This window comes from Acidimicrobiales bacterium (assembly GCA_030747595.1).
GTDB lineage: Bacteria > Actinomycetota > Acidimicrobiia > Acidimicrobiales > MedAcidi-G1 > UBA9410.
Window position 1 is genome coordinate 115,344 of sequence record JASLKK010000001.1, and the last position, 56,466, is coordinate 171,809.

Below are 56,466 nucleotides of genomic sequence, written 5' to 3' on the forward strand. Positions count from 1 at the left end.
GTGCGGGCACCCGACATCCGGGCCGGAGCGGCGCTCGTGGTGGCCGGCCTGGCCGCTGAGGGCGAGACACTGGTGGCCGACGCACACCATGTGGCCCGCGGTTATCAGGACTTGGTGGGCAATTTGGCCCGACTAGGGGCCGACGTGGCCCTCGTACCGGGGGTTGGCGGAGCTTGAGTGGCCGGATCAGTCGCGGTTAGTCCGCGTCGGGTTCAGTGGGCCCACCCATGCGACGGGCCCGACGGTCGGCCAGCCAGAGAATGCCGGCGACCAGCACCAGCGGTCCGGCGACCAGCGCGATCTCGTCCCAGCCTCCCTGATGGGCGGTCAGCAATGGCAGCGAAGGCATCGGCCGATCCTACGGGGACATCTTCTGGCACCCGGGGTGGCACCGAGGGCCGGTCCTGCGAGACTGGGACCATGTCGATCGACGTGGCCCCCGATACGGGCATCGACGGACTGCGGGCCCGGGTGGAGAAGGTCATCGAGGTGATCCGTCCAGCCATCCAGGCCGACGAGGGAGACATCGTGCTCCACGAGGTCGACGAGGCCACCGGCGAGGTGTCCGTCGAGTTGGTGGGGGCGTGCGTGACCTGCCCGGCGTCGGATCAGACGCTCAAGGCGGGCATCGAACGGATACTGAAGGACCGGGTGGACGGCGTGACGTCGGTACAGAACGTGGGTGCCACCCTGGCTGGCGACGGACCCATCGGCGCCCCGGATCCTGACGAGGGCACGCCGGTCAGTCTGTAGTGGCGACGAACGAACCCCGGACCGAGGTACTGCTCCGCGTTGAACACCGCGACGACGGTGTGGTGGTGGCCACCCTTGACCGCCCCAAGGTCAACGCGCTCGATACAGCGCTGCTACGTGAGCTCGAGGAGTTCGCTCGCACGTGCATCGACGATCCACCGGGCGCCGTGGTCATCACCGGTGCTGGTCGGATGTTCGCGGCCGGTGCGGAACTGGCTGTCTTCGCCGATCCCGCCCTGCGGCCTGGTCAGGCCGACGCCTTCCGTGACGCCTTCGGTGCGGTGGAACGCATTCCGTGTCCGACCATCGCCGCGGTAAACGGCTTGGCCCTTGGTGGTGGAGCGGAGCTGGCCTGGTGCTGTGACCTACGAATCCTCGGTGAGGGTTCGGCTTTCGGTCAGCCTGAGGTTCTGCTGGGGATCATCCCCGGCGGAGGTGCAACCCAGCGCCTGACCCGCCTCGTGGGGCGGGCAACAGCCAAACGCCTCATCTGGGGCGGTGCCGCGGTGAAGGCCGCCGAGGCGCTCGCTCTCGGTCTGGCCGACGAGGTGGTGGGTGACGATGAGATCCTGGATCGGGCATGTGCCCTGGCCGCCGGTTATGCGGCGGGACCCCGGGTGGCTATCCGGGCCTCCAAGCGGGCCATCGATGAGGGCGCGGACATGACGCTGGCCGACGGGGTCGATCTCGAACTGGAACTGTTCCTGGAGGTCTTCGAGACCAATGATGCGCGGGTGGGCGTCGAGTCGTTCTTCGAGCACGGACCTGGGAAGGCAGACTTCACGGGTTCCTGAGGCTTCGCCGGTTTCTGAGATCACCGCGTTCGATGTCCGTCGCCGGAGGTCTGCCGGGTGTACGTTGCCGCGCCATGGTCGCCCCGTTCATCGAAGCCTTGTCCGCGTTCGCCACCTCCGAGGGGGCCCGTGACCCGGATCTGACCCGACCCATGGCGCTCCTGACTGATGCGCTTCTTCGGGTGATGCCGACGGTAGGTCGGGGACCCCAGCCAAGCCAGGAGGTCGTCGATCGACACCTGGGTGGTGCTCTGGCCGCGGCGGTCGGAACAGCGGGGGAACTCATCGGCTCAGTCGTACACGAGGTGGGTTGGGCCAAGCCATACCCCGAGTACGCCGGTGAGCCCGACATGGATGCCATGCGGGCCAACTACTCGTACGCCCCGATCATCGGGAGCGCCACCGACGTCATCTCCGGGGGGGCGGTGGCTGCGCCGTACCTGAGCGATGAGGTGTTTGTCGGGCTGGTGTTGCAGGGTCCGGATTGCGACTATCCGTCGCACGTCCACAAGTCCGAGGAAATCTTCTGGGTGGCCGCGGGCACGTCGGACTGGCAGAAGGGCGACGTCTGGCGAGTCGAGGAGCCCGGTGGGGTGATCCACCACGAATCGGGGGTTCGGCACGCCACGGTGACCCGTGACAGTCCGCTACTGATGTTGTTCGCGTGGGTGACCGACCCGGGTTGCATTCCGGTCATTGTCCGGCGCTGAACCTGATGTCGGAATCATTGCCGGGAGGCGAGTTCGAGGCCTGTCACCGGCATCCGGAGAATCGGGCCGGAGTGCGCTGTCAGCGGTGCAACCGCCGGATCTGTGCGCTGTGCATGCACACGGCATCGGTGGGCTTCCACTGTCCGGACTGTGCAGGCGGACGGACGCGACGGCGCGAAAGGTCCAGCCCGATCCGTCCGGTGGGGGCGCGCCCTGCGGGGCGGCGAGTCGCACATGTGCGGGTCGGTCCGGTGGAGGGGCCACCGGCCACCCTGGCGCTGGTTGCCCTAAACGTCGCGGCGTTCCTGGGCACCGTCTTTCTGGGCGGCTCGGGAGGTGGCGGCGTCTACGACCGGTTCGCCTCCGGCGGCGGGATGGTCACCGTGGACCACGGTCTGCTGGGCATCGGCCGGTCGGGGCCGTTCCTCATCGGCGTGGCCGAGGGGGAGTGGAGTCGCCTGCTCACCGGTGGCTTCCTGCACGCCGGCCTGCTCCACCTCCTGGTCAACATGTTCCTGCTGTGGATGTTGGGTCGCCAGCTGGAGGCCGCACACGGTCCGGGTCGTTATGCCGGCCTGTACCTGGCGTCGTTGCTAGCCGGCTCGTTCGGGGTGATGCTGCGCGACCCTCAGGCCCTCACGGTAGGCGCATCGGGTGCCGTGTTCGGCCTCATGGCCGCGGCAGTCATCCACCAGCTCCGGCGGGGAATCAACCCCTGGGGGACGGGGCTGGGAGGCCTGCTCCTGGTCAACGTGGTGTTCACATTCGGCCGACCCGGCATCAGCATCGGTGGCCATCTGGGTGGATTGGTAGGTGGTGCGTTGGTGGCGTGGATGGTCGACACCGTCGAGCGTCGTGGCATGCCCCGGGTGCTGGTCGCCGCGCTGCCCTGGGTGGTGGCGATCGCGTTCGCCGCCGGTTCGGTGTGGGCGGCGGGACGTTGGTGGGACCCGGTGCTGCGTTGAGTCCGTCTTCGGGGGACGATCGCGTGATGGACGAACAATCATTGAACCAGTCGGCCGTTGGACCACCAGATCTGGAGTTCTTCTGGGACCCGGTGTGTCCGTTCGCCTGGCAGACGTCACGCTGGCTACGACGGGTAGCTGACCTTCGGGGCCTGACCGTGGAGTGGCGGTTCATCAACCTGTCGATCCTCAACGAGGAGCGTGACTACGACGCCGAGTTCCCCGAGGGCTATCGGGAGTCACACGACCGGGGGCGCCGCATGCTGCGGGTGGCGGCCTCGGTGCGTGCCGCCGAGGGGACCGCCGCGATGGATCGGCTCTACCGGGCGTTCGGCGAGACGATCTGGCACCGGGTGATGGACGAGGGCGCCGACTTCCGTGCCGATGTGGCCACACCGGACCACATCGCCAATGTGTTGGACCGGGCGGGTTTCGATCCGACCTACGGCGACGCGGCGACCGACCCCTCGTGGGACGCCGAACTGCGGGCCGAGACCGCCGAAGCGGTGGGTCGCACGGGTGATCAGGTGGGGACGCCGATCATCACCTTCGGGCCTCCCGACGGTCCGTCGATCTTCGGGCCGGTCATCTCGTCGGTGCCTGACTCTGACGAGGAGTGCCTGGCGCTGTACGACGCCACGGTCACCCTGTGCAGGTTCGACACGTTCTCCGAACTCAAGCGCAGTGCCCGGCCACGGTTGGACCTACCGGTCATGACCGGGCGTCCCGGTTAACTCCGAACCTCTTCCACTTCGACCGGGTACCGGCTTGGCTACCGGTGTTACGTGGTGTCAGCTCGACGCCACGTGCTCACGTGTTGCGACGAGTCGTCGGAAAATGGGGTGCCCCGCCAGTCCTCGGTTCGGTCGACCCGCTCCAGCCCGGCGACGTCCGCCATGGCGTCGAGTTGGTCCGGGGTGGCGTAGCGCAACAGGTAAGGAAAGAACCGGTTTCCGGCCGCCGTCATCACGATCCGCTGCCCGGTGATGGTCTGGGCAGCCCTGTTCGTGGCCACCACGTCCAGCATCACCCGGTCGATGGATACGTCGCGGACCGATACGCCGTCGTGGGTGTCGGGGGCTGGCACGAACGCCTCAAGCACGAACCGGCCTTCGGGGGCCAACGTCTCGGCCACGCCGTGCATGCACGCCTGTTGGGTCGCCTCGGTGGTCAGGTTGAAGAACGTGTTGAAACCCACAAGTACCACGTCGAATCCTGTGCCAGCGATGGTCGGATCGGCCATGTCGCCGGCGACCAGAGTGAGTCGGTCAGCTCCCGGCTTGGCTCGGAGGCGGTCCAGCATCGACGGTGAGGCATCCAGCCCGGTGACGGTCAGGCCCCGGTCGGCCAGCGGGAGAGCGAGTCGGCCCGTGCCGACGCCCAGCTCCAGCACGGTGCCTGCCGGCCCGGCGAGGGTGTTGACCCGATCGGCTACCTCGCTGGGAGATCCGATCTGGGTGATGGCGATCCCGCCGTCGACGCCGTACCACTCGTCGTAGACCTCGGCGATGGTCTCGCCGTAGGTCTCGCTGTCGTACCCGTCCATAATCCAGAGTCTGGGGGAGGGATCGGCAAACTCCAATAGGGACCCGTGGACCGGGTCGGCCGTAGCCTTGACGTCGTGGGAGTGGAGCTGACGAACGAGATTCCCCAGAAACGGGTCTACCTGGATCATGCGGCAAGCACGCCGGCCCGGCCCGAGGTGGTGGCCGCCATGTTGCCGTGGCTGACTGACCACCCCGGCAACCCGTCGGGTTCCCATGCCGCGGCCCGGGAGGCCCGGCGGGCGGTCGACGACGCTCGCGACCATGTGGCCGTCCTAGTCGGGTGCCTACCGGGTGAGGTGGTCTTCACCTCTGGGGGGACCGAGGCCGACAACCTCGCTGTGGACGGCGTGGTCCGGGCCACCGGTGGTCTGCCGGTGTGTAGCGCGGCCGAACATCCGGCGGTTCTGGAGCCGGTACGTGACGCCGGCGGGCTGGTGGTGCCGACCGACGCCGGTGGCTGTATCGACCTCGAGGCGCTGTCCGAGGTGCTGGCCTCGGTCGACGCCTCTCCGGCGGCCGATGCCCCGGAGATGGGGATCGCCCTGGTGTCGGCCATGGTGGCCAACAACGAGACTGGAGCGGTGACCGACATCGACGCGGTGGCCGCGGTGGTGGCCGAGCATGCGCCCGACACCGTTGTGCACACCGACGCCGTGCAGGCCACTGCATGGCTGGACCTGCCCGCGACGGTCCATCGAGCCGGGTTGGTCAGCATCACTGGCCACAAGTTCGGCGGCCCCAAGGGCGCCGGCGCACTGGTGGTGCGGGCTGGGGTGCCGTTGGCGCCCGTCCTACGGGGTGGTGGACAGGAACGAGAACGGCGCAGCGGAACCCAGAACGTGCCGGCCATCGTGGGCCTTGGCGAAGCAGCCCGTCTGATGGTCGTCGAGCGTGACGCCGTTTGCCAGCGGGTCGGAGCCCTCCGGAACCGGCTGGAAGACGGGCTGGTGGAGGCCGTCAGCGGAGCCCGCCGGACGGTGCCCGACGGAACGCCCCGGACCCCGGGGGTGGCCCATCTGTGTTTCGATGGCATCGAGAGCGAAGAGTTGTTGTTCCTGCTGGAAAGGGACGGAATCGCGGCCAGCGCCGCGTCGTCGTGTGCCAGCGGGGCTCAGGAACCCTCACCGGTCCTGGCCGCCATGGGCATCGACCGGGTGACGGCAGCGGGATCGCTACGACTGTCCTTGGGGTGGGCCAGTACCGGCGCTGACGTAGACCATGCCCTCGCCGTCGTCCCGGCGGCCGTAGAGCGACTTCGGGCCCACACCCGTTCGTTGCAGTCCAGATGACCGACCAGAGCCACGCCGTGTCTCACCCGTTGGGAACGCAGGACGGCGGCCCGATCGGGCCGGTGATGGTGGCCATGTCTGGGGGCGTCGACTCGTCGGTGGCAGCGGCTCTACTTCGCGACGCCGGCCATGAGGTGGTGGGGGTGACCCTTCGACTGTGGGGGGGCGAGTCCGACTCGGGGTGCTGCGCGGTGTCCGACGTCGACGATGCCCGTCGGGTGGCAGACGCCCTGGGGATCGAACACCACGTGTTCAATCTGGGCGATGACTTCGAGCGTGACGTGGTGGCGCCCTACGTGGCCGCCCACGCGGAGGGTCGCACTCCGAACCCATGCGTGGAGTGCAACCGACACCTCAAGTTCAACCGACTCCGGCACCGGGCCTCCGCTCTGGGCTTCGATCGGATAGCTACCGGGCACCACGCCCGGATCGTCCAACGGCGCGACGGCACCCGCCGCATTGCCCGGGCCGTCGACTCGGCCAAGGACCAGTCCTACGTGCTGCACATGCTCGACCAGCCACAGTTGGCCGGACTGCTGCTGCCCATAGGCGACCTGAGTAAGGACGAGGTCCGGCGTCGTGCGGCGGCCATAGGACTCCGGACGGCCGACAAGCCCGACAGTCAGGACGTGTGCTTCATCACGCGGGCCCACGGTCGGGAGGACTTCTTGGGCCGACGTATCCCGCTGACGCCCGGCCGGGTGGTGGACGGATCCGGCGCCGAGGTCGGTGCGGTTAACGCGATGGAGTTGGTGACCATTGGCCAACGTCGGGGGATGGCTCTGGCTGGTGGTGGTGCACCCCGTTACGCGGTGGCCGTGGACCTTCCGACAGCCACCGTGACCGTGGGGTCAGCCGCCGATCTACTGGTCGACGAGACCCCGGTTGAGAGTCTGGTCTGGACCGGCGATCACGTGGATACGGACGGACTGGCAGCACAGACGAGTGCCCACGGGACGGCCGAACCGGTGACGGTGCACGCCAGTCTGGAGAGGTCTCCGGACCGATGGCAACTGCGATGGGTCCGACCTCACCGTCGGGTGGCGCCAGGCCAGAGCGTGGTGTTCTACGAGGGCGACGAGGTGGTCGGCGGAGCGACGGCCGCCTGACCTGTTTCAGCCCACTGGCAGGCGACGTCGGGCCGCTTCGGCAAGGACCACGTCGGGACGGACCGGGGAACACAGGAAAGCCTCGATGGCTTGTACCTCCATGGCAGGCGTTGCAGCCCCGCCACGGGACTTGACGGGCAGGACGTCATGGGGCCGACGGCAACGGATCTCGAGGGCCAGGCCCCGGGCCTGCTGGGTGAAGTCGCTGGCACCGGTGTGGGCCGCTGCGGCGCCGAGCTGATCCAGTCCGGCCCTCTCGAGAAGAGTGGGCTCGGCAAGGGCCAGGTGGTCGTGGAGGACGAATCCGGCGGGTACCAGCACGATCCAACGGCGGGCCAGCCGGTGCAGCGACCGGAGGGAGAGAATGGTCAGCGGGAGACCGACGGCGGTGACCACGGCTCCGGGCACCCACCGGGAGTGCAGAAGGAGGATCGGGCCAACGGCCGCGCCAGCGACGGTCACAGCGGTGGCCAGGGGGCCGAGGACTAGAACGACCGGGCCGGGCGCCCGCAACAGGAAGCGGCGCTCGTCGCCGTACGAAGCACCGTCCACGAACCGGTCGGCTACCGGAGCGTCGAATGAGGCCAAAACAACGAGGATCCCGGCAAGAAGTGCGAAGCCGATGTTCACGAGGTCATCGGTAACGCTGGCGCTCCATACGGCGAGAGCGGCGACGCCCGGACCACCGACGCGCAGCACGGTCAGGGTCACCGGCAGCGGCACGAGGGTGGCCGTCAGACAGAACGCCCAGCAGACCCAGAGCGCCGCTGAGGTAGCCGAACGCGGTCCCGGGTCCATTCCATGGAGGGCATCGGCGACGGCGGGACCGATCAGGATCGGAAGGAGCACCCAGATGGCTCGCAGACCCGAGACGCCAAGTCGCTCGGCGCGGCGTCCCGGGTGGTCGTTCGTCCGCGACGAGGCCACGGAGGAAACCAGTGAAGGAAATAAGCGTCGAGCCACCACCCCACGCTAGAGCCCGCTCCGGGGCCTGTTGCGGGCCCTCGGTAGGATCGTTTCGTGGACGGGCACAGCCAACGGATCAATGAACTTCGGACCCTCATCGCCCACCATGACGAGCGGTACCACGAGGCCGACGCTCCCGAGATCCCCGACGCCGACTTCGACGCCCTGGTGGTCGAGCTCCGAGCGTTGGAGGCCGAGCGCCCCGACCTGGTGACCGCCGATTCGCCGACCGCACGGGTAGGTGCAGCGGGCCGGTCCACGTTTGACGCGGTGGCTCACCGGGTCCCCATGCGGTCGCTGGACAACGCCTTCGACATCGACGAGTTACGGGCATGGTCCGAAAGAGTCGTCAAGCGACTGGCGGCCGATGGGTCCGCAATTGGGACGGCCGAGGAGGCCGTTGAGAATGCGAACGACCCCCCGGCGGTGACGTGGGTTTGCGAGCTGAAGTTCGACGGCCTGGCTGTGTCCATCCGCTACGAGGACGGTGTGCTGGTTCAGGCGGCGACCCGTGGCGACGGACGAGTGGGCGAGGACGTCACGGCCAACGTCCGCACCATTGCCGACGTCCCCGAAAGGCTGGCCGACGGGGCCCCGACGGTGGTTGAGGTCCGCGGCGAGGTCTACCTGGGTCTCTCTGCGTTCGCCGCTCTGAACGCGGCGCAGGAGGAGGCAGGAGACAAGACCTACGTCAACCCGCGAAACACAGCTGCCGGGTCGCTCCGCCAGAAGGACTCCGCCGTCACAGCGACCCGCGACCTCTCGTTCTGGGCGTACCAACTAGGTGAAGTGGTCGACGGTCCGGAGCCGGCCTCCCATCTAGAGACGCTGCGATGGCTGGCCGGACTGGGCCTGCCGGTCGACGGCCACGTGGCGTCATTCGACGACTTCGAAGACGTGGTGTCCCACGTGGGAGCCGTCGAGGCCGCTCGTCACGATCTGGACTTCGAGATCGACGGGGTGGTCGTCAAGGTGGACGACTTGGCGTTGCAGCGGTCTCTCGGGTTCACGGCTCGGGCGCCCCGCTGGGCCATTGCCTACAAGCTGCCTCCTGAGGAGCGCACCACCCGCCTGCTGGACATCGAGGTATCCATAGGTCCCGGAGGCCAGGCCACGCCATTCGCCCGCCTGGAGCCGGTGTTCGTGGGTGGTTCGACTGTCGCCGCGGCAACCCTCCATAACGCCGACCAGGTGGCCGTCAAGGACGTCCGTCCGGGCGACGTAGTGGTGGTCCGAAAGGCGGGCGACGTCATCCCCGAGGTACTCCGGCCCGTCCTGTCGGAGCGACCCGACGGACTGGCGCCGTGGACCTTTCCGACGGCGTGTCCAGCATGTGACGAACCGCTGGTCCGGCCCGATGGCGAGGCGGCCACGTTCTGTGGCAATCACGCCTGCCCCCGACAGGTCAGGGGGCGCATCGAACACTTCGTGTCACGGGGTGCCTTGGACATTGAGGGCTTCGGTGAGCAGCGGGTTGACCTGTTCGTGGGTGAGGGCCTGCTGAACGACGTGGCCGGCGTGTTTGCCCTGGACTACGACCGGATCGCCGGATGGGACGGCTTCGGCGAGACCTCGGTCGAGAACCTGAGGCGGGCCGTCGAGACCTCCCGGGAGCGTCCGCTGGGACGGCTGCTTTTCGGCCTCAGGATCCCCCACGTTGGGACCACGGTGGCTGATCTTTTGGCGGCGGCCTTCGGACATCTCGATCTGCTTCAGGCGGCCACCGTCGAGGACCTCGAAGCCGTCGAGGGGCTCGGCCCGATCATCGCGGCCAGCGTGCACGAATGGCTCCGACAACCCCGCAACGTCGACCTGCTAGGTCGACTGCGGTCCGCTGGCGTGAACCTCGAGGCGCCGACCACCGACCCAGGCGACGAGGTTGCCCAGGTACTCGACGGTATGGCCATCGTCGTGACCGGAACACTGGCCGGTCAGAGTCGGGACGAGGCGAAGGCGGCCATTGTCGCCCGGGGTGGCAAGTCGCCGGGCAGCGTGTCGGTCAAGACAACCGCCTTGGTTGCCGGTGAGGGCGGCGGATCGAAGCTGGTGAAGGCCGAGGAGCTCGGTGTCCCGGTTCTTGATGAGGCGGCGTTCAACCTGTTGCTGGCATCCGGTCAACTTCCCGGCTGACCCACTGACCACTTGGCCCATCCAGCGGTTGGTTGGACGATTGGCTGGGGCCCGCCCCCGGGTCAGCCGTCGACCCGGAAGCACCAGTCGATGGTGGCGGTGCGGTCGGTGTTGCGGACTGGCCAGTAACGCACCGTGGCGCATACCTCCTGAGAGGGGAGTCGCTCGAGGGCCAGGCCGGCGTCGGGTCGGAAGATCACCGAGTTCAACGCCTTCTCGACCCTCTGCTGGTCGAAGGGGATGGCGGTGCCACCGATGTGGACGATCTCACCCACCCAGCCGGCAGCGAGGATGGCCCCCACGTTGGCCTGAGGCAGGACGGTGTCCCCCCGTGCGGGCAGGAGTTCAGACACGGCCGGATTGGTCGACACCGATACGTCGCCGAGGTTTTCGCTGGGTAGCAGAGCGGCCAGCACCAGCACGCCCACGCCGAGGCCCATGAGCACGCTGATGACGAGGGCACGGCGTCGGGTCACGGGCGCAGGCTATCCATAGCGTTCGGACGGGTAGCCTCCGGGGGTGACCGACGGATTCACCGACGGGGCCCCCGCCGGCCCGTCCGGCGCCATGCCCGCGCCAGGCCGGATGCTGGGTGGTCGATATCGCCTGGGTGGTGTCATCGGCACCGGCGGCTCGGGCACCGTGTACCTCGCCGACGACTTGTCGCTGGGTCGCCAGGTGGCCGTCAAGGTGCTCCATTCCTCGCTGGTCGGAGACCAGGCGTTCGTCGAGCGGTTCCGGGCCGAAGCCCGTCTGGTGGCCTCGTTGGCCGACCCCCACGTGGTGGCCATCTACGACTGGGGGGTCGACGGGCAGGCCTACCTGGTGACCGAGTACCTGGGTGGTGGCAGCCTCCGCAGCATCCTGTCGTCGGGTCGCACGCTCACGCCGTCGCAGATGCTGATGGTGGCCCTCGAGGCCTGCCGGGCACTGGACCATGCGCACCGCCAGGGCATCATCCACCGGGATGTCAAGCCGGCCAACCTGCTCTTCGGACAAGACGCCCGCCTGCGTATTGCTGACTTCGGTCTGGCCGACGCCCTGACCGGCTCGGCCAGCCGGGAGTTGTTCGGCGGAGGCGGCGTGATCGGCACGGCACGGTACGCCTCGCCTGAGCAGGCCCAGGGCCATCCGTTGGACGGTCGTTCCGACGTCTACGCCCTCGCCCTCTGCATGGTCGAGGCGGTGACCGGCCACCTCCCCTTCGTGGCTGACACCATCGCCGACACGCTGGTAGCCCGCGTCGGGCAGAACGTCCCCATTCCCGAGGCCCTCGGACCGCTGGTGCCGGTGGTCGCTAGTGCCGGGACCGCTGATGTGGAGAACCGCCCGTCGGCCCGTGAACTGGGCCGTCTACTACTCGACGTGGCTGGGCGGATGTCCCGACCCGAGCCACTGCCCCTCGTGGGTCCCGGCGAGGTCGGCGCCGCCCCGATGCCCGGCGAGGCCGAACACGGCGCACCGTCGGTGTTCACCGATCCCGGCCCGGCCACCCAGGCCCATTCCCCTATCCAGGCCCATTCGCCGGTCCACGGACAGACACCTGCCCGGGCGGCGTCCCCGGTCCGGCCTCGCCGCCGCCGCTGGCGGGGGGCCCTGCTGGTCGCCACCCTCCTAGTCGGTGCGGTGGTGGGCGGCAGTGTGCTGTTGTCGGCCGGGCGCACGACCACCCGTGCCGTTCCGGCGCTGGTGAACACCTCGGGTGACAGCGCACGGTCGTTGCTCATCGAACTGGGCTGGCTGGTCGAGGAGCGTTACGACCGTCGGGACGACACCCTCGAGGGTCAGGTGTTGTCCATGCAGCCGGCCAGCGGTGCCCGACTGGAGGCCGGCGAGACAGTGGTACTGGTGGTTTCGCTCGGGCCGGCTCGGATGCCGGTGCCCGACGACCTGGTCGGCGTAAGCCTCGAGGAGGCGGGGCGTCGTCTCGACGATGCCGGCCTGACGTTGGGCACGGTGTCGACCCAGAAGGACGAAGCCATGGCGGCCGGTCTGGTCATCTCGGTTACCACCATCGACGAGACGGTGCCCCAGGGTTCTGCGATCGACCTGGTGGTGTCCGGTGGCCCGTTGCCCCGGTTGGTGCCCGAGGGCTTGGTGGGCCTGATGCCAGCCGACGCGGTGGCCGAACTGATCGCTCTGCGTCTGGCCCCCACCATGGGCGAGGAGTACGACGAGTGGGTGGCCGCCGGACGGGTGGCGCGTGTCGAACCGGTCGGAGGAACCCGGGTCGAGGTCGACGACGACGTCCGCGTGGTGGTCTCGCTCGGCGCCGAGCCCCGAGCCGTGCCGTCCATGGAGGGCCTGTCACTGGCTGCAGCCGAGAGTCGCCTGGCCGCCTCGGGCTTCCGCAGCGTGGTCGTCGAGGGGCTACCCGACGGAGACGATGTGGATCGTGCGTTGCAGGTCGTGGTGTCCCAGACGCCGTCGGCCGGCCGGCGCGAGATGCCGAGCACCACGGTGACACTCGTGGTCAGTCCCGCCTGAGTCGTATCGTTCTTCCGGCCTTTCATCTCGCCGTCCAATCGCCCCCGACGAGGCTCCTCCTATGACCGAACGCATCTCCAGAAGTGACGTGGCCCACGTGGCCAACCTGGCCCACCTGTCGCTGACCGATGACGAACTCGAGGCCTTTACCGGCCAGTTGGCCGACGTGCTGGACCACGCGGCCGACCTCGAGGCTCTGGACCTGGACGACGTGGAGCCGATGATTCATCCGCTCCCGCTGCGAAACGTGCTGCGCCCCGACGTGGTTGGTGCGACCAGCGACCGGTCCGAAGTGCTGGCCTGTGCGCCGTCGGTGGAGGACGAGCAGTTCCGCGTCCCGCCGGTGCTGGGTGAGGCCCCGTGAGTAGACCCATGGAGACCACGGCACAGAACCTGGCCGCCGACGTCCGCTCGGGCACCCGGTCGGCCAGAGCGGTGCTCGAGGAGCACTTGGTGGTCATCGAGTCCCGGGAGGACGAGGTGCACGCCTTCAACCTGGTGCTGGCCGACGAGGCCCGCGCGTCGGCCGACGCCGTTGATGCCCTTGTGGCCAACGGGGAGGACCCGGGCCCATTGGCCGGCGTCCCGGTGGCGTTGAAGGACAACTTGTGCACCCGCGGGGTGCCCACCACCTGCTCGTCGCGGATCCTCGAGGGATGGCGACCGCCCTACGACGCCACGGTGGTCGAACGCCTCGTTGCGGCCGGTGCGGTGGTGGTCGGCAAGACCAACCTCGACGAGTTCGCCATGGGGAGCTCAACGGAGAACTCGGCGTTCGGGGCGACCCACAATCCGTTGGATCTGACGAAGGTCCCCGGCGGGTCGTCTGGTGGATCGGCCGCCGCGGTGGCCGCCGGATTCACACCTCTGGCCCTCGGCAGCGACACCGGCGGGTCGATCCGCCAGCCCGCAGCGCTGTGTGGCGTGGTCGGTGTCAAGCCAACGTACGGGATGGTGTCCCGCTATGGGCTCGTGGCCTTCGCCTCCAGCCTTGACCAGATCGGCCCGTTCTCCCGCACGGTGGCCGACTCGGCGCTCGTGCTGGAGGTCATCGGCGGCCACGACCGTCGCGATTCCACGTCCATCCACGAACCCGCACCCGACCTGCGTTCGGTGCTGGACCGCGGTGTCGAGGGCCTGCGCATCGGCATCATCGAAGAACTCTCGGGAGACGGTCTCGAGGGCATTGCCGCCGATGTCCGGGCCCGCCTGCACGAGGCGGCCGCCGCGTTGGAGGCGGCCGGGGCCACGGTGGCCACCACCTCGGTTCCGTCGACGGTGTACGGCCTGTCGGCGTACTACGTCGTGGCACCCGCCGAGGCTTCATCGAACCTGGCCCGATACGACGGCGTGCGGTTCGGCCTCCGGGTTGACGCCGCCACCTCAGGAGACATGCACGCCGCTACCCGCACCGCCGGATTCGGCGACGAGGTGAAGCGTCGGATCATGCTTGGCACCTACGCCCTGTCGGCCGGGTACTACGACGCCTACTACGGCAAGTCGCAGAAGGTCCGAACGCTGCTCGCGGACGACTTCACCCGGGCCTACGAGGAGTTCGACCTGCTGCTCAGCCCGACGGCGCCCACCACGGCCTTCCCGATCGGCGAGAAGACGGCTGATCCCATGACCATGTACCTCAACGACGTGTGCACCATCCCGTCGAACCTGGCCGGACATCCCTCGATGTCGGTGCCCTTCGGCGTCGGCGACGACGGCATGCCGATAGGCGTGCAGGTGCTGGCACCGGCAACCGGCGAGCCGACCATGTTCCGGGCCGCAGCGGTCCTTGAGGCCTCCGCCCCTCCGGGGCACCCGGACGTGGGTGGAGCCGTGACCGGGCCGACCGGTGGAGCGACCGCATGAGCGACGACGCAGCCACTGAGATCGTCCCCGGGTGGGAGACGGTGATCGGCCTGGAGGTCCACGCTGAACTGGCAACGGCCACCAAACTGTTCTGCGATGCCCCAAACCAGTTCGGCGGCGAGCCCAACACCAACATCGATCCGGTGTCGCTGGGCCTGCCGGGCTCGCTACCCGTGCTCAACGAGCAGGCGGTGGAACTGGCCATTCGGGTCGGCCTGGCTTTGCACTGTCGTGTGCAGCGTTCGGTGTTTGCCCGAAAGAACTACTTCTACCCGGACATGCCGAAGGATTTCCAGATTTCCCAGTTCGATCTGCCCATCAACGAGGAGGGCTGGCTGGAGTTGGCCGATGGCCGCCAGGTGGGCATCGAGCGGGCACACCTAGAGGAGGACACTGGCAAGAGCACGCACGTGGGTGGTGGCGGTCGGATCCACGAGGCCGGTTACTCGCTGGTCGACTACAACCGGGCTGGCGTTCCACTCATTGAGATCGTGGGAGCTCCCGACCTGCGGTCAGCTGAAGACGCACGGGCCTACGTCAGCGAGCTGCGGTCGATTCTGGTGGCCATCGGCGCGTCGGACGGAAAGATGGAGGAGGGATCGATGCGGGTGGACTGCAACGTGTCGGTCCGACCCATGGGCGACCCCGATTTGGGAACCCGCTGCGAGGTGAAGAACATCAACTCGCTGCGCTCGCTGGGACGGGCAATCGTCTACGAGTCTCGCCGTCAGGTTGACCTCATCACCTCCGGTGACAGAGTCGAGCAGCAGACCCGCCACTGGAACGAAGACGAGGGTCGCACCCACAAACTCCGCTCCAAGGAGGAGGCATACGACTACCGGTACTTCCCGGAGCCTGATCTGGTGCCCCTGGACCCGTCCGCCGAGTGGATCGAATCGGTGCGTTCCGCTTTGCCCCTACTGCCCCGGGAGCGTCGCCACCGCCTAGCTGACGCGGCCGGCGTGGACACGGCCACTGCATCGTTGACCGTCGAGCGGGGAATGGACGACCTGGCCGTGGAGGCCCTTGCCGCTGGGGCCGACCCGAGCAGGGTGCTGGTCCACGTCGAGAACAACCTGGCTGACGGGTCGGGGTTGTTGACCGCGGCGTCGTTCGTTTCGCTGGTGGCCATGGAGGTCGGCGGCGACCTGACGGCCACCCAAGCCAAGACCGTCCTGGCGGTTCTGGTGGCCGACGGCGGGGAGCCGGCCGAGGTGGCTGCGGGCATGGGATTCGAAGCCATGGACGACAGTGCCCTGGAGGCCATCGTGGACGGCTTGATAGCCGAGTACGACGAAGACTGGGCTGCCTTCACCTCGGGCGACGACAAGGAACGCAAGAAGAAGTCAGGCTTTTTCGTCGGCCAGATCATGAAGGCCACCAACGGTCAGGCCGATGGTCGGGTCGTCAACGAACTGCTGTCCCGCCGGGCCAACGGGTAGGTACCCGGGCGCCAACTGGCCCCCAATCAGTGGCTAGCGCTCGGCGCCCACCACCTGCCAGCGGTCGCCGACGAAGCGGAGACCCAGCAGGATCGACCTGGCGGCCATGAAGAGCCAGATGGCCCCCCAGAGCCAACCAATCCCCAGATCGGCCTGTCGCCCGAGCACCATGACCGTGGCGGCAGCGACCGCCGAGCCCGCCATGGCCCGAGCCATGAACCGTTGGTCTCCTGCTCCGATAAGGACACCGTCCAGGGCGAAGGCCACGCCTCCGAGCGGAGCCATGAAGGCCACGTGGACCAGCAGGAATCCGGCTAAGGCCACCACAGCAGGATCCTCGGAGAAGATGCCCGCCACCGGTGTCCGGACGGCCAGCAGGACAACACCGAGGACTATGCCCATGCCCACCGACCAGGCAATCACCCGGCGTCCGATCGAGATGGCGCGGGCCACGTCCCCCGCGCCGAGGCGTTCGCCGACCATGGCCTGGGCGGCAATGGCCACAGCGTCCATCGTCAGCGCGGTGACCATCCACACCTGGAAAGCCACCTGGTGGGCGGCCACGTCGACCCGGCCGATCCGGGTGGCCACCGAGGTGCCGATCAGGAACGTCCCGGTGAGCGAGAGGTTTCGCACCAGCAACTGTGCACTGACGGTGAGGAGTCGGCCGATAGATCCCAACCGGGGTGCCAGCGACGCGTGGCGTCTACGGACGTCCCGTCCGATCCAGGTTAGGTAGCAGGCGGCCCCCACCCACTGGGCGACCACGGTGGCGGCTGCCGAGGCGCCGATGCCCCGATCCAGGCCGAAGATGAGGACCAGCTCGAGGACCAGGTTGAGTAGGGCGGTACCCACGGCCACCTGCAGGGGGCGCACGGTGTCCTTGAGGCCACGGAGGTAGCCCACCCCGGCCATCATCAGGAGCATCGCCGGGGCACCCAGCAGGCTGGTACTCAGGTAGATGGAGGCCTGTTCGGCCACGTCGCCCGAGGCGCCCAGCCCGGACACGATGGCGTCGGTCGACAGGGTTCCCACAATGGCCAGCACCACACCGAGGACCAGGGCCAGCCACAGGCCCTGGATGGCCTGATCGGCTGCCCGCCGACTTTCTCCGGCGCCGGTCAGACGGGCCACCGCCGCCGTGGTCCCGTAGGCGAGGAAGACACACAGTCCGTAGCCGAACAGTAGGGCGCCGGACGCCACGCCGAGGCCGGCCAGAGGAGCGGTTCCCAGACGGCCCACCACGGCCGTATCGGCCAGCACGTAAAGGGGTTCGGCGATCAGTGCCCCGAGGGCCGGAACGGCCAGGGCGAGGAGTTCCCGGCCGTCGGCCGAGAGTCGTGTGGAGAACATCAGCGGAGACTACGACCGTGGCAGGTGGCGCCTAGCCTGCATACCCATGACGGATGCCACCCACGGGGGGATGAAGCCCCGAAGCCATGAGGTCACTGACGGTCCGAACCGGGCGCCCGCGCGGGCCATGCTCCGGGCGGTCGGGATGAACGAGGACGACTTCTCCAAGGCCCAAGTAGGCGTGGCCTCGTCGTGGAACGAGGTGACTCCCTGCAACATTCCGCTGGACGCACTGGCCAAACGGTGCAAGGAGGGGGTCTCCGAAGCCGGGGGCTTCCCGCTGGAGTTCAACACCATCGCCGTGTCCGACGGCATCTCAATGGGCCACGAGGGCATGCGGGCCAGCCTGGTGAGTCGTGAGATCATCGCCGACTCGGTAGAGGCCGTGATGCACGCCGAGCGCCTCGACGCCTTTGTGAGCTTCGCCGGCTGTGACAAGTCGCTCCCGGGGATGCTCATGGCAGCAGCCCGGATCAACCTGCCGTCGGTGTTCGTGTACGGCGGTTCGATCATGCCCGGCGAACACACCGACGGTTCCAAGCTGGACATCGTGAGCGTGTTCGAGGCCGTGGGGGCCCACGCAGTGGGGAGCATCGACGATGCTGAACTGCTGGCCATCGAGCGCGAGGCGTGTCCGACCATTGGAAGCTGCGCGGGGATGTTCACTGCCAACACCATGGCCTCGGTCGGTGAGGCCATCGGCATGTCGCTGCCCGGATCGGCCTCGGCCGCCGCGGTTGACAAGCGTCGGGCCGACGTGGCGTTCGCCAGCGGCCACGCTGTGATGAACCTGCTGCGAGAGGGCATTCGACCCCGCCAGATCATGACCCGGGCTGCCTTTGAGAACGCCATCGCCGTGGTGATGGCTCTCGGCGGCTCGACGAACGCCGTACTCCACCTCATGGCCATCGCCTTCGAGGCCGGTGTCGAGCTCGAACTCGAGGACTTCAACCGGGTGGCCGCCAAGGTTCCCCACCTGGCAGATACGAAGCCCCACGGGAAGTACCACATGGTCGATATCGATCGGATCGGTGGGGTTCCGGTGGTCATGCAGATGCTTCACGACGAGGGCCTGCTTCACGCCGACGAGATCACTGTCACCGGGAAGACGGTGGCCGAGAACCTGGCCATGCTTGACGTCCCGGCCCCCGATGGTGACGTGATCCACGCTTTCGGCGATCCGATCAATGCACTGGGTGGCCTGGCCATCCTTCGCGGGTCGTTGGCTCCGAAGGGGTCGGTGGTCAAGGTGGCCGGACTCGACTTCGACCGCTTCGACGGTCGGGCCCGGGTGTTCGACGGTGAGGATGCGGCCATGGCCGCCGTTCTGGACGACCGCATCGAGGGCGGTGACGTGGTGGTCATCCGCTACGAGGGTCCCAAGGGTGGTCCGGGAATGCGCGAGATGCTGGCCATCACCGGGGCCATGAAGGGTGCCGGACGGGGCGGCGACGCGGCGCTCATCACGGACGGCCGGTTCTCCGGCGGCACCCACGGATTCTGTGTGGGTCACGTTGCACCGGAAGCCGTTGACGGTGGTCCAATCGCCCTCGTGGCCGAGGGTGATCGAATCGTCATCGACGTGGTGGCCCACACCATGGACCTGATGGTCGATGACGCCACGCTGGCGAAGCGTCGGGCCAACCTGAAGCCGTTCGAACCCCGCTACACGTCGGGGTTCCTGGCCAAGTACGCCGCACTTGCCCAGGGGGCCGAGAAGGGCGCCGTCACCCAGGCGTGATTTCCGGCTGCCGGACCGCCGGTTACCGGATCTCCAACCACAGCCCGGAGTGTCGGGCGGCCGACAGGGCCATCCACGGGGCGCCGGCCACCGCATCGCTAGATGACTGGCGAGCCACCCAGCGGGGGACCGAAAGCGTCACCTCCGGTGGGACCGTCAATCCGTCCCGCGGGGCCACCGCGCAGGTCGGGAGGCGTTCGAGGGCGCGATCCATCGCCGCCGCCGACTCAGTTCCTGGTTCGCCATAGAAGGTGGGGTCATGGAGCTGGTGCCACTTGTCGGCACCCATGATGACCACGTCGTAGCCGTCGGCGATGTCGGCCACCAGGCGGGCGTCGGTCGCCTCGGCGGCCAGCCACCGATGGTCGGCGATTGCTGAATGAAGCACGGTCAGGCGATCGTCCACGTCGGTCCGCCCGTCGTCCTTGCCGAGCGGGTGTCGTGACACCGTCCAAATGACCCGGTCGAGCCGATGGTGGCGCAACGCGGCATGAGCGATGGCTAGATGGGCCAGGGTCGGAGGATCGAAGGACCCCGGCTGAACCCCGGTTCGCATGAGTCAAGTCTCCCACGCCTGAGGTTGTGGTCCGAGGTGCCACCAGCGCATAATTGCTAATCATGCAGATCGACTCCACTTCCTTTGCCCGCATCCGGGTAGTCGTACTGCCGTAGGCACGCGCCCCGCCCGCACACGGTGGGTCCCAAACGGTTGCGTGCCTCGACCTCCCACAGCGGGAGGTCGTTTCCACTTTTCAGCCCAGTTCATAAACCAGTTGAGATACCAGACCAGGCAGCCTTTCCCCCAGATCCGAGTTCGACATGGCCACAGAAGAAATGGACGGCGGTAGAGCCCTCATCCGTGCCCTCGAGGAAGAGGGTGTGGATGTCATGTTCGGCCTGCCAGGAGGGGCGATTCTCCCGGTCTACGACCCGATCATCGACTCGTCTATCCGCCACGTTCTAGTCCGACACGAGCAGGGCGCCGGCCACATGGCCGAGGGCTATGCCCATGCCACGGGGCGCCCGGGTGTGGCCATGGTGACCAGCGGCCCCGCGGCCACCAACATCGTCACGCCGCTGTGTGACGCCTACCTTGATTCGGTGCCCATGGTCGTGGTCACCGGCCAGGTCCCGTACGCGGCGATCGGCACCGATGCTTTCCAGGAGTGCGACACGACGGGCATCACGCAATCGATCACCAAGCACAACTTCTTGGTCACCGAGGCTCAGGACATCCCGCGGACCATCAAGGAGGCGTTCCACATCGCCACCACGGGTCGGCCGGGTCCGGTGCTGGTCGACATTCCCAAGGACATCGTCGACCCCGTCAACCCCCGATCGGCTATGACGTGGCATGACGACGTCGAGATGGACCTGCCTGGCTACCAACCGCAGACCGCGGTCGACGTCGACCTCATTGCGGCGGCCGCGGGCCTGATCCGGGTTGCCGAGCGCCCGGTGCTCTACGTGGGTGGTGGAATCCTCAAGGCGCGAGCCGCCGATGCGTTGCGCGCCCTGGCTGAGTTGACTGGCATCAGCGTGGTCACCACGCTCATGGCTCGAGGTGCATTCCCGGACAGCCATGAACTGTGTCTAGGCATGCCGGGCATGCACGGGAACTACACGGCGGTCACCGCCATGCAGGAGTCCGATCTGCTCATTACCCTCGGCGCCCGGTTCGACGACCGGGTGACCGGAAAGCTCGACGGGTTTGCCCCCGAGGCGAAGATCATCCACGTCGACATCGATCCCGCTGAGCTGGGCAAGGTGCGCCGGCCCGACGTGGCCATCCAGGGCGATGTCCGGGTGGCCATCGAGGCACTGGTCGACGAATTGTCGGGCAACGGTGCCGGTGACGCCGATCGGTCGGCCTGGAGGTCGCGGATCAGCGGCTGGCAGGAGCGCTACCCGCTGGCCTACGAGCCGTGGGCTCCCGGTGAGCCGCTGAAGCCCCAGTACGTCATCGAGCGTCTCCGTGACGCCACCCCGGACGACACCATCGTGACCTCCGGCGTGGGTCAGCACCAGATGTGGGCCAGCCAGTACTGGACCTTCGACCATCCCTACACTTGGATCAACTCGGGTGGACTCGGGACGATGGGCTTCTCCATCCCGGCGGCCATCGGGGCCAAGGTGGCTTTCCCGGACCGGGAGGTGTGGGCAATCGACGGTGACGGCTGCTTCCAGATGACGGCTCAGGAACTGGTCACGGCCACCGTCGAGAACATTCCCATCAAGGTGGCACTGCTGAACAACTCCTACCTCGGGATGGTTCGCCAGTGGCAGGAGATGTTCTACGACGAGCGCTACTCCGAGGTTTCTCTCTCGTCCGACGTTCCCGACTTCAAGATGTGGGCCGAGTCGATGGGGTGCGTGGGCATCCGGGTCGACGACCCCGACGAGGTCGACGTGGCCATCGCCAAGGCCAACGAGGTCGACGATCGGCCGGTGGTCATCGACTTCCGGGTGGCTGCATCTGAGAAGGTCTTCCCGATGGTGCCGTCGGGTGCCGCCAACTCTGAACTTATGGTGCCCGGGTTCCAGGAGGGGCAGCCCCGATGAACGTCCATGAGGCGGAGCACCGCTACCACACGCTGGTCGTGACCGTTGAGAACAAGTCAGGCGTGCTGGCCCGGGTGGCATCGTTGTTCGCCCGTCGGGCCTTCAACATCGAGTCGCTCGCGGTGGCGCCCACCGACGACGAGGACATGAGTCGGATCACCGTAGTGGTCGACCTCGAGTCGGCCCCGCTTGACCAGATCGTCAAGCAGCTGGACAAGTTGGTGAACGTCGTCGAGATCCGCGAGCTAGGCCCAGGTCAGGCCGTAGAGCGCGAGCTGATGCTGGTCACGGTGACCGCCGAGCCGGACCGTCGCGATGAGATCGTGGAGCACCTGGATCGGGCCGGCGGCAAGGTCTTGAGCCTGAGTACCGATCGTATGATGTTGTCGCTCGTCGGTCCGCCTCGCCGGGTCGACGAGTTCGAGGACCTGCTCCGCGAGTACGGCATCATCGAGTTGCAGCGAACGGGTCGGGTGGCCTTGCCCGTTCTCGATGACGCGCTGGACTGAAGCTTCTTCCGAGCACCCCCTTTGAAATCCCATTTTCCCGATAGCCAGACCGATACGGCCGTGAGGCCGACCGACCACAAGCCAGGAGAATCCAGTGGCGAACATCTACTATGAGAAGGACGTTGACCGTTCAGCGATCGCGGAGCGCAAGGTGGCCATCCTCGGCTACGGCTCCCAGGGCCACGCACATGCCCTGAACCTGAAGGAGTCGGGCATCGACGTATGCGTTGGCCTGCGTGACGGCTCCTCGTCGGCCGCCAAGGCATCGGAGGCCGGGCTCGCCGTGAAGTCCCTGTCAGACGCCTCGGCATGGGCCGACGTGATCATGATCCTGTTGCCCGACACCGATCAGGCGGCGGTCTACGAGGAGCACATCGCTCCCAACCTGTCAGCCGGTGACGCCCTGGCGTTCGCCCACGGTTTCAACATCCGCTTCGACCTGATCGCCCCGCCGGCCGACGTCGACGTGATCATGGTCGCTCCCAAGGGTCCTGGCCACCTGGTGCGTCGGACCTACGAGGAGGGCGGCGGCGTGCCGTGCCTCATTGCGGTGGAGCAGGACCCGACTGGTGGCGCCAAGGCCCTAGCCCTGGCGTACGCCGACAGTGTGGGTGGTGCTCGCGCCGGAGTCATCGAGACCACGTTCACCGAGGAGTGCGAGACCGACCTGTTCGGCGAGCAGGTCGTGCTGTGTGGCGGAATGACCGAACTGGTTCGGAGCGCCTTCGACACGCTCGTCGACGCCGGCTACCAGCCGGAGATCGCCTACTTCGAATGCCTCCACGAGCTCAAGTTGATCGTGGACCTCATGTACGAACAGGGCATCGGGGGCATGCGCTACTCGGTGTCGGACACCGCCGAATACGGCGACCTGTCCCGTGGGCCGCGGGTCGTCAACGACGACGTCCGGGCCACCATGAAGCAGATCCTCAAAGAGATCCAGACCGGCGTCTTCGCCGAGGAGTGGGTCGCTGAGGCCCACGGTGGTCGTGAGAACTTCTACCGCCTCGAGGAAGAGGGCCGCGAGCACCGTATCGAGAAGGTCGGTTCGGAGTTGCGGGCCATGATGCCGTGGATCAGCGCCGGCAAGGTCTCGGTCCAGGACGCCTCCGGCGGGCAGGGGTAGCGAGACCTCAGAGGGAGCGCATCAACCGTTCCACGGCGTCGCCGAGGGGTGTGTCGGGTTCGGCAAGGTCGAGGATGACGTCGAAGTGGTTTCGCCCGGCGATCTCCAGCATGGAGACCGCCGTACCGGCCGCTTCGAGATGTCGGCCAAAGGCGTCGGACTGAGCCTTGAACTCCGAGGTTTCGTCGGATCCGTAGGCCACGAGCGCGGTCGGGATGCCGGCCACGTCGAGCCCCAGTGGACTGTTTCGTTGGGCCGATGGTCGGTCGAGGCCGAGTTGCTCATTGATCGACGTGCCGATCAACGGTTCCAACTCGAAGATCCCCGACACCAGTACCACGCCGGCGACGCCTGTGTTGGTGCCGGCTCGTTCCGGGCCGTCTTCCCCGGAGTTGATGGCGGCCATGGCCGCAAGGTGCGCCCCAGCTGAACTCCCGGCGAGGACTAGACGGGTGGCGTCGACGCCGAGTGATTCGGCCCGGTCTGCCAGGGAGCGGACGGCCTGGCAACACTCCTCGACGATCTGGTCGAGTGATGCATCTGGGGCGAGGGTGTAGTCGATCGCCGCAAAGCCCCATCCCCGGGAGAGGCAGGCGTCAGCAGCGAAGCGTGAGTCCGCTGCCGTGAGTTCCTGCCAATATCCGCCATGGATGAATGCCAGCAGCGGAACGGGCTGGTCGCTGGTGGGGACAGCGACGTCGATGGTCCGGGTACCCAAATCCCCGAATGCGATGGCGTGGGTGGATGATTCGGACCGCTCCAGGACGCGAGACCATGCGGCATCGCTGGCCCGTCGGTAGTGCACCACGTAGGGCTGGTAGTCACCGTCCGCGAGGCAGGAACTCGGCGAGTACTCACGTTCCCGGTCGACGTCGGTCATCGACGTCCAGCGCAGGGTCATGTGATCGGTCCCCTCGGTCGGATCTGGTTAAAGGTCATCGGTGCGTTGACAATAGATTCTTATGAATATATTCTGCAAACCATGTCGTCACGCCGGGCGCCCTTCCTGGGTCGCTATCTCCCTTACCTGCTCCGGCAGGCCGACCAGACGTTGTCGGCACCGTTCTACGCCGCTCTCAACCGATCTGGTGTGGCTCGCTCCGAGTGGCGGGTCCTCGTCGTCCTCGAGGAGCTCGGGGAACTGCGGGTGGCCGAGTTGGCCACTGCGTCGCTGAGTCCCCAGCCGACGGTGACCCACGCACTGCAACGGCTCGAGGAGCGGGGCTTGGTGACCAGGACGGTCAGCTCGGAGGACCGACGCCAGCGGGTCGTGGCCATCACGGCCGAGGGTTCGTTGCTGACCACCGCGCTCATGGACGAGGCCACCCGTCTCGAGGCCGAGGCGCTGGCCGGTGCGGGCGACCTGACCGAGTTGGTCAGACATCTGCGGGAGGTCACGGCGTTCCTGGATTCTGGTGCCGGGGCCGTGGCGGGCCACCAGGCTCCCGCTGAGTGAACCGGGCACCATGGAGGAGACAGGCATGACCGAGTACGACCCGGATCCGTTGGATCGACGACCCTTCAACCTCGGGGCCTGGATCCGTGACCACCGTGAAGAGCTCACCCCACCGGTAGCCAACCGGCAGATTTGGCGGGATGCCGACATGATCGTGATGATCGTCGGCGGCGGAAACGAACGCAATGACTTCCACGACGATCCGCGGGAGGAGTTCTTCTACCAGATCCTGGGAGACATGGACCTAGTGATCTGGTCGGAGGAGGGCACTGAGCCCTTTCACATGCCGATCCGCGAGGGCGACGTCTACCTGCTTCCTCCCGGTGTCCGGCACTCGCCCCAGCGCCCGGATCCCGATTCGGTCGGACTGGTTGTCGAGTACCAGCGACCCATTGGGGAGCTAGACGGGTTCGAGTGGGTCTGCTTTTCTTGTGCCCGCCTCGTCCACCGGGTCGAACTCCAGCTCCAGGCCATCGATGCCGACCTCCCACCGCTCTTCGCTGCTTTCAACGAGGACGAGGGCGCCCGGACCTGCCCCAACTGCGGGACCCTCCATCCCGGCACCGGGGCCCGTCTGTGAATCCCGTGTCAACGCCGACCGGCGTCAGGCTCGATGCATCTCAACTGGACGCCGCTGATCCGCTGGCCGGCCTGCGCTACGAGTTCGAGATTCCCGATGGCACCTACCTCATCGGAAACTCGCTCGGGGCTCTTCCGAGGGCTGCACGTGATCACGTTGTCGCCGAGTTTGACCGGTGGGCCACGCTCGGCGGCGAGGGCCATGACACCGGGGATCTGGCGTGGAAGGGCTACCACGAGCTGTTAACCCGGCAACTGGCTGACATCACCGGCGCCCACGCGGACGAGGTCGTGGCCATGAACTCATTGACCGTCAACCTTCACCTGCTCCTGGTCAGCTTCTACCGACCGACGGCGAACCGCCACAAGATCCTGATCGAGGACCACGCCTTCCCGTCAGACCACTTTGCTGTCGAGTCCCAGATTCGCCAGCGCGGCTTTGATCCTGAGACGTCGTTGGTCACCGTTTCCCCACGTGAGGGAGAGGAGACGCTTCGACCCGAGGATCTTCTGGCGGTCATTGCCGAGCACGGCGAGGAGCTGTCGGTGGTACTCCTGCCTGGCGTGCAGTACTACACGGGCCAGGTGTTGCCCATGGCCGACGTGGTGGTCGCCGGGCACGAGGTGGGTGCGATGGTCGGGTTTGACCTTGCCCATGCCATTGGCAACATCGAGCTCGACCTCCACGAATGGGGCGTCGATTTCGCCGTCTGGTGCTCCTACAAGTACCTGAACGGCGGCCCAGGGGGCGTGGGTGGGGCGTTTGTCCACCGCGACCATGTCGATGATCCGGATCTTCCCAAGTTCCTCGGCTGGTGGGGCACCGATCCTTCGACCCGGTTCGAGATGGCCACCCGGTTCGTGCCCATCCCCACCGTGGAGTCGTGGCAGCTGTCAAATGCCCCCGTCCTTCCGATGGCGGCCCTGCGGGCATCGCTCGACGTGATCGAGCAGGCCGGTGGCATGAGCGTGCTGCGGGCCAAGGCCGAGCGCCAGATCGGGTTCCTCGATCGACGGTTGGCCGAGACCCTCGCCGGCCGGGTCGAAAACGTCACGCCGAAGGCGCTGGCCGAGCGTGGGTGTCAGCACGCGCTGCGGGTGGTAGCCGGCGACGGTCAACGGGTCTTCCGGGCCCTGCAGGAGGAGCGGGTGTACGGCGACTGGCGCGAGCCTGACGTGATCCGTGTTGCCCCCGTCCCGCTCTACAACTCGTTCGCCGACATCGACCGCCTCATTGATGTCCTGGACCGGATCGTCTCGTGACGGGTCAAATGACGGTGGTCGGCGGCGGACAGGCCGGTGCGCTGCTCTCGATCTACCTAGCGCGCCAGGGTCACGACGTGACGCTCTACGAGAGCCGACCAGACCTGCGCCGTACCGACATCGGTGCCGGACGGTCGATCAACCTGGCTTTGGCTACCCGCGGGATCGTCCCCCTCGTCGACGTCGGTGTAATCGAACGGGTCGACGAGATCACCATCCCCATGCGCGGGCGGTTGGTCCACGCGGTCGATGATCCGACGCCTGCACTGCACCCCTACGGGAGTCGGGCCCATGAGGTCATCCATTCGGTTTCCCGCACCGGCCTGAACGCCATCCTGTTGGATGCCGCGGAGGCAACCGGGCAGGTCAGGATTGAGTTCGGGGCCGAGTTGGAGTCAGTCGATTTCGATCAGTCGGTCCTGCGGTTTGTCGGTGGACGGACGGAGCGCTTCGGGGTGGTGTTCGGGGCCGATGGAGCGGGCTCGCGGGTGCGGGCGTCCATGGTCGAGCAGAACTCCTGCCGATTTGAGACCCAGTGGCTGGACCACGGCTATAAGGAGCTGACCCTGCCGCCGGCCGCAAACGGGAGCTACCAGTTGGACCCCAACGCCCTGCACCTCTGGCCCCGGGGCGAGTTCATGCTGATTGCTCTGGCCAACCCGACCGGTGACTTCACGGTCACCCTCTTCGCTCCGACGGCAACGTTCGGGGCGCTCTCATCGACCGGCGCCGTCCGGGAGTTCTTCGACTCGGAGTTCGGTGACTTCGCTGCACTGGTTCCCGACCTGGTCGAGCAGTTCCAGACCAACCCCACGGGCCCGTTGGGCACCATGCGGGCTACTGGGTGGAGCCACGAGGACCGGGCGGTGTTGGTGGGAGACGCCGCGCACGCCATTGTTCCGTTCCACGGTCAGGGCATGAACCTGGCCATGGAATCGGTCCGGGCCCTTGATCGGCACTTACGGGAGGCACCTGATGACCTCGGTCGCGCGTTCCGGCGCTATGAGTGCGAGCGCAAGCCTGATGCCGAGGCCATTGCCGACATGGCGCTGGACAACTACCTCGAGATGCGAGCTGGGGTGATCGACCCGGACCATGTGGCCAGTCGGTCATTGGCGCTCGAACTGGAACGTCGCCATCCTGGCCACCTGAGTCCCCGATACAACATGGTGATGTTCTCGACCATGCCCTATGCGGAGGCTCGGGACCGGGCCGCCCGGCAGGCCGAGCTTCTTACGGCAGCCATGGCCGACCCTGCAGTCGACGTCGACGGCCTGGTCGCCTTGCTACCTGAGTTGCCGGCACTTGATCCGTTGGCTGACCCCGAGGCGTTGTCGATCGCATGAACCTTCCTCTCGAGAACCCGTTCGGCAACCGGGATGACCTCACCTACGGCAGCTACCTGATGGTGCCCGAACTGCTGTCGCTCCAGCGTTGCGTGTCGACCGACCCGGAGACCGGGAAGCCGGAGCATGACGAGACGCTCTTCATCGTCATCCACCAGGTCTACGAACTTTGGTTCAAGCAACTCCTGCACGAACTTGACTACGTCATGACCCTGCTCGACGCCGACAAGGTCCACGCCTCGGGGCATCGCCTCAAGAGGGTGCTGAAGATCTTCAAGACCATGGTCGGACAGGTGGACGTGCTCGAGACGATGACACCGGCCGAGTTCGCCAGCTTTCGATCGTTTCTGGCCACCGCCAGCGGCTTCCAGTCGACGCAGTTCCGCGAGCTCGAGTTCCTCCTCGGGATCAAGGACCGGGTGCAGGTGGAATGGTTCCAGGGCGAGGGTGGAGATCGTCTGCAGGCCCGATACGACGCACCCACCCTCTGGGATGCCGTACTTCACCTCCTGGGTCGAGCCGGATACGACCTGTCGGCCAACGTCCTTCAACGGGATGTCCGCGAGACAGTCACCGAGGACGAGGGTGTCCAGGCCGCCATCGTTTCCTGCTATGCGGATGATGGCTTCGCCAGCCTGTGTGAGACCCTCACCGATCTCGACGAGGGGCTCCAGGAGTGGCGCTACCGGCACGTGATGATGGTCCGTCGGACCATCGGCACGAACATGGGTACGGGCGGTTCCGACGGTGCTGCCTATCTAGCCACCACTCTCTTTCGCCCGGCGTTTCCCGACCTATGGGCCATCCGCGCCGGCTTCTGACTGATGACCTTGCGAGATCCCCACCGAACCCGAGAGACGACATGCCGACCATGACGACCTACCCGGAGTTGCAGATCTACATCGACGGCGCGTGGCGGACGACCGCTACGGATTTGCCGGTCATCGACCCGGCAACAGAGCACGTGATTGGCCGGGTCCCCGTTGCCGGTTCCACCGACCTCGATGACGCCCTGGCCGCTGCGGCGGCCGGTTTCGAGGTGTGGCGAGCCACGCCGCCCCGGGAACGGGCCACCCTCATCGTGGCCGCGGCAGCCCTCATGCGGGCCCGTCAGGAGGAGATCGCCCACGCCATCACCCTTGAAAACGGGAAGCCACTCGTTGATGCGCGTGCCGAGGTGATTCGGGGCGCCGAGTTCTTCGAATGGGATGCCGGCGAGGCGATGCGAACCTACGGCCGGGTCATACCGAGCGGTCCGGACGTTAAGCACGTCGTCCACCACCAGCCCATCGGACCAGTCGCCGCGTTTTCACCCTGGAACTTCCCGTTCAGCCAGCCGGCCCGCAAGGTGGCCGGCGCTCTGGCGTCGGGGTGCTCGATCATCCTCAAGTCCGCCGAGGAGACACCGGCCGGTGCCATGCACATCGCCCGGGCCTTCCATGACGCGGGGCTCCCACCGGGCGTGCTGAACCTGGTGTTCGGCGTGCCGGCGGACATCTCCGAGCACCTGATCGCCAGCGACGTGATCCGATTGGTGGCCTTCACCGGGTCAACGGTCGTGGGGCGTCACCTCACCGGCATGGCGTCGGACCACATGACATCGGTCCTGATGGAACTCGGCGGACATGCGCCGGTCATTGTCTGCGAGGACACCGACGTCGAAGCTGCCGCGACCACCTCGGCCATCCGGGCCATGCGAAACGCCGGCCAGGTATGTACGTCACCCACCCGCTTCTTCGTCCACGAGGCCGTCTACGAGCAGTTCCTCGACGTGATCACCCGCCGGTGCGAGAGGACCGTGGTGGGTTCGGGCCTGGAGTCCGGTGTCGAGATGGGTCCGGTGGCCAATGATCGACGCCTAGCCTCGGTGGGCGACCTGGTTGCCGACGCGTGTGCCGCCGGAGGCACCTTGACCACCGGCGGCCACCGGATCGGCGACACCGGCTACTTCTACGAGCCGACGGTGCTGGCCGACGTGCCCGACCATGCCCGGATCATGCAGGAGGAACCCTTCGGACCGGTGGCCATCGTGAATCCGGTCGACTCGCTGGACACGGCCATCGAGCGGGCCAACTCGGTGCCCTTCGGACTGGCTGCCTACGGCTTCACCAACCGGGCAGACCATGTGGACCGCATGGTCGACCGTGTGGAGGCCGGCAACCTCTCGATCAACATGCTCGAGGCGTCGCTTCCCGAGACACCGTTCGGCGGCGTGAAGTCAAGTGGGTACGGCCGTGAAGGCGGCACCGAGGGCCTCCACCACTACATGGTGGTCAAGAACGTCTCTCACAGCATCCCCATCATCTGAGGCGGACTGGAGCACACGACATGGACTACGGCAGAAGCGACGCTAAGGCGTACGCCCGTGAGCACATGAAGGGCATCTGGGCTGCGGCCCTCATGCCGTTTACCGGGGACCTCCGCATCGACGAGGACGGCTTCCGCGAGAACGTCCGGCACTGGACCGAAGACCTCGGCATCGAAGGCCTCTTCGTGGCCGGCAAGCAGGGCGAGTTCTTCTCGATGTCGGTCGATGAACGCAAGCGGTCATTCGAACTGGCCGTCGAAGCGACCCGGGGACGGGGCCACACGATCATGTCGTGCTCGGACCAGAACATGGACGTGGTCATCGACCTAGCCCGCCACGCAGCCGACGTGGGGGCCGACTACATCGTCGTACATGCGCCGGCGCTGCACTTCCACTCGGCCCGTGACGAGACGCTGCTGGGCTACTACCGGGCAATCGCCGAACAGGTTGACATCGGCATCGCCCTGTGGAGCCACCCCGATAGCGGCTACCTGATGTCGCCGGAACTGTGCAACCGTCTGGCCGACATCGAGACCGTGGTGGCCATCAAGTACAGCGTGCCCCGGCCGCTGTACTCGGAGCTCACGGCCCTAGCTTCGGACCGCATCCAGGTAAGCACTGCGTCGGAAGACGAATGGCTCGACAACATCCTGGAACTGGACTGGCGGCTCTACCTGTGCTCGTCGCCCCCCTTCCTGCTCCAGACGGCGACGGACCGACGGATGCACGACTACACCCGGGCGGCCTTCGAGGGGCGAGCCGACGACGCACGATCGATCAGCGCCAGCCTCGATCCGGTGCGGGCCGCCCTTAAGGGCACCCGGCCGGCAGAGAAGCCCCATGCCCACCAGAAATACTGGCAGGAGTTGCTCGGTCAGGTCGGCGGCCGGGTCCGGGGGCCGCTGCTAGAGCTGACCGAGGACGAGAAGCGGATCACCCGCGAGGCGTTCGAGCAGTGCGGCCTGGGGTCCTAACCGGGTCGACGATGGCTGTCGCGGAATCCCATCGGGTCGTCTTCGTGGGATGGGGGTCGATCGCCCGGGCCACCGTCCAGTTCCTAGGTGAGGACCCGATCGAGGTGGTGGCGGTCGCCGGGAGGTCCGGGACGCCGGTCCCTCCCGACCTGCCCGCCAGCGCCCAGTTGATCACCGACCCCGATGAGTTGATCGGATTCCGGCCGGACGTCGTGGTCGAGACTGCTGGACGAGACGCCGTAGGGCTGTGGGGGAGGGCCGCGTTGGAGTTGGGCGCCGATCTGATCGTGTCGTCCACCTCTGCTCTCGCGGACGAGGTCTTGCGGGTCGAACTTGAGGAGCTCGCTATCGGGCACGGAGCCCGGGTCGTAGTCCACCCGGGAGCGTTGGGTGGGGTCGATGCCCTGGCTGCGGCGGCGGCGATGGGCATCGGAGACGTCGAGCATCGGATCGTGAAGCCGCCGGGGGCGTGGCTCGGGACTCCTGCCGAGGAAGAGTTCGATCTCGGGGCCCTTGACGAGCCAGTGACCATCTTTCGTGGCACGGCTGCCGGGGCGGCGTCCCGGTATCCACGAAACGCCAACGTGGCGATGACCACCGCTCTGGCCGGGATCGGCCCTGATCAGACAAAGGTCATGCTTGTCGCGGATCCCGCAGCGACCACGAATCGACACGAGATCTCGGTCAGCGGTGCCTTTGGTCAGCTCACCGTCATGATTGACAACCGGCCGCTCCCGGACAACCCGAAGACGTCCGCCATGGCGGCTTTGAATCTGGCTCGTTGCATCCGCAACCGGGTCGAGCCCTTCGTGATCTGACAGCGGGCCGCCCGCTTCCGGTCCGGCCCAGCCGTGGCTCAGCTCAGGCGCTGCACGACCATGGCCATGCCCTGGCCGCCGCCCACGCACATGGACTCGACGCCGAACTCCTTGTCGGAGTCCTCGAGGCCGTTGAGCAGCGTGGTCATGATGCGGGCACCGGTCATGCCGAACGGATGGCCCAGGGCAATGGCCCCACCGTTCACGTTCAGCTTGTCCAGGTCGATGCCGACCTCGTCGGCCGACGGCAGGACCTGAGCCGCGAAGGCCTCGTTGATCTCGAACAGGTCGATGTCGGCGGCGGTCATGCCGGCCCGGCCGAGGGCTTGACGGATGGCCTCGATGGGGCCGAGGCCCATGATCTCAGGGCTGAGAGCCGACACGCCGGACGAAATGATGCGGGCCAAGGGCTTGATGCCCAACTCGGCAGCCCGGGTGTCGCTCATGACGACCACCGCAGCGGCGCCGTCGTTGAGCGGACAGGCGTTGCCAGCCGTGACGGTACCGTCGGGACGGAACACCGGCGAGAGTTGGGACACCTTCTCGTAGGTAGTGCCGGCACGGATGCCGTCGTCGGAGCTGAACACCGAGCCATCGGGCAGGGTGTAGGGCGTGATTTCCCGTTCGAAGAAGCCACGGACCTGAGCGGCCTCGGCGCGGTTCTGGGAACGGACACCCCACTCGTCCTGGGCCTGACGGGATACGCCCTTGTGCTCGGCCACGTTCTCAGCCGTCTGGCCCATGGCGATGTAGATGTCGGGCAAACCGTCGGGATCGGCCCAGGCGCCCGTGCCCTCACCAGTTCGACCCGCGGTGCGGGCTTCGGCGTCGGCGAAGCGGGCGTTGTGGGAGCCGGTGTCCGCAGCACCGAACTGGAATCGGCTGACGCACTCCACGCCACCGGAGACGAAGGCGTCACCCTCGCCGGCCCGGATGGCATGCGCAGCCATGCGGATCGTCTGGAGCGACGATGAGCAGTAACGGTTCACGGTGGTGCCCGGCGCGTCAAGGCCGGCCAGCAGGCTGGCCACCCGACCCAGGTTGTAGCCCTGCTCGCCGCCCGGCTGGGCGGTACCCCACATGACGTCCTCAATCTGGTCACGAGGCAGTGCGGGCACCTTGGAGAGCACGTCGTCGATGATGAAGGCGGACAGGTCGTCGGGACGGGCCTCGACGAGGCCGCCCTTTCCGGCCCGCCCGATGGCGGTGCGACTGGTGGCGACGATGACGGCTTCAGCCATGGGACTGGGCTCCTGCTTGATGGGGATCGGGTCCGGTGGGTTACCGGCCGGCGATTCGATTCTACCCGTGGCCCTGGGTGCCGGCCCCAGCCGGGCTGGGCTGTTGAGATGGGGTCCGGATTGCGTGCCTTCGGGCTCAGGCCCGCCGGACCAGCGTCAGCCCGTCGCCGACGGACAGCATGACCACCTTGACCCGGTCGTCGGCGACGATCCGGTCGTTGAGCGCCCGAAGCGCCACGGTGTCGTCGTCGTCGGCCGCTGGGTCGAGCACCTTGCCGGCCCACAGGACGTTGTCGATGGCCAACAGGCCGTGAGGTGAGAGGCGGGGGACGAGTTCCTCGTAGTAGGCGAGGTAACCGGTCTTGTCGGCATCGATGAAGGCGAAGTCCACCACCGCGTCGCCCAGCCCCTTCAGCGTCTGAAGCGCCGGGGCGATGACCAGGTCGATCCGGTCGTCGATACCGGCCATCGCCCAGTGGGTCCGGGCGATGGCCGTCCACTCGTCGGACACGTCACAACACAAAAGGCGAGCGCCGGGAGGCAACGCTCGGGCGATGGCCAACGACGACGAACCGGTGAAGGTCCCGACCTCGACCGCCAGTGTGGGGCGGATGGCCTGCACCAGCGTGGAGAGCAGGGCGGCCTGGTCGTCGGCCACCTGCATCCGGGCCCATGGACCGAGCGCCGCGGTGGCCTCGGTGAGCAACCGACGGACCGGGTCGGTTGGAGTGGTGTGGGCGATGACGTAGTCGTGGAGTGCGTCATCCAGAAAGAAGGATCGATGGTCGGCCATGTGCGTTTCCTCAGCGGCTGTCGGTGCCGCTACGCAGCACCCGTCCGGGACGGTATTTGGTGAACGCTCCGTCGGCCACCACAGGCACACCGGCTACCAGAACGTCGTCGATACCGGTGGCGCCGGCGTAGAGGCGGGCCGCTCCGCCGGGCAGATCGGGGCGCATGGCGACCGGGTCGGAGTCCACGATGTCCTCGTCGATCAGGATCACGTCGGCGTGGGCACCCTCGACGAGGCGGCCACGGTCCACCAGGCCGTACAGGTCAGCCTGGACGGCGGTCATCCGGTGGATCGCCTCCTCCAGGGAGAGCAGCCCATGCTGGCGGACCGGCTCAGCGAGCACCCGGGTGGGGTAGTTGAAGGTGGCCAGCAGGTCGAGGTGGGCTCCGGCGTCCGATGCACCAATGACCGCCCGGCCATCGCGCCAGATGTCGATCCGGGCCTGCCAGTCGGCAACAGAGGCCGGTACGTCGGGCCGTCCAAACGAGGTCAGGAGGTCGTCGGCCAGACAGATGTCGAGTAGGGCGTCGAACTCGCCGCAACCCCGCTCCGCAGCGATGTCGGCCACCGTGCGACCATCGCACCCGTCGTTCTCAGGCGCAACGGTGTCGAAGATGGTCATGGCGCCCCAGTTGGCCAGCCGTCGGAACGGATGGTCACCCTGAGCCAGATCGTCGAGGCGTCGGCGTTCGGCTGGGTCGGCCAGCACCCGCTTCTTCTCCTCGTGGGGGAGGAACATGACCTCGGCCCAGCCGGGGATGGCGTCCAGCACGAAGCCGCTGGCCATCGAGAATCGGGCGGCGATGACCATGGGGATGGTGAGGGCTACCACGCGGCCGCCCCGTTCAGCGGCGTAGGACGACGCCTCCAACTTCTCGAAACATTCGTCGATGGTGGAGGCGGTGACCTGCATGACGTTCCAGTTGACCTGGCGGCCGCCGGCGGCCAGAGACATGTCGCAGAGCAGGGATTTCGATTCGTCGTCCGTTGGCCCGCCCGCAGCGGCCAGCATCTCGAGGCTGGTGCCGGGGTAGTCGACGAGCACCGAACAGAGGGCGAGTACTTCGTTCCGGGAGGCGTGCCGACTGGGGACCGGTCGCCCTTCGGCGTCATTGTGGGTGGTCGACCATGTCGACGAGAAACCCATGGCGCCGGCCGACAGGCCGTCGCTGAGCAGGGCGGCCATGGCGTCCAACTCCGCATCGGTGGCCTCGCGTCCAGTGGCTTCGTCGCCCATGACGACCCGTCGTATAGCCGAGTGGCCGACCTTGAAGCCGGCGTTGACAGCTAGGAGCGGGTCGACGGCATCGAGGTACTCGGCGGTGGTCCGCCAGTTCCACGGCACGCCTTCGCGGAGCGACTCCAAGGGCATGCCCTCGACGCGCGAGAGCATCCGCATGAGGTACTCGCCGTCGGCCGGATTGTCGGACAGCGGCGCGATCGTGAAGCCACAGTTCCCCCCGATGACCGTGGTGACCCCATGCAGAGGTGAAGGGCTAAGCGTGCCGTCCCAGAAGACCTGGGCGTCGTAGTGGGTGTGGACGTCAATGAACCCCGGACAGACAGCCCGCCCATTGGCCTCCAGTACGGTGCGGGCCACCTCGTCGGGTGATGTGCCCCCAATGTCGGGGCCAATGGCGGTGATTCGACCGTCGGTGATGGCCACGTTGGCTAGTCGGCGTTCTTCGCCCGTTCCGTCGACCACCCAGCCACCCCGGATCAACACGTCGTACATGGCTCGGGACCGTAGTCAGCATGCCGGTGGGGGACCGCACGCGGCCCATCGGTACGATGACCGTACGACCTGACGGACCGTCAGAGGCGATCGAAACGGTTGCCGGGAACAGGTTCCGGGAACAGGTTCCGGGAACAGGCAGTAGGAGGCCAGCACCCATGGGTGACGTCAGGACCATCGACCCCCAGGAGCAGTGGCGCCTCCTCATCGGCGGCGAGTGGACGGCCACCGCTTCGACCTACGAGATCATCGACCCCAACACCACCAACGTGGTGGGGCACGCCCCGGACGCCACGGTGGCCGACACCGAGGCGGCGATCGCCGCGGCGAAGGCTGCTCTGCCCGGGTGGGCGGCCACGTCGCCCGCCGAGCGGGGCGCCATGCTCCAGCGCCTGGCAGACGTGCTCCGCGTTCAGGCCCCGACTTGGTCGGCACTGGTTCAGGCCGAGACCGGGGCGACCATCAACGTCGCCGAGACCATGCAGGTCGGTCCGAACCTGGCTGATCGCTACGCCCAGTACGCCATTCCCCGTCACCTCGACCGTGCCGAGCTGCCCGTCACCCAGGCGGCTTCGGCCCTCGGACCGGCGGGGCTGGTTGGTGCCGCGGTGTACCGCCGGCCGGTCGGCGTGGTGGCCTGCATCACCTCGTACAACTTTCCGCTGGTAAACGTGGCCGGCAAGTTGGCCCCCGCTCTAGCCATGGGCAACACCTGCATCATCAAGCCCGCTCCCCAGGATCCTCTGGCTGTCCTGCGTCTCGGCGAGGCCGTAGTCGAGGCGGGCCTACCTCCGGGAGTGGTCAACGTCCTGACCTCGTCGGGGACCGAGGCGCCGGCCGCCCTCGTTTCCTCGCCCGACGTGCAGATGGTGAGCTTTACCGGTTCGTCGGCGGTGGGTGCGCGGATCATGGCCGACGGTGCTTCGTCCATGACCCGGGTCCTCATGGAGTTGGGTGGCAAGGGCGCCTTGGTGATGACCGATGACGTGGACGTGAGCAAGGCCGTGGGCGCCATCGCCAGCGTGTGGGGCTTTCACAGCGGCCAGATATGCACTGCGCCCACCCGGGTGATCTGCCACCGCAGCAAGGTCGACGAACTGGTGTCCACGCTGGGTGCGGTGGCCGGGATGCTGAAGGTGGGCGACGCCACCGAGCGTGACACCCTGGTCGGCCCGCTGGTCAGTGAGGCACAGCGCGACAGTGTCGAGTCCTTCATCCGGGGTGGCGTCGACGCCGGGGCCACCCTGGTGTGTGGTGGTGAGCGGCCGGACCTGCCGGGCTACTTCGTGGCGCCCACGTTGTTGGCTGATTGCACGGCCGACATGCACGCCGTGCGCGAGGAGGCCTTCGGTCCGGTGGTGGTCGTCCTGGCCCACGACGGCGACGACGAGGCGGTGAGCCTGGCCAACGACTCGGACTACGGGCTCTACAGCTACGTCTACAGCGGCGACAACGCCCGGGCTCTGCAAATCGCCCAGCAAATCCAGACCGGCAACGTGGCGCTGAACAGCGTGGTCCCGCATCCCGATGCCCCGTTCGGTGGCTTCAAACGCTCCGGCATCGGCCGTGACCGCGGCATCGCCGGACTCGAGGCCTACAGCGAGGTGCAGTCGATCTCCTGGTTGGCGTGATCCCGGTGGCTTGGTGGGTGGCTGGTCGCTTGATCTGGGGTCGGCAACCGGCGACGACTGGTGTCGTACTGGGCGCTGTTGAGCGGCCATACTCGTCTGCGTGGACGACCGGCTGAGTACACATGCTTGACGTTGGAACGAAGGCGCCAGATTTCTCGGCGCCCGACCAAGACGGTGAGTTGGTAACGCTAGACAGCCTCCGCGGCCACTGGGTGGCCCTGTGGTGGTACCCAATGGCGTCCACCCCCGGTTGAACGGTCCAGGGCGGGGGGTTCCGTGACCGAACCCCGGAGTTTGAGGAGGCCGGTGTCGTGGTGCTGGGTGCCAGCTTCGACACCGTCGAGGCGCAGAAGCACTTCGCCGACGACCAGGGGTTTCCATACCGCCTGCTGGCCGACACCACTAAGGAGGTTGGGCAGGCCTATGGAGTGGAGGCCGAACACGGCTTACCGCTGCGGGTTACGTATCTAATCGACCCTGAGGGAACGATCATGCGTGTCTACGACCTCAAAGGCCAGGACCTGGAGGCCCACGCCGGCATGGTCTTGGACGACGTTCGAACCCTGTCCTGAAGTCTCCTGGCCCGGCTGAGGAGATGGTGACCGCTCCACTGGCTGGGCTGTCGGTGGTGGAGGGCACGGCCTTCGTGGCGGCGCCGTCAGGTGGTATGACGTTGGCCCAGCTGGGGGCCGACGTGATTCGGTTTGATCAGGTGGGAGGCGGCATCGACCACCGACGCTGGCCGCTTACCGCTGACGGCGTCAGCCTCTACTGGAACGGTCTGAACAAGGGGAAGCGGTCGCTGGCCGTTGACCTCCGGGACGGCGAGGTCACAGAACTACTCACCGAGCTGATCGCCGGCGCGGGAAACTTCCTGACCAACTTCCCTGCTCGGGGCTGGATGGATCCCGAGCGCCTGACGACCAGGAGTCGCGAACTGGGCCACGACGACCTGGTGATGGTGGTGGTCACCGGAAGCCACGACGGCACCACGGCGCTGGACTACACGGTCAACTGCGCGGTGGGCTATCCGAGCCTCACCGGACACCCCGACGACCCCCGCCCGGTCAACAACGTGGTCCCGGCATGGGATCTGGTGTGCGGGCAGATGGCAGCCACCGGCCTGCTGGCCGCTGACCGGCGTCGACGATTGGGTGGTGGTGGAGGCCTGGTGACCATTGCCCTGGCCGACGTAGCCCTAGCCACGGTGGGTGCTCTCGGCAACCTGGCCGAGGCTCAAGTCAACGGCACCGAACGCGACCGGGTGGGCAACGCCATCTATGGGGCCTTCGGCCGTGACTTTGTGACCAGTGACGGTCGGCGGGCCATGGTGGTGGCAATCACAGCCAAGCAATGGTCGGGTCTTCAGGCTGCCACCGGGACGGCTGATGTGGTGGCGGCGCTGGCCGACGAGTTGGAGGTCGACCTCGGTGACGAGGGCGAGCGCTATCTCGCCATGGACCGGTTGTGTGCCCTGTTCGAGCCCTGGTTCGCCGAACGGACGTTGACTGAGGTGGCGACCGCACTCGACGAACACGAGGTGTGCTGGGGTCCGTATCGCTCGGTGGTCCAGATGGTGGCCGAGGATCCGCGTGCCTCTACGGACAACCCGCTGTTTGCCGAACTGGACCAGCCCGGGGTGGGGCGTCACCTCGTGCCCGGGTCGCCACTGGCATTCGGGGGAGCGGACGCCGTGGATCGTGGTGCCATGGTGGCGCCACGGCTCGGCCAGCACACCGAAGAGATCCTGACCGGCGAGTTGGGCCTCTCGGCCGGTGCGCTGGGCGCCCTGGTGGACCGGGGGGCCGTGGCCCTCGGCTAGGCGCCCCAGGTGACGAGGCGCCAGTCCAGTACGGACTCAGACGATCCGTTGGACCGCTGTGCGTCAACCACGGTCTGCAGTGCCCGCAGGCGTCCGCCGGCAGCAGGTTGCTCGTCGAGCAGCGTGTGTCGGAATGAGAGCACATCGCCCTCGAATACCGGTGCCGGGTGGTCACATGACTGCCAGCCCAGGACGGTGGCCGTGTCGGGGAGCAGTCTGGTAAGGGATGCCTGGGCCAGGCCGATGGTGTGGCCGCCGTAGACCAGTCGTCGTCCTCCTGGGCCGAGCGACGGGTCGCGGTGAACCGGAGCGAGGTTCTGGGTGAGCCGTGCCAGCTCCGGGGCGCTGGTCACCGTGTCCCGCATGGGATCCATGACCGGTGTGCCGCGGGTCCAGGTCGACGTGGTCGCCGCAGCGGCGCGCAACGGGGCGGTGTCCCAGCCATCCGGGATCAGGTCGTTCCAGGCAGCCAGGTCGATGTCGGGGTCGGCTCCGCCGAGGTCGTCATCGTGAGCCGTGACGGCCTCGGGGTCGCGGAACCGGAGCATGGCGCAGCGCTCGTAGTCAGCGACCGTGGCACCGTCGTCGAGACAGGTGGTCCGGATGCCGAGCAGGACCAGCCCGCGTGCCGGCCGGTCGTCTCGGCGCGACAGTTCCCGCAGGCCGCGGATGGTGACGTTGCTCTGCAGCGTCTCACCGAGGCGGACCGTTCGACGGAGGGCCACTCCGCGATAGAAGAGGTTGGCGATGACCGTTCGGGTGGCCACGGTGCTCTGTCCGATCGACACGTGGAGCACCAGGGCCGGATTGACGAGGGCTCCCGGTCGACCGGTGACGGCCTCGGCCAGCGGCCGGCTCAGCGAGGTGGCCAACGGGTCGCCGCAGATGGCCTGATAGGCGGCGGCCTCGCCGGAGCCGATGGTGACTGCTGGTGCGGGATCGAAGACCTGATCCACGGACAACTCTTCGAAGTACGGGCCGTCCTGGTGTTTGGGTGTCTGATCCTGCACCTGTGCACTCTGCCAGCCCGACGGGTCTCATGGGGAGACCGGCGATTCGTTCATTGTTGATCCATGGACCGTTCCACGGGCTGCTACCGGTGAGTAATTCTCGTAGTTACTACCCGGTGGTTATCGTGGGGAGGTATCCAAAGGCGAGATTTCTATCACTTTGATAGATAGGTAGGTTCTCTAACAATCATCGCGAAACACTGGAGCGCGGCGCCGCCTGTTCCTACCATCGCAAAGCGGCCTGGTGAAGGGCGCGTCATACAACGAGCAGTCGGATCGCGGGACGCCGGAGAGGCGAACGGGTGAGCGGGAGGGGTAACCAGCCCCATCTCCGGAACCCGGGCCTCAGATGGGTTCCGAAGGGAGCACACCATGTCAGATGCAGCGGCGAACCTGTACGTCGACTCACAGGAGATGCGGTGGGTGGACGACGTCCTCTGCCGGGACAAGAGTGATCTGTTCTTCGCCCCCTTCGCCGAACGTCCCGAGGCCCGGGTCCGGCGCGAGGCCCGAGCAGCGCAACTCTGCGCTGCCTGCCCGGTCATGGAATCCTGCAAGCAGCATGCCCGCGAGAATCGCGAGCTCGGATTCTGGGGTGGCGAGTCGGAGGCCGAACGGGCCACGGCCGGCTTTGCTCCTACCACACCGATCATCGGTCGCCGGCAGGTGGCCGCCCGTCGAGCCGCCGCGGCACTGGCCGAGGTCGGCTGACTCGTTTCCCGAAGGACCGGTTTCCCGGGCCACGAGCCCGCGACTACAGGCCCCGGAACCCTCCGCCGTCAACGACCACCGTCTGGCCGGTCACGTGGCGGGACAGATCCCCGGCCAGGAACACTGCCACCGGACCCACGTCGTCGACTGGGTCGCCGATTCGGCCCAGCGGCGTCCGGTCCACCAACCGTTCGCCCAGTGACGGGTCGTGGCGGATGGCGCCGGCCAGCGCAGGGGTCATGGCCACCGGCGCGATGCAGTTGACCCGGATCCCGTCCGGGCCCCATTCAGCAGCCAGTCCCTTGGCGAATCCCCGTTGGGCGGCCTTGGCCATGGCGTAGAGCGGGCGGGCTTCGCTCCCCTCCATGCCGGCTGCCGAGGTCAGTAGGACGAGCGACCCGCCGGTCGCCTTCAGGTGGGGATGGGCAATGCGGGCACAGTCGTAGGACGCCCGGACCGACGTGGCAGCCAGTGTGGCCCAACCCTCGTCGGTGGCTTCCTCCAACGGACCGCCGGCCGCGCCATCCAGCGCGTTGTGGATGAGGCAGTCCAGCCGACCCAGGTTCTCCGCTGTGGAGAGCACTGCAGCGGAGATCTCGGCGGGCACCGTCACGTCACACCGGACCCAGGAAGCTTGCAGGCCCTCAGCCCGAAGCTCGACAGCGGCGGCTTCGCCCGTCTCGGATCGTCGACTGGCCAGGACCACCGATGCGCCGTGGCGGGCCATGGCGGTGGCCAGGCCCAGTCCTATACCGGCGCCGCCGCCGGTGACCAGAGCCACCCGTCCGTCCAGCAGCCCGGCGCCCGATGGTCCGGTCGACGCGTTCACGGGGCCATCCAAGAACCGCCGTCGGCCACCAGTGTCCCGCCGGTGGCGAATCGGCTCCTGGGGTCGGCCAGCAGGTCGACCAGAGAGGCCACGTCGGTGGCCACGTCACCCGGTCCTCCGAGTGCCGGAGGGGACAATGATCCCTCGTCGGGCGGTCCCGACCCGTCGAACAGAAGCGTTGGTGAGACGGCCAGCACGGCAGTGGTGCACGACGATCCCCACTGCCTGGCCGCCCCCTTGGCCAGTGCCCGGATGCCCTCGCCGGCAGCGCTGACGCCTACGAATCCGGCGCTTCCACCCAGCGCCGTCGTGGGGAGTATCCACACCAGTCGGAGAGGCCCGCTTTGAGGCCCAGGGTCGCCCAGATCGACAAGGCTGCCGACGGCCCGGGCCACGCCAATGGCCTCCACCATCGGGGCCTCACACGCCGCGGCCCAAGCATCCGGCTTCTGGTCGTTGATGGCCACCGGGCCGTCGGTGACCGCCGGGACATGGACCACCAGTTCGGGAACGCCCAGCAGGCCGACGGCTGCCCGAAGGCCCGGTTCGACGGCGTCGAGTTCCGGGGGCTCCCCAGCAGAGACCGACCGATCCCGGTCCGGCTCGACCGTGGCGGTGGCGTGGCCGCGGGCGTCAAGTCCCTCGACGAGGGCGTCGACGAACGGGCCTGATCCGATAAGCAGGGTCCGGATCAGGGGAAGATGCCCCGCTGCCCGTAGACGACCTGAAGGCGTCGCAGCGCCACCGCGTAGGCGGCGTCCCGACGCGAACTCACCTCGAGTTCGGCCCGCAGGTCGACCACGGCGTCACACGCCTTCCACAGGGTCTCACGCAACTTGAAGTCCACGTCGTCCAGGTCCCAGCGTTCGGCCGACCGGTTCTGCAGCCACTCGAAGTATGAGACCACGACACCACCGGCGTTAACGAGGATGTCGGGCAGGACGTCGATGTCTCGTTGGGCAAGGATCTTCTCGGCATCCAGCGTCGTTGGCCCGTTGGCCGCCTCGACGATGACCTTGGCCTGGATCCGGCCCGCATTGTCTGCGGTTATCTGGTTTTCGAGGGCGGCGGGGACGACGATGTCGGCTGGCACTGTCCAGAAGTCGTCGGTGTCGATCCACATGCCGCCCGGAAAGCCAGCCACCGAGCCCCGCTCACTGACCCAGTCGGTCAACTCGAAGGCGTCAATGCCGTCCTCGTCGGCCACCGTGCCGGCATGGTCGGACACGGCCACCACCCTGGCGCCGTGCACCTGGAGGATGCGTGCCGTGGCACTGCCCACGTTGCCGAAGCCCTGGATGCTCACGGTGGCACCTGCCAGGTCGAAGCCGACCTCGTCGGCCCAGTGCTGGAGGCAGAACACCACGCCCTGGCCGGTGGCTTTCTCGCGTCCCGGGCTTCCACCGGTCTCCAGCGTCTTGCCGGTCACGATGCGCTTGACGTTCTGACGCTCGGTGACGCCCGTGGAATTGGCGTAGGTGTCCATCATCCAGACCATCGACTGGGCGTTGGACCCCAGGTCGGGCGCCGGAATGTCGTGGTCGGGACCGATGTTGCCGCCCAGGGCGTGGGTGAAGCGTCGGACGACCCGCTCCAACTCGTCGGGTTCGAGTCCGTCGGGGTCGAACGAGATGCCGCCCTTTGCTCCGCCGAACGGGATGTCACACAGAGCCGACTTCCACGTCATCCACGAAGCCAGGGCCTTGACCTCGTCGAGGTCGACCATGGGGTGGAATCGGACTCCGCCCTTGTACGGACCCAGCAGATTGGAATGCTGGATGCGGTAGCCCCGGAAAACCCGGTAGGTCCCGTCGTTGAGACGCACCGGGAAGTTGACGATGATCTCGTTCTTGGGCTGGGAGAGGATCGACCGCAGATCGTCGGAGAGGTCGACCAGGTCGGCGCCACGGTTGAACTGGTCCAGCGCGGTGGCGAACAGGCTGGTTTGGGAATCGGACATGGGGAGACCCTCCGGGTCTGACGAGGATCGCCGTTGACCCCGGTCTCTCCGGCGACGCTAGCGGCCCCGGACTCGCCCCCGTAGGAGAAGAGCGGTGATCCGCGGTGCGGCGGCTACCAACAGGCCACCGGCGGCCACACAGATCGCCGCCGTCAACCAAGCCGAGTCGGGTGGGACGACCAACTCGAAGTAGTCGCGTGCGAACGGCCACGCCATAGTCACCGCGTAGAGCCCACCCATGGCGGCAGCCAGGGCCAGCTTCCAGGGGCGAAGCGGTCGACTGATCCCCAGGAGGATGGCTAGCCCCACCCCGAGAAGGGTGAGGGTGGCTGCCGTACGGGCCTCGGCCAACGAGGCATCCGACCGGCGAACCACCTCGTAACAGACGAACGTGGCAGCCGACGCGGCCACCCCGGCGGGGAGGGACCATCGCAGGACCCGGGGGAGGAAGCCGGGCCGCACCAGGGAGTCGTCGGGCGCCAGCGCCAGGAAGAAACCGGGAAGGCCGATCGATATGGAGCCGATGAGGGTGAGCTGCTTGGGTAGGAACGGGAACGGCACGCCGAACAGCCCGACGAGGACGGTCAGCAGCACGGCGTAGGTGGCCTTGGTGAGGAAGAGGTTGGCCACCCGCTCGATGTTGTTAATGACCCGGCGGCCCTCGGCCACCACCCGGGGCAGCGTCGAGAACCGATCGTCGAGGAGGACCAGCTGGGCGACAGCCCGGGACGCCGAACTTCCGGAGCCCATGGCGATTCCCATGTCGGCATCCTTGAGGGCCAGGACGTCGTTGACACCATCGCCCGTCATGGCCACCGTCCGGCCACGGGCCTGTAGGGCGCGGACCATGGCCTGCTTCTGGTGGGGCGTGACCCGTCCAAACACCGAGCGGTCAACCAGGTCGCCGGTCAGGGCCTCGGCCAGCATTTCGGGGTCGTCGGGCAGGGTGCGGGCATCGACACCTTCCTCGGCACCGGGAATGCCGGCACGTCGGGCCACGGCGGCCACGGTGGCCGGATGGTCGCCCGAGATCACCTTCAGGTCCAGTCCCTGTTCGACGAACCAGGCGAGAATCTCCGGCGCCTCGGCCTTGACTGTGTCGGTAAGCAACACCAGACACAGGGGCAGTCGGGCTGACGGGAGTTCGTCGGCGGGGGCGTCGGGGTCGTAACTCGATCGGGTCACGACGAGGACCCGGTGTCCGTCATCGGCCAGTTCGGTCACTCGGTCACGAGCCACGGACCACTCGCCGACCGGTAGGAGCACGTCGGGGGCGCCCAGGTGGTGGACGACCCGAGAGGCATCATCGAGCCCGTGGGGAGCGAAGGTCGCGGCAGCCCACTTCCGGGCTGAGGAGAACGGCACGGCGTCGACCACCGTCCAGCCGGGGTTGGGCAGGGCGGTGGCCAGTGCGACCAGAGTGGGATTGGGTGACGGGTCGGCGCCCGCCATGGCGCCGACGGCTGCCGCAGCGTCGGCAGCCGTAGTCGCGCCGATGACCTCCAGGTCGGCCAAGGAGATCTCGCCGGTGGTGATGGTGCCCGTCTTGTCGAGGCACAGGGTGTCGACCCGGGCCAAGAGTTCGACCGAGGCCAACTCCCGAGCTAGTGCCCGGCGCCGGGCGAGGGTGATCACCCCGACGATGAACGAGAGGCTGGTGAGGAGTACCAAGCCATCGGGGACCATGGCCACCGCTGCGGCCACCGTGCCTCGGAGGGCTTCCTGCCAGAGGTCCTCGGTGACCAGCAGGCGCAGAAGCAGCAGTCCGGCGGCCGGGGGAATGACCATGGTCAGCCAACGAAGGACTAGGTCCACCCCGGATCGCAGCTCGCTGCCCACCAAGGTGAAGCGCCGGGCCTCCTCGGCCAGGGTGGCGGCGTACGAACCGCTTCCGATGTGGGTGGCCCGGTAGAGGCCCGAGCCGGCCGAGACGAAACTCCCGGAGAGCACCTCGTCGCCGACCGCCTTATCCACCGGATCGGCCTCTCCGGTCAAGAGCGACTCGTCGACCTCCAGCCCGGCAGCATCGACCACAGTGCCGTCGACCACCACCTGATCGCCCGGAGATAGCAATAGAAGGTCGTCGGCCACCACTCCGGAAACCGCGAGATCAAGGGTGTCGCCGTCACGGATCACCCGAGCCCTCGGTGCCGACAACACGGTCAGTTCATTGAGGGTCCGACGCGCCTTGAGTTCCTGAAGGGTCCCGATCACGCTGTTGGAGACGATGACGCCGGCGAACAGGGCGTCACCCGGGAAGCCGGCCACCAGGATCAGCACGAGGAGCGCCCCCATGATGGCGTTGACCGGAGTGAGGACGTTGGCTCGGAGGATTTCGCCGGTGGTGCGAACCGGCGCGTCAGGCACGTTGTTGACCCGGCCATCGGCCACTCGGTCGGCCACCTCCCCGGCGGTGAGTCCGTTGGTCAGGTCCGTCACGGCCGTCTCAGCATCCACGGGCGCCGATGGTACGCGGACGCCCCGGGATCGGCTGCCCCGGGATCGGGAGACTTGGGAGAGGAGGGCTTGGGCGGCGGGGCTGATGCCCGGCGATCAGTTTCGGGTGTCGGTGAACACATAGCCGGTTTCGACGAGGGTGAGGCGGTGGCGGGGTCCCTCGATGGAAGGGTCGTTGACCTCGTACCCGGCGTCGCCGGTCCACATGGCAACCGGCCCGTCGTCGGTCCGGGCCATGTGCGTCTCGTAGAACGGTGGATCCTCCGCGTCGAGTACCTCGAGGGCCTCGGCCACCGTGGCAAACGACTTCAGGCGGTGCAGGGTCATCCACGTGGGTGGGGCCAGTTCGATGTCGCCGCGGTCGCGTCGGTCCAGGGCGTCGACGGGACGCATCCACTCGTGTTCGGTGATCTCGCCGTCGTCGATGGCGACTGCCGAGGCCGGCCCCTCATGGTGCGTCGCGAAGAAGAAGGTGGCGAACCGTTTCGGCATGACGGGAGGCGGAACCCAGTGGGCGAACCAGACGAGTGCCGCCGGATCCACGGCGACCGATGCCTCCTCAGCTGCTTCGCGGGCCGCAGCGGCTGCCGCAGTGGCCAGTTCGTCGGTCGCCCCGTCATCGCCGACGACTTGGTCAGAAGCATCGATCTTCCCGCCGGGAAAGACCCACATGCCACCGAAGGCGATCTGGGAGTTCTTGCGGAGCATGAGGGTCTCGATGCCCGCCTCTCCGTCGCTCAGCACAACCACGGTGGCTGCCGGGATCAGCAAGGAATCGCCGTGCTCAGCGTGGTGTCGCGCATAGGCGTCGTAACGCCGGTGGTCGCGGTGATGGCCGGCGTCGGTGCCGGTCATCGGATCACCCCGGCCATCCGGAGTTCGTCGATCCGTTCACCCCGTCCGGTCTCGGTCACCACCTCGTCGGAATGCTGCCCGAGGGTGGGTGCTGCGGGTTCCCGGAGTACCGCTGGGGTCCCGTGGAACTGGGCCGGTACCCGATGGTGGCGGACCCGACCAGCCGCCGGATGGTCGAACTCGGTGAACAGGCCGTTGGCCACCACCTGGGGATCGTCGATCACCTCTTCGACAGCTCGCACCAAGCCGAATGGCACCTGGTTGTCGTCCAGGCGGGTTTCGGCTTCGGCGACGGTCATGCGGGTGGCGTTTACGCGGACCTCCCGGTGGATGGCCGTCGACTTGTGGCGGTTGGCTGCCCGGTCGCGGATGGTGGCCAGATCGGGGTCCGAGCTGTCGACCCGCATGGCCCTGGCCAGCCCGTGGAACTCGTCGTCGGCAGGGACGGCAATCGCCGCGAATCCGCCATCGAAGGCAAACGGAGTGTTGTTGGCTGCCACCGACTGGGGCCCCGAGTGGTCGCCCTCCAAGATGACCTCGTGGTCGGCGCCATCCACGAAGAGGAAGGCAACGGAGGCATCCAGCATCGATAGTTCGATGTGCTGGCCCCCTGCTCCGCGCTCGCGGGCGAACAGGGCGGCGGTAATTGCCTGACAGGCGGTGTAGGCGGTGATCTTGTCGCACACCAGCTGTTTGAGGAACCGGGGATGGTCATCGTTCAGGCCGGTCTGGTTGGCCGCTAGACCCGAATGGGCCTGGATCACCGTGTCGTAGACCCTTCGATGGCTGTACGGGCCGTCGGGGCCGAAGCCGGTCAAGTCTGCGTAGACGATGTCGGGTCTGATGGCCGCCACCTCGTCGTAGGTGATCCCGAGCCGCTCGGCAACACCGGGCCGGAAGTTCTGGACGAGCACGTCGGCCTCGGAAATGAGGTCGCCCAAGATGGCCTGACCCTCGGCCTGCCGCAGGTCGAGCACCAGCGACCGCTTTCCCCGGTTGGCTACCTGGAACATGGCCGAGATGCCACCAACCGTCGATCCGAGCCATCGCACGACGTCGCCGTCCGGAGCCTGTTCGACCTTGATGCAATCGGCGCCTTGGTCGACGAGCATCCCTGCGGCCAGGGGGCCGGTTAGGGCGACGGAGAGATCGACGATTCGAATGCCGTCGAGGGGGCCGGGCATGGGGTGACGGTAGTCGGGGCGCTGCTTAGGGGAGCAGCCGGAGACAGCCCGGACGGCTGGCGACACCTACGGTGCCCGACAATGGCGGCTGTCGTGATGCCGTTCGGAGGGAGCAACCGATGATCAAGGACCTTGACGGCCGGGTGGCCGTGGTGACCGGAGCAGCGTCGGGCATCGGTCTGGCCATGGTCGAGGCGTTTCTGGACCAGGGCATGTCGGTAGTGCTCTCCGACGTGGACGAATCTGCACTGGCCGTTCAGGTCGACCGGTTGGCGGCTGCCGTCGGGTCGACCGACCGGGTCAGCGGCATGGTGTGCGACGTGGCCGACGCGGATGCTGTCACTGCTCTGGCGGACACAGCGTGGAGCCGTCACGGTGGCGTCCACGTGTTATGCAACAACGCAGGGGTCGGCCCGGCAGGTGCGATGTTGGACACCACGGCGTCGGAGTGGCGATGGACCTTCGAGGTCAATGTGTTGGGCGTGGCCCATGGCGTTCTTGCCTTCGCTCCACGGATGGTCGATGCCGGGGTCGGGCACATTGTGAACGTGGCTTCCCAGGCCGGTCTGATGACCACTGCCTTCCTCGGCATGTACGCGTCTAGCAAGCACGCCGTGGTGGGCCTGTCCGAGGCGCTCTACCGGGAGCTGGAACTCTCACCGGTTGGCGTGTCGTGCCTGTGTCCCGAACTGGTATCGACGGCCATCTTCGACGTGGCCCGTGTGCGGCCCGATTGGGTCGACGTTCATGAGACCAGTGAGGCCACCCAGGGTTCGCTGGCCGAGTTGCTGGGTGACCGAGGGATCAGCACCGGACTGGTCGCTGAACGGGTGGTCGACGCGGTTCGCGATGGCCGGTTCTGGGTGTTCACCCACGACGTCACGGTGCCCGCAGCAGCTCGACGGTTCGAGGACCTTCAGACAGGACGGAACCCGACGGACGCCCCCTGACCGGCCTGGATTCCCAGTCAAGGCTGTGCCTGTTCCTCAGCCGCCCAGCACGTATCTAGAGGAAGCGTCAGATCAGAAGGGAGTCCGGTCGAACCAGGCGCTCTCCTCGCGGAGGTCGCGGCTTCGCCACCCCTCGGCGGTCCGGACGAGGTCATGGTGGTACCAACCGCCGGTGAACCAGGTTTCGCCGCCCGGCAGGCGCATCGGATTGTTGAACATGGCGGTCACCGTGGCCGAGTTGCCGTCGACAACCACGTCGACGTTGGAAACCAGATGCTGGGTCATCTCGAACATCTCCAGCGAGGTCGACAGGAACTCGACGACCTCCTCGAGGTTCCCGGCGATCCCACCGGCCGAGGTGTAGTCGATCATGGCGTCGGCGGTGAAGACGCTGCGGTAGCCGTCCCAGTCGCGACGGTCGACCGCGGTGGCGTACCGGGTGAGGAGGTCCCCGATAGCGATTCGGTCGGCGAGAGCCTGAAGGTCCATGGGGGAAATCTAGAACTGAGATCGGATGGATACCGGATCGGGCCCGGACCCAATCCTGTGCCTATGGTCTCGCCCATGATGAACGCTTCTGCCACCGGGCGCCCGCTCGAAGACCTCGACCTGTCGCGGATCGACCCGCTCTGGTCCGGTCCGATGGAGGATCGGCTGGACGGCTTCTCGGCGTTGCGTCGCCACGACCCGATCCGGTTCTTCGCCGAGGAGGGCAACGAGTACCTGGCCGCCGGCCCGGGTTACTGGGCGGTCACCCGCCATGCCGACGTGGTGGATGCCAGCCGCCGTCCCGACGCGTTCTGCTCGGGCGAGGGAACCAACATCCCCGACCTCCCGCCGGAGTTCCGGGAGTTCTTTGGATCGATGATCAGCATGGACGACCCCCGTCACGCTCGATTCCGAAAGATCGTCTCCGCTGGGTTCACCCCACGGATGATGCGGTCCCTGGAGGACGGGGTGGTGTCCACGGCTAGCGGGATCGTGGATCGAGTGGCCGGACTCGGCTCGTGTGACTTCGTGACCGAGGTAGCGGCCCGGCTTCCGCTGGTGGTGATCTGCGACATGATGGGAATCGCCGCCGATCGCCATGACGAGGTGTTCGACCTTTCCAACATCGTGCTCAGCCAGGGCGACCCCGAGTACATCCCTGAGGGCTCTAACCCGTTGGAGGCCTTCCTGGCAGCCGGAGCGGGGCTGTCGGCCATCATGCAGGAGACGGCCGCGGACCGGCGGGGCGGCGACGGCGAGGATCTCACCTCACTGCTGGTGAACGCCGAGGTGGATGGCGAGCGACTCACCACCGAGGAACTGTCCTCCTTCTTCGTCCTGTTGTGCGTGGCCGGCAACGAGACGACCCGCAACGCCATCTCGTGGGGTCTCCACTACCTCACCACCAACCCGGATCAGCGGGACCGGTGGTTGGCTGACATCGACGGGGTGATGTCCACCGCGGTGGACGAGATCGTCCGGATGTCCAGCCCGGTGATCCACTTCCGCCGCACGGCGACCGCCGACGGGGTGCGGCTCGGAGACCAGGAATTCAAGGCCGGCGAGAAGCTGGTGCTCTGGTATGCCTCGGCCAACCGGGACGAGACGGTGTTCGTCGACCCAGACCGTTTTGACGTGACCCGGGATCCCAATCCGCACGTGGGCTTCGGTGGCCCGGGCCCCCATTTCTGTCTGGGCGCCCATCTGGCCCGTCGTGAGGTCGGGGTGATGTTCCGGGAACTGCTGACCCGTCTACCCGACATCCACGCCACCACCGGGCCCGACCGTCTGCGATCCAACTTCGTCAACGGGATCAAGCACCTACCCTGCGCGTTCACCCCGGCGTAGCAGCCCGGCGCCCGTGCCCAGGGCGGGCAGTCAGACGCCGGTGGAGCCGGCGCGGGCTTCGAGGGTGGCGATCATGCCGTCGCGCCAGTCGATGGAGCACGGTCCGGTGAGGGAATGGCGCTTGGTGGGGTCCGCAGCGCTCCCTGGTTGTCCGCCCGGGAGGTCGTAATAGGCGATTTCAGGATCGACACCGAGGTGGGCACCGAACGCCGCGGTCCAGTCCTCGGCGGTCACCATGTCGTCGCCGCACCAGTTCACAATCGTGGCCGGGGTCGATGCGGCATCGAGGAGGGCGGCTACCTGGTGAGCCATGTCCTCCTCGTGGATGGGGCTGTAGGCGTTCGGTCCGGGCTTGCGTAGCCACACGGGCTGGCCGGCGGCCACCCAGTCCCCGTGGTACGCGGGCAGGCCACCGTTCGGTCCATAGCTGGCGTTGATCCGGGCAATGGTGGTGGGAAGGTCGAGGACGCGGGCCATGGTCCGGGCCACAGCTTCCTGAGAGACCTTGGAGACGCCGTAGGTCGGGCTGTGGGGAGCGGTCGGGTCACCCAACGGGTCGGTCTCGGTGTAGCGGTGCAGCGGATCCTCGTTGGCCCTGTACACCGAGTTGGTCGAGGCGATGAGAGCGGCTTCGGCGTGCTGACAGTGGGCCATGAGCAGACCGGTGGCCTCGGCGTTAGCCCGGATGGCCCGATCGTGGTCGTCGGCCTTTCCCTGCCAGGCAGCGAAGTGGACCAGATGGGTGAAGTCGTCGGGCAGTCCGCTGAGGTCCCCAGACGCCAGGTCGGCTACGTGGGTCCGCACCCCGATGGATTCGGCACGTTCCTGGCTGCCATCGGCCGAGAAGCGGGCCACGCCCCACACGTCGTTGTCCTCCGCCAGGAAGCGGGCGACGGGATGACCGATCTGACCCGTCAGCCCTGTCACGAGGATCCTGCGGTCGCTCAGCATCTCAGGGAACCTACGTCGCGTCGTCCAGTCGGGTCACGCCGAGCGAGAACTCTCCGGCAGCTGCGTAGAACAGCCATCGTCCGGCCGCATCGGGATCGTCGTCAACCGATACGTCGAGGAGCCAGGGCGGGGTGCGGACCACCGACGGGCCCTGAACGTTGAAGTCGCCGTGTTCGGTGGGCAGGTCGGGATGGTCCCGAGGGACGATCACATACCGTTCGTGCATCGATGGGGCTCCGGGAGCGGTGGATAGGGCAGGCTGTTAGTCGCCGGTTCTCTGTGCGCCGGGAACCGTAGGAGAGAGGTCGACAGGATGTTGGATCGGGATGGGGTGGCAGCGCTGCACGACCTGACGGGTCGAGTGGCCGTGGTGACGGGGGGAAGTCGGGGCATCGGGCTCGCCGTGGCCCATGCCTTCGCGGCCCAGGGTGCCCGGGTGGTGGTGTCTAGCCGGAAGGCTGAGGCTTGTGGCGAGGCGGTGGCCTCCATCCGTGCCGCCGGGGGTGAGGCGATCGCCGTACCCGCCCATGTAGGGGACCTTCATGACCTGGAGCAACTGGTCGCTAGCACGGTGGACGCCTTCGGAGGGATCGACGTGCTGGTCAACAACGCAGCCAACCCGTTGGCCCAGCCCATCGGATCGATCACTGCGGACGCCTACGCCAAGTCGTTCGACGTCAACGTCCGGGGGCCGCTGTTCCTGTTCCAGGCCTGCCTGCCCCACCTGCTGGAATCGGACCATGCCGCTGTGGTCAACGTGATCTCTGCGGCCGCCTTCTTGCACACTCCGGGGGGGTCGTTGTACGGGGCAGCCAAGGCGGCACTGCTGCACTTCACGCGGTCGATGGCCGCCGAGTATGCCCAGTCGGGAATCAGGGTCAACGCGCTGGCCCCCGGGCCGACCGACACGACAATGGTCCGCAACACCGGCGAGGCGGGGGCGGCGTCCATGGCCCGCTCGACCCGACTGGGCCGTCTGGCAGGTGCCGACGAGATGGTGGGCGCCGTGCTCTACATGGCGTCCGACGCATCGAGCTTCATGACCGGGCAGTGCATGACCGTCGATGGTGGACTGGTGCCCGCCCGCTGAGACGTGCCCGCTGAGGTTGGCCCGCTGAACACACCGCCGCCGACCCTCGGTAGGGTGGCGACCGAATCTGACGGACCGTCAGGAATGAGATGGTCCATGAGCCCTCGGAGTACCCATGTCACTGGACGGCGTCGCCCACCTCGCAGGAAAGAACATCGCTGTCACCGGTGCCGGCAACGGGATCGGTCGGGCCATCGCCCTGGCCTGTGCCGCCGAGGGTGCAAACGTGGTGGTAGCCGACTACGGCGTCTCTATTGAGGGGAGCGACCCGTCCAGCGACGTCGCTGATGCCGTCGTGGCAGAGATCGTCTCGGCGGGTGGCACGGCCATCGCTGTGGCGGGCGACGTTTCCCAGATGGAGGTCGGCCAGCGGATCGTCGATACGGCGTTGGAGGCCTGGGGCAGCATCGATGGGGTGGTCTGCGTGGCCGGCATCGTGCGCGAGCGGATGCTGTTCAACATGAGCGAGGATGAGTTCGACCACGTGGTCGGTGTCCATCTCAAGGGCCACTTCACGCTCTACAAGGCGGCCGCGGCGGTCATGCGAAAGCAGGAGACCGGAGGCAGCCTCGTCGGCTTCACGTCGGGAGCCTTCGTGGCATCGACGGCCCAGGCCAACTACTCGGCGGCTAAGGGCGGCATCGTCTCGCTGACTCGGAGTGCGGCCTTCGCCCTCCGGAAGTACGGCGTGAACGCGAACTGCATCGCCCCAGCGGCCATGACCCGCATGTCGGAAAACGTGCCGTTCGAGATCGAGGCTGGCAGCCCCGAAGCCATTGCCCCGCTGGCTGTCTGGCTCATGTCGGACGCAGCTCGTGACGTGACGGCCCAGATCTACACCTGTACCGGTAAGCGCATCGCCGTGTGGAATCAGCCCGCCGAGATCCGCCACATGTGGGCTGATGATGGTGCATCGTTCAGCGTCGACGAGATCGCCGAGAAGCTCCCCGCCACCATTGGCGACGAGGAGATGCCGATGTTCGCCGATCTGGAGCGGCGCATGAAGGAGATGGCTCAGGCCAAGGAACGGGCCGAGAAACAGGCCCCTGGACAGGATGCTCCGGCCTCCCAGGCCTGATCGCGCCAGTCGCCGGATCTAGCCTCCTGCCATGGATGCTCCTGAGTATGTACCCGGCCATGACCTGTTGGCCGATCGGATCGTCGTGGTCACCGCGGCGGCCGGCGCCGGGATCGGATTCGCCGTGGCGAAGAAGGCCGTGGAGGAGGGGGCGACCGTCGTCATCTCCGATGTCCACGAGCGGCGCCTGGACGAGGCGGCCGATGCGTTGGCCGAACTGTCCGGTGACCGTCCGGTCACCAGCCTGTGTGACGTCAGTGACGAGAACCAGGTGCAGGAACTGTTGGACGCCGCCGTGGTCGCACACGGCCGTATTGACGTCATGGTCAACAACGCCGGTCTCGGCGGTGACACCCCGCTGGTCGAGATGCAGGATGACGAGTGGGAACGGGTCCTGGACATCACCCTCACCGGAGCGATGCGCTGCACCCGGGCGGCCATGCGGATCATGGGTGAACAGGGCCACGGTGTGATCGTGAACAACGCCTCGGTGCTGGGCTGGCGGGCCCAGGCGGGCCAGAGCCACTACGCGGCCGCCAAGGCTGGGGTGATGGCCCTCACCCGGTGCGCGGCCATCGAGGGCGTCGAGTCAGGCATCCGGATCAACTGCGTGGCCCCCAGCTTTGCCACCCACCCGTTTCTGGCCCGGACGAGCAGCGAGGAACTGCTCGCCGAGCTGGCCGCCAGCGAGGCCTATGGGCGGGGCGCCGAGCCGTGGGAGGTAGCCAACGTGGTTGTCTTCCTGGCCAGCGACTACTCGTCTTACATGACCGGCGAGGTCGTGTCGGTCTCCAGCCAGCGCGCCTGATTCAGACCAGGCGCCAGTCAGCCTTCCAGTCCGAGCTGGCACCACCGTCGTCTTCCGGATCAGTCTCAGCAACTGCCCGACCTGCCCGGGATAGGGCGAGGAGGTGGGCGTACACCACGGCCGCTGCCGCCTTGTGGAGCTTTTCATCCACATCCGCGTAGAGCTCGGCGACGATCGACTCGATCCCCCGGGGGCCGGCGACGAGGGCATCGACAATCTGGCCCTCACGCATCTCCCGATGGTCGATCAGCGTCGCAACGTAACGGCTCGGGTCAGTGATGGCCGGTCCGTGGGTGGGTCGGTAGAGGGTCTCGGGGCGGTCCAGCAGCCGACGGAGGTTGGCTAGGTAGTCGTTCAGATCGCCGTCGGGTGCCGGGACCACGGTGGTCGACCAACCCATGACGTGATCGCCAGTGAACAGGGTCGCTTCCTCCCGGAGGGCGAAGCACAGGTGGTTCGAGATGTGGCCCGGGGTGTGAAGCGCCTCGAAAGTGAACCCTTCGCCGGCGATGACGTCGCCGTCGGAGGTGACCACGTCGGGCACGAAGTCCCGGTCGCCTGCGCCCTCTCCATCCTCGGACTCGGGTTCCTCGCCGGCCTCGATGGCCTTTCGGACCCGTTCGTCGTAAGCGCGGATGGCTTCCACCGGGTGGGGGCCGAAACCGTACGAGGTGGCCCCGGTGGCCGTCTGCACGGCGGCGGTGGCTGGGGAGTGGTCCGGGTGGGTGTGGGTAATGAGCAGGTGGGTGACCCGCTGGCCCTCGACGGCCTTCAGGAGGGCCGCCACATGGTCGTCGTCGGCTGGCCCCGGATCGATGATGGCGACGTTCCCGTTCGGGTTGGAGTCCGGTGCGGGCCCAATGATGAACGTGCCCGATCCGTGGTAGGTGAACTTCGACGGGTTACGGGCCACCACCCGACGCACGAGCGGCGAGAGCTGCTCCACCTCCCCGTAGGGCGGGGCGTCCTCGTACCGGAACTCGGGGGCCATGGCGGCATCCTGCCCGATGGACGTCCCCGTCGCGAACTTCTGTCCCAGCCGGCGGCCTGGTTGACGTCCCGGAAACCGAGGTTCAGCGGGCGTGGTTCAGGAACCTGATCAGGTGGCGCCCGGACTCGCCGATTTCGGCCGCGTATGGACCGGTAACGCCCTGGCCGAGATCGGCGAAGAGCCGGGCCGCTAGGGAAATGGGTCGTCAGTTCTGGCTTTGGCGGATTCTGGCGGCCACGTGCTCTATGAAGAACCCGTCGTACCTGGCCTGGACGGCAGGGAGCCGCCAGTCGTCGCCGGTGACGGTGCCTCGACACGCCGCCGTCCCGCAGCCACACTCCAGGCGGTAGTCGTCGGTCCGGGCCGTGCCGTAGTCATGACACAGTTCCTCGTCGGCCGCGATATCGCGCATGGCCACGTAGACCACCTGGCCACGGAAGCCGA

The 56,466-nt window shown here is 67.3% G+C and carries 57 protein-coding genes (2 of these 57 running past the window's edge); 35 read left to right on the forward strand and 22 right to left on the reverse strand.

Annotated elements, in window-relative coordinates:
* Positions 1–177, forward strand: partial view of a UDP-N-acetylglucosamine 1-carboxyvinyltransferase gene (gene murA / locus QF777_00495; GenBank protein ID MDP6910027.1) — the final stretch only. The gene continues 1,131 nt to the left of window position 1, outside the view; only the last 177 of its 1,308 coding nucleotides appear in the window; its start codon lies beyond the left edge, outside the window; it ends in the stop codon at positions 175–177.
* A 19-nt stretch (positions 178–196) separates the two neighbouring features.
* Here the strand turns inward: murA and QF777_00500 are convergent, their stop codons facing one another.
* Positions 197–349: a hypothetical protein gene (locus QF777_00500; protein ID MDP6910028.1), complete on the reverse strand. Its 153-nt coding sequence runs from the start codon at positions 347–349 to the stop codon at positions 197–199.
* Positions 350–420: 71 nt separating this feature from the next.
* Between QF777_00500 and QF777_00505 the strand changes: the two genes are divergently transcribed.
* The 5 genes from QF777_00505 (at position 421) to QF777_00525 (ending at position 3,956) form a co-directional block, all read left to right on the forward strand.
* Positions 421–753: a NifU family protein gene (locus QF777_00505; GenBank protein ID MDP6910029.1), complete on the forward strand. Its 333-nt coding sequence runs from the start codon at positions 421–423 to the stop codon at positions 751–753.
* Positions 753–1,547 carry an enoyl-CoA hydratase-related protein gene (locus QF777_00510; GenBank protein ID MDP6910030.1) on the forward strand — a complete coding sequence of 265 codons (795 nt, stop codon included), beginning with the start codon at positions 753–755 and terminating at the stop codon, positions 1,545–1,547. Before QF777_00505 ends, QF777_00510 begins: the two co-directional genes overlap by 1 nt.
* A 74-nt stretch (positions 1,548–1,621) precedes the next feature.
* On the forward strand, positions 1,622–2,257 hold the full coding sequence (locus QF777_00515) for a dimethylsulfonioproprionate lyase family protein (protein MDP6910031.1): 636 nt from the start codon (positions 1,622–1,624) through the stop codon (positions 2,255–2,257).
* Positions 2,258–2,508: 251 nt separating this feature from the next.
* On the forward strand, positions 2,509–3,222 hold the full coding sequence (locus QF777_00520; protein MDP6910032.1) for a rhomboid family intramembrane serine protease: 714 nt from the start codon (positions 2,509–2,511) through the stop codon (positions 3,220–3,222).
* Positions 3,223–3,248: 26 nt separating this feature from the next.
* Positions 3,249–3,956, forward strand: a complete 708-nt coding sequence (locus QF777_00525) for a DsbA family protein (protein ID MDP6910033.1) — start codon at positions 3,249–3,251, stop codon at positions 3,954–3,956.
* 47 nt (positions 3,957–4,003) lie between these two features.
* On the opposite strand, the gene QF777_00530 is transcribed toward QF777_00525, so the two are convergent.
* Positions 4,004–4,768 (reverse strand): class I SAM-dependent methyltransferase, encoded by a 765-nt coding sequence (locus QF777_00530; GenBank protein ID MDP6910034.1) that lies wholly within the window; start codon positions 4,766–4,768, stop codon positions 4,004–4,006.
* 75 nt (positions 4,769–4,843) lie between these two features.
* On the opposite strand from QF777_00530, the gene QF777_00535 reads away from it, so the two are divergent.
* Together QF777_00535 and mnmA are read left to right on the forward strand one after the other, a co-directional pair.
* Positions 4,844–6,058, forward strand: coding sequence for a cysteine desulfurase family protein (locus QF777_00535; protein MDP6910035.1), 1,215 nt, complete (start codon positions 4,844–4,846; stop codon positions 6,056–6,058).
* Positions 6,055–7,167 carry a tRNA 2-thiouridine(34) synthase MnmA gene (gene mnmA, locus QF777_00540; GenBank protein ID MDP6910036.1) on the forward strand — a complete coding sequence of 371 codons (1,113 nt, stop codon included), beginning with the start codon at positions 6,055–6,057 and terminating at the stop codon, positions 7,165–7,167. The genes QF777_00535 and mnmA overlap by 4 nt, the downstream gene beginning before the upstream one ends.
* A gap of 6 nt (positions 7,168–7,173) precedes the next feature.
* Here mnmA and QF777_00545 read toward each other — a convergent pair whose 3' ends face one another.
* Positions 7,174–8,130 carry a hypothetical protein gene (locus QF777_00545; protein ID MDP6910037.1) on the reverse strand — a complete coding sequence of 319 codons (957 nt, stop codon included), beginning with the start codon at positions 8,128–8,130 and terminating at the stop codon, positions 7,174–7,176.
* Positions 8,131–8,187: 57 nt separating this feature from the next.
* Between QF777_00545 and ligA the strand changes: the two genes are divergently transcribed.
* Positions 8,188–10,263 carry an NAD-dependent DNA ligase LigA gene (gene ligA, locus QF777_00550; GenBank protein MDP6910038.1) on the forward strand — a complete coding sequence of 692 codons (2,076 nt, stop codon included), beginning with the start codon at positions 8,188–8,190 and terminating at the stop codon, positions 10,261–10,263.
* A 62-nt stretch (positions 10,264–10,325) separates the two neighbouring features.
* Here ligA and QF777_00555 read toward each other — a convergent pair whose 3' ends face one another.
* On the reverse strand, positions 10,326–10,739 hold the full coding sequence (locus QF777_00555) for a hypothetical protein (protein ID MDP6910039.1): 414 nt from the start codon (positions 10,737–10,739) through the stop codon (positions 10,326–10,328).
* A gap of 43 nt (positions 10,740–10,782) precedes the next feature.
* On the opposite strand from QF777_00555, the gene QF777_00560 reads away from it, so the two are divergent.
* From QF777_00560 to gatB, 4 genes are all read left to right on the forward strand, one after another.
* The gene (locus tag QF777_00560; protein MDP6910040.1) at positions 10,783–12,750 is read left to right on the forward strand and encodes a PASTA domain-containing protein; all 1,968 of its coding nucleotides are present in this window, start codon (positions 10,783–10,785) and stop codon (positions 12,748–12,750) included.
* Between the two features lie 61 nt (positions 12,751–12,811).
* A complete protein-coding gene (gene gatC, locus QF777_00565) occupies positions 12,812–13,114 on the forward strand; it encodes an Asp-tRNA(Asn)/Glu-tRNA(Gln) amidotransferase subunit GatC (protein MDP6910041.1) in 303 nt (100 codons plus the stop codon).
* A complete protein-coding gene (gene gatA / locus QF777_00570; GenBank protein ID MDP6910042.1) occupies positions 13,111–14,613 on the forward strand; it encodes an Asp-tRNA(Asn)/Glu-tRNA(Gln) amidotransferase subunit GatA in 1,503 nt (500 codons plus the stop codon). The genes gatC and gatA overlap by 4 nt, the downstream gene beginning before the upstream one ends.
* Positions 14,610–16,055 (forward strand): Asp-tRNA(Asn)/Glu-tRNA(Gln) amidotransferase subunit GatB, encoded by a 1,446-nt coding sequence (gatB, locus tag QF777_00575; protein MDP6910043.1) that lies wholly within the window; start codon positions 14,610–14,612, stop codon positions 16,053–16,055. The genes gatA and gatB overlap by 4 nt, the downstream gene beginning before the upstream one ends.
* 33 nt (positions 16,056–16,088) lie before the next feature.
* On the opposite strand, the gene QF777_00580 is transcribed toward gatB, so the two are convergent.
* A complete protein-coding gene (locus tag QF777_00580) occupies positions 16,089–17,408 on the reverse strand; it encodes an MATE family efflux transporter (GenBank protein ID MDP6910044.1) in 1,320 nt (439 codons plus the stop codon).
* A gap of 46 nt (positions 17,409–17,454) precedes the next feature.
* Between QF777_00580 and ilvD the strand changes: the two genes are divergently transcribed.
* A complete protein-coding gene (ilvD, locus tag QF777_00585) occupies positions 17,455–19,149 on the forward strand; it encodes a dihydroxy-acid dehydratase (protein ID MDP6910045.1) in 1,695 nt (564 codons plus the stop codon).
* Between the two features lie 22 nt (positions 19,150–19,171).
* Here the strand turns inward: ilvD and QF777_00590 are convergent, their stop codons facing one another.
* On the reverse strand, positions 19,172–19,705 hold the full coding sequence (locus QF777_00590) for a hypothetical protein (GenBank protein MDP6910046.1): 534 nt from the start codon (positions 19,703–19,705) through the stop codon (positions 19,172–19,174).
* A 263-nt stretch (positions 19,706–19,968) separates the two neighbouring features.
* Between QF777_00590 and QF777_00595 the strand changes: the two genes are divergently transcribed.
* The 3 genes from QF777_00595 (at position 19,969) to ilvC (ending at position 23,346) form a co-directional block, all read left to right on the forward strand.
* Entirely contained in the window at positions 19,969–21,711 is a 1,743-nt protein-coding gene (locus QF777_00595) for an acetolactate synthase large subunit (protein MDP6910047.1), read from the forward strand.
* A complete protein-coding gene (gene ilvN, locus QF777_00600; protein ID MDP6910048.1) occupies positions 21,708–22,220 on the forward strand; it encodes an acetolactate synthase small subunit in 513 nt (170 codons plus the stop codon). The genes QF777_00595 and ilvN overlap by 4 nt, the downstream gene beginning before the upstream one ends.
* A gap of 94 nt (positions 22,221–22,314) precedes the next feature.
* The gene (gene ilvC, locus QF777_00605) at positions 22,315–23,346 is read left to right on the forward strand and encodes a ketol-acid reductoisomerase (protein ID MDP6910049.1); all 1,032 of its coding nucleotides are present in this window, start codon (positions 22,315–22,317) and stop codon (positions 23,344–23,346) included.
* 7 nt (positions 23,347–23,353) lie between these two features.
* Here the strand turns inward: ilvC and QF777_00610 are convergent, their stop codons facing one another.
* On the reverse strand, positions 23,354–24,247 hold the full coding sequence (locus tag QF777_00610) for an alpha/beta hydrolase (protein MDP6910050.1): 894 nt from the start codon (positions 24,245–24,247) through the stop codon (positions 23,354–23,356).
* 81 nt (positions 24,248–24,328) lie between these two features.
* Between QF777_00610 and QF777_00615 the strand changes: the two genes are divergently transcribed.
* From QF777_00615 to QF777_00650, 8 genes are read left to right on the forward strand one after another with little or no spacing between them, the layout of a single operon-like run.
* Entirely contained in the window at positions 24,329–24,802 is a 474-nt protein-coding gene (locus tag QF777_00615; GenBank protein ID MDP6910051.1) for a MarR family transcriptional regulator, read from the forward strand.
* 25 nt (positions 24,803–24,827) lie between these two features.
* Positions 24,828–25,382: a 3-hydroxyanthranilate 3,4-dioxygenase gene (locus tag QF777_00620; protein ID MDP6910052.1), complete on the forward strand. Its 555-nt coding sequence runs from the start codon at positions 24,828–24,830 to the stop codon at positions 25,380–25,382.
* A gap of 5 nt (positions 25,383–25,387) precedes the next feature.
* A complete protein-coding gene (gene kynU / locus QF777_00625) occupies positions 25,388–26,644 on the forward strand; it encodes a kynureninase (protein MDP6910053.1) in 1,257 nt (418 codons plus the stop codon).
* Entirely contained in the window at positions 26,641–27,990 is a 1,350-nt protein-coding gene (locus QF777_00630; protein ID MDP6910054.1) for an NAD(P)/FAD-dependent oxidoreductase, read from the forward strand. Before kynU ends, QF777_00630 begins: the two co-directional genes overlap by 4 nt.
* Positions 27,987–28,811 (forward strand): tryptophan 2,3-dioxygenase family protein, encoded by an 825-nt coding sequence (locus QF777_00635; protein ID MDP6910055.1) that lies wholly within the window; start codon positions 27,987–27,989, stop codon positions 28,809–28,811. The genes QF777_00630 and QF777_00635 overlap by 4 nt, the downstream gene beginning before the upstream one ends.
* A 41-nt stretch (positions 28,812–28,852) precedes the next feature.
* Positions 28,853–30,298, forward strand: coding sequence for an NAD-dependent succinate-semialdehyde dehydrogenase (locus QF777_00640; protein MDP6910056.1), 1,446 nt, complete (start codon positions 28,853–28,855; stop codon positions 30,296–30,298).
* A 20-nt stretch (positions 30,299–30,318) separates the two neighbouring features.
* Positions 30,319–31,272 carry a dihydrodipicolinate synthase family protein gene (locus QF777_00645; GenBank protein ID MDP6910057.1) on the forward strand — a complete coding sequence of 318 codons (954 nt, stop codon included), beginning with the start codon at positions 30,319–30,321 and terminating at the stop codon, positions 31,270–31,272.
* An 11-nt stretch (positions 31,273–31,283) separates the two neighbouring features.
* Positions 31,284–32,090 carry an aspartate dehydrogenase gene (locus QF777_00650; protein MDP6910058.1) on the forward strand — a complete coding sequence of 269 codons (807 nt, stop codon included), beginning with the start codon at positions 31,284–31,286 and terminating at the stop codon, positions 32,088–32,090.
* 38 nt (positions 32,091–32,128) lie between these two features.
* Here QF777_00650 and QF777_00655 read toward each other — a convergent pair whose 3' ends face one another.
* The 3 genes from QF777_00655 to QF777_00665 all read right to left on the reverse strand — a co-directional run bounded on the left by QF777_00655 (position 32,129) and on the right by QF777_00665 (position 35,859).
* On the reverse strand, positions 32,129–33,331 hold the full coding sequence (locus tag QF777_00655) for an acetyl-CoA C-acetyltransferase (protein ID MDP6910059.1): 1,203 nt from the start codon (positions 33,329–33,331) through the stop codon (positions 32,129–32,131).
* A 136-nt stretch (positions 33,332–33,467) separates the two neighbouring features.
* On the reverse strand, positions 33,468–34,124 hold the full coding sequence (locus QF777_00660; protein MDP6910060.1) for a class I SAM-dependent methyltransferase: 657 nt from the start codon (positions 34,122–34,124) through the stop codon (positions 33,468–33,470).
* 10 nt (positions 34,125–34,134) lie between these two features.
* Complete coding sequence (locus QF777_00665) at positions 34,135–35,859, reverse strand: amidohydrolase family protein (protein ID MDP6910061.1); 1,725 nt, start codon at positions 35,857–35,859, stop codon at positions 34,135–34,137.
* A 158-nt stretch (positions 35,860–36,017) separates the two neighbouring features.
* Between QF777_00665 and QF777_00670 the strand changes: the two genes are divergently transcribed.
* The 3 genes from QF777_00670 to QF777_00680 all read left to right on the forward strand — a co-directional run bounded on the left by QF777_00670 (position 36,018) and on the right by QF777_00680 (position 39,312).
* Positions 36,018–37,490: an aldehyde dehydrogenase family protein gene (locus tag QF777_00670; protein MDP6910062.1), complete on the forward strand. Its 1,473-nt coding sequence runs from the start codon at positions 36,018–36,020 to the stop codon at positions 37,488–37,490.
* Between the two features lie 122 nt (positions 37,491–37,612).
* Positions 37,613–38,062, forward strand: coding sequence for a peroxiredoxin (locus tag QF777_00675; protein ID MDP6910063.1), 450 nt, complete (start codon positions 37,613–37,615; stop codon positions 38,060–38,062).
* Between the two features lie 23 nt (positions 38,063–38,085).
* Positions 38,086–39,312, forward strand: coding sequence for a CoA transferase (locus tag QF777_00680; protein MDP6910064.1), 1,227 nt, complete (start codon positions 38,086–38,088; stop codon positions 39,310–39,312).
* On the opposite strand, the gene QF777_00685 is transcribed toward QF777_00680, so the two are convergent.
* On the reverse strand, positions 39,309–40,322 hold the full coding sequence (locus tag QF777_00685) for a hypothetical protein (GenBank protein ID MDP6910065.1): 1,014 nt from the start codon (positions 40,320–40,322) through the stop codon (positions 39,309–39,311). The genes QF777_00680 and QF777_00685 overlap by 4 nt on opposite strands.
* Before the next feature lie 372 nt (positions 40,323–40,694).
* Here QF777_00685 and QF777_00690 point away from each other — a divergent pair, with 372 nt between their 5' ends.
* Positions 40,695–41,033, forward strand: a complete 339-nt coding sequence (locus QF777_00690) for a WhiB family transcriptional regulator (protein ID MDP6910066.1) — start codon at positions 40,695–40,697, stop codon at positions 41,031–41,033.
* 43 nt (positions 41,034–41,076) lie between these two features.
* On the opposite strand, the gene QF777_00695 is transcribed toward QF777_00690, so the two are convergent.
* On the reverse strand, positions 41,077–41,862 hold the full coding sequence (locus tag QF777_00695; protein ID MDP6910067.1) for an SDR family oxidoreductase: 786 nt from the start codon (positions 41,860–41,862) through the stop codon (positions 41,077–41,079).
* A complete protein-coding gene (locus QF777_00700; protein MDP6910068.1) occupies positions 41,859–42,362 on the reverse strand; it encodes a hypothetical protein in 504 nt (167 codons plus the stop codon). Before QF777_00700 ends, QF777_00695 begins: the two co-directional genes overlap by 4 nt.
* Here QF777_00700 and QF777_00705 point away from each other — a divergent pair.
* Entirely contained in the window at positions 42,354–42,533 is a 180-nt protein-coding gene (locus QF777_00705; protein MDP6910069.1) for a hypothetical protein, read from the forward strand. The two genes, QF777_00700 and QF777_00705, sit on opposite strands and share 9 nt — an antisense overlap.
* Positions 42,534–42,553: 20 nt before the next feature.
* Here the strand turns inward: QF777_00705 and QF777_00710 are convergent, their stop codons facing one another.
* The 4 genes from QF777_00710 to QF777_00725 form a co-directional block, all read right to left on the reverse strand.
* The gene (locus QF777_00710) at positions 42,554–43,822 is read right to left on the reverse strand and encodes a Glu/Leu/Phe/Val dehydrogenase (GenBank protein MDP6910070.1); all 1,269 of its coding nucleotides are present in this window, start codon (positions 43,820–43,822) and stop codon (positions 42,554–42,556) included.
* A gap of 57 nt (positions 43,823–43,879) precedes the next feature.
* Positions 43,880–46,279, reverse strand: a complete 2,400-nt coding sequence (locus QF777_00715) for an HAD-IC family P-type ATPase (protein ID MDP6910071.1) — start codon at positions 46,277–46,279, stop codon at positions 43,880–43,882.
* Positions 46,280–46,375: 96 nt separating this feature from the next.
* Positions 46,376–47,134 carry an NUDIX domain-containing protein gene (locus tag QF777_00720; protein MDP6910072.1) on the reverse strand — a complete coding sequence of 253 codons (759 nt, stop codon included), beginning with the start codon at positions 47,132–47,134 and terminating at the stop codon, positions 46,376–46,378.
* A complete protein-coding gene (locus QF777_00725; GenBank protein MDP6910073.1) occupies positions 47,131–48,318 on the reverse strand; it encodes a CoA transferase in 1,188 nt (395 codons plus the stop codon). Before QF777_00725 ends, QF777_00720 begins: the two co-directional genes overlap by 4 nt.
* A gap of 119 nt (positions 48,319–48,437) precedes the next feature.
* On the opposite strand from QF777_00725, the gene QF777_00730 reads away from it, so the two are divergent.
* Complete coding sequence (locus tag QF777_00730; protein ID MDP6910074.1) at positions 48,438–49,268, forward strand: SDR family NAD(P)-dependent oxidoreductase; 831 nt, start codon at positions 48,438–48,440, stop codon at positions 49,266–49,268.
* 72 nt (positions 49,269–49,340) lie between these two features.
* Here QF777_00730 and QF777_00735 read toward each other — a convergent pair whose 3' ends face one another.
* Entirely contained in the window at positions 49,341–49,757 is a 417-nt protein-coding gene (locus QF777_00735) for a nuclear transport factor 2 family protein (GenBank protein ID MDP6910075.1), read from the reverse strand.
* A gap of 75 nt (positions 49,758–49,832) precedes the next feature.
* Here QF777_00735 and QF777_00740 point away from each other — a divergent pair, with 75 nt between their 5' ends.
* Positions 49,833–51,104 carry a cytochrome P450 gene (locus QF777_00740; GenBank protein MDP6910076.1) on the forward strand — a complete coding sequence of 424 codons (1,272 nt, stop codon included), beginning with the start codon at positions 49,833–49,835 and terminating at the stop codon, positions 51,102–51,104.
* Between the two features lie 30 nt (positions 51,105–51,134).
* Here the strand turns inward: QF777_00740 and QF777_00745 are convergent, their stop codons facing one another.
* Positions 51,135–52,055 (reverse strand): NAD(P)-dependent oxidoreductase, encoded by a 921-nt coding sequence (locus QF777_00745; protein MDP6910077.1) that lies wholly within the window; start codon positions 52,053–52,055, stop codon positions 51,135–51,137.
* A gap of 10 nt (positions 52,056–52,065) precedes the next feature.
* Complete coding sequence (locus tag QF777_00750; protein MDP6910078.1) at positions 52,066–52,281, reverse strand: hypothetical protein; 216 nt, start codon at positions 52,279–52,281, stop codon at positions 52,066–52,068.
* Positions 52,282–52,368: 87 nt separating this feature from the next.
* Between QF777_00750 and QF777_00755 the strand changes: the two genes are divergently transcribed.
* The 3 genes from QF777_00755 (at position 52,369) to QF777_00765 (ending at position 55,031) form a co-directional block, all read left to right on the forward strand.
* On the forward strand, positions 52,369–53,145 hold the full coding sequence (locus tag QF777_00755) for an SDR family oxidoreductase (GenBank protein MDP6910079.1): 777 nt from the start codon (positions 52,369–52,371) through the stop codon (positions 53,143–53,145).
* A gap of 115 nt (positions 53,146–53,260) precedes the next feature.
* The gene (locus QF777_00760; protein MDP6910080.1) at positions 53,261–54,223 is read left to right on the forward strand and encodes an SDR family oxidoreductase; all 963 of its coding nucleotides are present in this window, start codon (positions 53,261–53,263) and stop codon (positions 54,221–54,223) included.
* A gap of 31 nt (positions 54,224–54,254) precedes the next feature.
* Complete coding sequence (locus tag QF777_00765; protein MDP6910081.1) at positions 54,255–55,031, forward strand: SDR family oxidoreductase; 777 nt, start codon at positions 54,255–54,257, stop codon at positions 55,029–55,031.
* A gap of 1 nt (position 55,032) precedes the next feature.
* Here QF777_00765 and QF777_00770 read toward each other — a convergent pair whose 3' ends face one another.
* Both QF777_00770 and QF777_00775 read right to left on the reverse strand, forming a co-directional pair.
* Positions 55,033–56,022: an MBL fold metallo-hydrolase gene (locus QF777_00770; GenBank protein MDP6910082.1), complete on the reverse strand. Its 990-nt coding sequence runs from the start codon at positions 56,020–56,022 to the stop codon at positions 55,033–55,035.
* 205 nt (positions 56,023–56,227) lie between these two features.
* On the reverse strand, positions 56,228–56,466 hold the 3' end of the coding sequence (locus tag QF777_00775) for an SET domain-containing protein-lysine N-methyltransferase (GenBank protein ID MDP6910083.1). Its footprint extends 274 nt past the window's final position; the window shows 239 of its 513 coding nt (coding positions 275–513); the start codon falls outside the window, past its right edge; the stop codon is at positions 56,228–56,230.

Bases quoted from the DNA above. Each gene is read 5' to 3' on its own strand.
- QF777_00730 (MDP6910074.1), top strand. From the start codon at position 48,438: ATGATCAAGGACCTTGACGGCCGGGTGGCCGTGGTGACCGGAGCAGCG.
- QF777_00710 (MDP6910070.1), bottom strand. From the start codon at position 43,822: ATGTCCGATTCCCAAACCAGCCTGTTCGCCACCGCGCTGGACCAGTTC.
- ilvD (MDP6910045.1), top strand. From the start codon at position 17,455: ATGACGGATGCCACCCACGGGGGGATGAAGCCCCGAAGCCATGAGGTC.
- QF777_00620 (MDP6910052.1), top strand. From the start codon at position 24,828: ATGACCGAGTACGACCCGGATCCGTTGGATCGACGACCCTTCAACCTC.
- QF777_00750 (MDP6910078.1), bottom strand. From the start codon at position 52,281: ATGCACGAACGGTATGTGATCGTCCCTCGGGACCATCCCGACCTGCCC.
- mnmA (MDP6910036.1), top strand. From the start codon at position 6,055: ATGACCGACCAGAGCCACGCCGTGTCTCACCCGTTGGGAACGCAGGAC.
- QF777_00590 (MDP6910046.1), bottom strand. From the start codon at position 19,705: ATGCGAACCGGGGTTCAGCCGGGGTCCTTCGATCCTCCGACCCTGGCC.
- QF777_00765 (MDP6910081.1), top strand. From the start codon at position 54,255: ATGGATGCTCCTGAGTATGTACCCGGCCATGACCTGTTGGCCGATCGG.
- QF777_00690 (MDP6910066.1), top strand. From the start codon at position 40,695: ATGTCAGATGCAGCGGCGAACCTGTACGTCGACTCACAGGAGATGCGG.
- QF777_00705 (MDP6910069.1), top strand. From the start codon at position 42,354: ATGGACCACCAGTTCGGGAACGCCCAGCAGGCCGACGGCTGCCCGAAG.
- QF777_00660 (MDP6910060.1), bottom strand. From the start codon at position 34,124: ATGGCCGACCATCGATCCTTCTTTCTGGATGACGCACTCCACGACTAC.
- QF777_00740 (MDP6910076.1), top strand. From the start codon at position 49,833: ATGATGAACGCTTCTGCCACCGGGCGCCCGCTCGAAGACCTCGACCTG.
- QF777_00650 (MDP6910058.1), top strand. From the start codon at position 31,284: ATGGCTGTCGCGGAATCCCATCGGGTCGTCTTCGTGGGATGGGGGTCG.
- QF777_00725 (MDP6910073.1), bottom strand. From the start codon at position 48,318: ATGCCCGGCCCCCTCGACGGCATTCGAATCGTCGATCTCTCCGTCGCC.
- QF777_00680 (MDP6910064.1), top strand. From the start codon at position 38,086: ATGGTGACCGCTCCACTGGCTGGGCTGTCGGTGGTGGAGGGCACGGCC.
- QF777_00720 (MDP6910072.1), bottom strand. From the start codon at position 47,134: ATGACCGGCACCGACGCCGGCCATCACCGCGACCACCGGCGTTACGAC.
- QF777_00755 (MDP6910079.1), top strand. From the start codon at position 52,369: ATGTTGGATCGGGATGGGGTGGCAGCGCTGCACGACCTGACGGGTCGA.
- QF777_00580 (MDP6910044.1), bottom strand. From the start codon at position 17,408: ATGTTCTCCACACGACTCTCGGCCGACGGCCGGGAACTCCTCGCCCTG.
- gatB (MDP6910043.1), top strand. From the start codon at position 14,610: ATGAGCGACGACGCAGCCACTGAGATCGTCCCCGGGTGGGAGACGGTG.
- QF777_00505 (MDP6910029.1), top strand. From the start codon at position 421: ATGTCGATCGACGTGGCCCCCGATACGGGCATCGACGGACTGCGGGCC.
- QF777_00515 (MDP6910031.1), top strand. From the start codon at position 1,622: ATGGTCGCCCCGTTCATCGAAGCCTTGTCCGCGTTCGCCACCTCCGAG.
- QF777_00635 (MDP6910055.1), top strand. From the start codon at position 27,987: ATGAACCTTCCTCTCGAGAACCCGTTCGGCAACCGGGATGACCTCACC.
- QF777_00760 (MDP6910080.1), top strand. From the start codon at position 53,261: ATGTCACTGGACGGCGTCGCCCACCTCGCAGGAAAGAACATCGCTGTC.
- QF777_00525 (MDP6910033.1), top strand. From the start codon at position 3,249: ATGGACGAACAATCATTGAACCAGTCGGCCGTTGGACCACCAGATCTG.
- QF777_00770 (MDP6910082.1), bottom strand. From the start codon at position 56,022: ATGGCCCCCGAGTTCCGGTACGAGGACGCCCCGCCCTACGGGGAGGTG.
- QF777_00610 (MDP6910050.1), bottom strand. From the start codon at position 24,247: ATGACCCTGCGCTGGACGTCGATGACCGACGTCGACCGGGAACGTGAG.
- QF777_00615 (MDP6910051.1), top strand. From the start codon at position 24,329: ATGTCGTCACGCCGGGCGCCCTTCCTGGGTCGCTATCTCCCTTACCTG.
- QF777_00745 (MDP6910077.1), bottom strand. From the start codon at position 52,055: ATGCTGAGCGACCGCAGGATCCTCGTGACAGGGCTGACGGGTCAGATC.
- QF777_00655 (MDP6910059.1), bottom strand. From the start codon at position 33,331: ATGGCTGAAGCCGTCATCGTCGCCACCAGTCGCACCGCCATCGGGCGG.
- QF777_00640 (MDP6910056.1), top strand. From the start codon at position 28,853: ATGCCGACCATGACGACCTACCCGGAGTTGCAGATCTACATCGACGGC.
- QF777_00530 (MDP6910034.1), bottom strand. From the start codon at position 4,768: ATGGACGGGTACGACAGCGAGACCTACGGCGAGACCATCGCCGAGGTC.
- QF777_00500 (MDP6910028.1), bottom strand. From the start codon at position 349: ATGCCTTCGCTGCCATTGCTGACCGCCCATCAGGGAGGCTGGGACGAG.
- QF777_00595 (MDP6910047.1), top strand. From the start codon at position 19,969: ATGGCCACAGAAGAAATGGACGGCGGTAGAGCCCTCATCCGTGCCCTC.
- ilvN (MDP6910048.1), top strand. From the start codon at position 21,708: ATGAACGTCCATGAGGCGGAGCACCGCTACCACACGCTGGTCGTGACC.
- QF777_00665 (MDP6910061.1), bottom strand. From the start codon at position 35,859: ATGTACGACGTGTTGATCCGGGGTGGCTGGGTGGTCGACGGAACGGGC.
- QF777_00670 (MDP6910062.1), top strand. From the start codon at position 36,018: ATGGGTGACGTCAGGACCATCGACCCCCAGGAGCAGTGGCGCCTCCTC.
- gatC (MDP6910041.1), top strand. From the start codon at position 12,812: ATGACCGAACGCATCTCCAGAAGTGACGTGGCCCACGTGGCCAACCTG.
- QF777_00735 (MDP6910075.1), bottom strand. From the start codon at position 49,757: ATGGACCTTCAGGCTCTCGCCGACCGAATCGCTATCGGGGACCTCCTC.
- QF777_00645 (MDP6910057.1), top strand. From the start codon at position 30,319: ATGGACTACGGCAGAAGCGACGCTAAGGCGTACGCCCGTGAGCACATG.